This is a genomic window from Dolomitihabitans soli, from assembly GCF_022213955.1.
Taxonomy (GTDB): Bacteria; Actinomycetota; Actinomycetes; order Streptosporangiales; family Streptosporangiaceae; genus Streptosporangium_A; species Streptosporangium_A soli.
Window position 1 is genome coordinate 172,153 of the sequence record NZ_JAKNTW010000010.1, and the last position, 57,671, is coordinate 229,823.

A 57,671-nucleotide genomic window follows, 5' to 3' on the forward strand; every position below is an offset into this window, starting at 1 on the left:
TGGCACGGGCGGTGTGCCCGTACCTGCCGAGGTGTTCGACCACCGGCCCCCAGACCCAGGCCCCCATCCAGGGGCCCGGGATCAGAATGAACTGTCTCTTCACGAAGGTCAGCCTCCTTTCCCTCTCGATGGCGAAGACCCGGCTGGTGCCTTATCGATTCGCGACCGGGCCTCGTCAACGTCTTTCAAGCGGCGACGAGCACGGGTGCGGTGGTGATCAGCTCCTGGTCCGTCACATGCGACTCGACGACCTGGAGACGCGGATTCCGGGTGAGAACCGCGAACACACCGACGTATCCGTCACCGGGGTGGAGCATGTGGAACCGCACGTCGCCGGGCGGGATGTCAAGCGGCCACCGGAGCAGTTGCGGGCTCTCGTCGGGCCCGGTGACCTCCACCCGGTCAGGCGAGATGCGCAACCCATGACCGGTGGCCTTGAGTGCCGCCTCCTTGCGGACCCATACCCCGGCAAACGCCTCATATCTCCTTTCCTCCGGCAATGCCTCCAGCGCCAGCCGTTCGTCCTGCGTCAGCGCGCACCGCGCCAGATCGTCGACCGGAACCGACGGGACCAGCTCGACGTCGACCCCCACCGGGCCCTCCGCCGTCAGCGCCACGGCCACCCGGTCACCGGAATGCGAGACCGAGACGTGCAGCGGGCTGCCCTCGGCGCCGATGTACGGCTTGCCGTGATGCCGGGTGCAGTCCGGGCACTTCCTGATGACCGTCACGTCCTCGGGCGGGATGCCGAGCTGGGCGCCGGCCACCGTGCGCAGCAGCCAGGAACCGGTCAGGAAGCGGCGGCGGTCAGGCTCGCGGCGAAACCGGGCGGCCCGTTCCAGCTCGGGCTCGCTGAGCACCGCGGACAGGCTCTCGATCGTCCGGTGCCGTGGATCCGCCCACCACACATGGCATTCGTCGGAGGCTAAGAGTGGAGCGATCATCGGTTCTCCTCCTTGGCGAGGGTTCTACTCATGGGCAGGGGTTGGCAGGTCACCAGCTCCCAGTGGTCCACTTCGGGGGCAGTGAGGATCTCGGTCACCTCGGCTCGGACCTGCGCGCTCGTCGTGTCCTCGTCGGTGCGCACCCGGATGACGATGTCCCCGGTGGCCTGGCTGACGTCCTTGTGCCATCTGCTCGGCAGTAGCGCGAGGATCCGGATCCCGTCGACCGGGGAGTTCGGTATCGGCAGCCCGTCGATCCGGCGCATGGTCAACTGGATCAACATGGCTCTGTGGTCCTCGCCTTTCTCCCGGCTGGCGCCCACAGCGGCCTGCGGGCCGGTCCGGCGGCGAGCGGGGAAGCAACCAGGCTGTTCACGTACCACCTCCTGGAGTGGTTTGCACTGCGTCTTTCGCACTTCCCACTGTGCGACCGTCTCCCGCCGGGAACCAGGGCTCCGCGAGGCAGGAAGATGCAGGCGGGCAGCCACATGCTGTCAGCGGTCCACCGGCGAGCGGTCAGCCGCGCGGTCAGCAGGGCAGGCCGGTGACAGGCCGGTGGGCAGGCATGCGAAAGGCCCCGCAGCGCGCCGTCCGTATCCCTGAACGGGAGTCCGGAGGGCCTGGCTACGGGGCCCAGGAGGTGGGCTGGCGCGTTACAAGGGGACGTTTCCGTGCTTGCGCGGGGCCGCCTGCTGACGCTTGTCGCGGAGCATCGCCAGCCCCCGGGCGACGGCCGACCGGGTCTCCACAGGATCGATCACGTCGTCGACCAGCCCCCGCTCCGCGGCGTAGTTGGGATGGACGAGCTCCTTGGTGTAGTCGCCGACGAGCTCCGCCCGCAACGCCACGGGATCCGCGGCGACGGCCAGTTCCCTCCGGTAGATGACGTTCACCGCCCCTTCCGCGCCCATCACGGCGATCTCGTTCGTCGGCCACGCCAGCGACAGGTCCGCGCCGATCGACCGGGAGTCCATCACGATGTACGCGCCGCCGTACGCCTTGCGCAGGATGACCTGGATGCGGGGGACGGTCGCCTCGCAGTAGGCGTAGAGCAGCTTGGCCCCGTGCCGGATGATGCCCGCGTACTCCTGGTCGGTGCCCGGCAGGAAGCCCGGGACGTCGACGAGGGTCACCAGCGGGATGCTGAAAGCATCACAGAATCTGACAAAACGCGCGGCCTTCTGGGAGGCCGCCACATCGAGCACCCCTGCCAGCACCATCGGCTGGTTCCCGACGATGCCGACCACCTCGCCGTCGATCCTGGCGAGCGCGCAGATCACGTTGGGCGCCCAGCCCCTGTGCAGCTCAAGGAAGTCACCGTCGTCCACCAGTTCGGCGATCACCAGGCGCATGTCATACGGCTTGTTCGACTCGACGGGGACGATCTCTGCCAGCCGGGGCCGGGTGTCCGTGGCCGCGCCGCGCGCGGGCAGGGCGGGCGCGCGGCCGAGGTTGTTGCTCGGCAGCATCGAGACGAGATAGCGCACCTCCGCCAGGCAGCTCTCCTCGTCGTCGTAGACGAACGCGGCCACCCCGGACAGGGTGCCGTGCACCTCTGCGCCGCCGAGCTGGCTGTGGGTCACCCGTTCGCCGGTGACCGCCTCCACGACGTCCGGCCCGGTCAGGTAGAGCTGGGCGGTGTCCTGCACCATGAAGGTGAAGTCGGCCAGGGCGGTGGTGTAGGCCGCCCCGCCGGCGCTGGGCCCGAGCACGACGCTGATCTGCGGGATCACGCCCGACGCCTGGACGTTGCGCTGAAAGATGCCGCCGTAGCCGTTGAGCGACATCACCCCCTCCTGGATCCGGGCGCCACCGCTGTCGTTCAGCCCGATGAAGGGCGACCCGGTGGACATCGCCAGGTCCATCACCTTCTGGATCTTCAACGCGTGCGCCTCGCCGAGCGACCCGCCGAACACGGTGAAGTCCTGGGCGTAGACGAACACGCGGCGGCCGTCGATCGTGCCGGAACCGGTGATCACGCCGTCGGTGTGCGGGCGCTGCCGGTCCAGGCCGAGCCCGTGCGCCTGGTGCCGCCGGTAGATGGCCATCTCGATGAACGAGCCCTCGTCGAGCAGCAGGTCCAGCCGTTCACGCGCGGTGCGTTTGCCCAGCGAGTGCTGGCGGGCCACCGCCTGACTGCGACCGGCGACGATCTCCTGGCGCAGCCGCTCCTGTTCCTCGCGCAGCAGGCCCATGGACCGGGGCTGGACGGACGGACCGTCCTCGTCGACGCCCTCCCTGGCCGGCGGCGCGATGTCGAGTTCCGAGATACTCATCGACGTTCCTCCCTCGGTGTCGCACCGTGGCATAAGCCGACGGTCACGCTTACGAGCATCGGATCATCCTTTCCAGTTTCCTCCAGTCAATGGCCGAATGCTGTTATCTGTCACCTCCTTGTGTGCTTGACCAGGGAAAATGCGGTCCGGCGGCGATGGCAACCTGCTGCCATCGCGGCCCCGAGATCCGCTATAGCGCGGGGTGTGGCAGGAAACGGCAAGGGCGTGCAGCATGCTGACTCGCGAAAGTCTGGTTCGAGCCCTTCCCAGACCGCAAAGTTGGAAGTGCGAGGAAAACTCGCACAGCAGAGGCAAAACGTGAGGAAGAGGCGCTGAGATGACGAACCACATTTTTTCTCCCGCGATTTCCAGCAGATTTGTGAAGTGTGCGGTCGCCATTGTTTCCGGTGCGGTGGTGTGGAGCTTCGGAGTCGGCGCCCTCGACTTGACGGCCGGTTATGCGGACGGTGTGCGGCACTCGGCGGTGCTGGCTGACGGCGAGACGCCGGCCGACCCCGACGGCACCACCTGGCCGGCGCCGCCGGTCACCCCCACCGGCACCACCTGGCCCGTCGCGCCTGTGACCCCCACCGGCACCACCTGGCCCGTCGCTCCGGGCCCCGGCGGCAACGCCTGAGAACCAGCACCGCCTGACGCACCGCAACTAACCAGGATTGAACGTTCCGACAGAAAGGAAACGTTATTGTATAAACGTCCGACCGGCAGAAACCCACCATCCGAGAAATCGACGAACTCGCCGCGATGACGCCCTGTCGCTCGATGTGAAATTCCGAGCGGGCCTTCCCCAGAAGCGGCTTCGAGGCAAAAGCCCATCCGGCGCCTGCCTCCTTCCCCCAGGCACACCCCCCAGCCGTCCACAGGCGCGCATCCGCGATGTCCGGAAGGAGAAAAGCCCGTGACCCCCACGTCCTACGAAGGCGTGGGGGTCACGGGCCGAACGTCAGATCCAGTTCTCCTCTTTGGCGCGCAGCGCGGCCTGGAAGCGGTTGACGGCACCGAGCTTGGCCATGAGATCGGCCACGTAACGGCGGTAGGTCCGGACCGAGACGTCGAGTTCGCGGGCCGCGATCTCGTCCTTGTCGGCCGTGGCCATCACCTCCAGCACCCGCTGCTCCATCTCCGACAACGGCGAGGCGTCCGCGGGCGGATCGATGTACTCGCGGAGGTCGACGGCGGCCTTCCAGACGCCCTCGAAGTAGATCACCAGCTGGGAGACCAGTCCCGCCTCACGCACGACCAGCGCTCCCCTGGAGTTCTCCTTCGGGTCGATCGGCACCACGGCGACGCTGCGGTCGTAGATCAGCATGCGGTCCATCGGCTGGTCGGTGATCCGTACCGCAGCCCCGAGACCGACCAGCTCGCGCAGGTAGGACACCATGTTGGGGTCCTCGAGCGCCTTGGGGTGGTAGACCTCCCTGATCGAGAGCCCGCGACGCAGCGAGCGGGTGTCCAGCGGCAGCGCCCCTTCGATCATCTCCTGGGTGAACGGCCCGCCGGGATGCAGGGTGAGCATCTCCTTGTAGGAGAAGAAGGCGAGGTCGTCGAGACGCTGGCGGACCCGCACCCCGCTCTCCACCCGCTCGATGTCGAGCACCGTCTCCACCCGATCACCCTCGCGCATGTCCTCCACGAAGGCCGAGATGGCGTCACGGGCCGCGAAGACCCGGCGGATCTCCGCGTTGAGCGCGTCGAGATGCTTCTCCACGAGCCGCTCGATCGCGATCCTCGGCTCGGTGGCCACGACCCGGTGCCGATCGCTGAGGTCGATCATGGACAGTCTGCCCAGTGACTCGACGGCGACCTCGACCGTGTCGGGGTCGATGCCCAGGGCCTCCGGCACGGAACCTATGCCCTCCCCTTTGTGCCGGAGGAAGTAACGATAAATATCCGCCGCCTCAGGCGAGATACCGATGACTGACAGGTCCACAGCTCACCTCCTGGCCCCGCACCTCGCTCATGAGGGACCTGCGGACCGCCGTTCGGCCATAGGCCCGCACCCTCAATTATCGGTATCGGGGGCACTCGGCGCACGCTCGTATCGTGCGGTGACCACCTCAACCGGACCAACTGAGCAAGCAGGAAGTTGATGGGTGCCGGTTCTCCGCCGCCCCCCGGATCCAGCCGCTCAGGGCACGGGGCACGGCAGTGCGGTGGCCGCCGGAACGGCCCGGTAACAGGCGGCGCCAGGGCACACGACCTTGACGATCTCGCCTGAAGTGCCCGCCACGACCGCGATCGGCTCGTGCCCGAACCGGCGGCCGGCGATCTCCGGCCAGCTCGACGGCCGCAGGCCGCCCAGCTCGTCGATGAGCCTGGGGTCCGCGTCGGCCGCCGACCGTTCCAGGTAGGCGGTGTAGTCGGCCTCGTGGTGCCAGACCGCGATACGGCGCAGGGACTCGCCCAGCGGGAGCCCCTCCCACGGCTGCGCCTTCGTCTCCATCGCCTGCAGGAACGCCTCCCCGACCGCCGCCTTGACCGTACGGCCCGCCGCCGCGGCCAGCGTGGCCCCGTCCCCGCCGACGATCACCAGCGCGATCCGCACGTCAGGGGCGGACAGCACGAACGCCGACACCCGCAGCCCGAGCCCGGAGGCCGCCGCCATGACCCCGGCGGGGAGCAGGCGGTCGAGATGGGCGGAGACCCGCAGCAGCGGTTCCCCGGGGTCGGCCCACCAGCGGGAGACCACGTCGTGGGCGAGGATGTCGACGATCCCACCGGACACGCCGTGGTCGGCGATGCCGCTGGTGGTGGGCTCGATCCGGCCCTCACGGTCGCCCAGCCACACCACCTCGGCGGGCAGCTCGTACGGCCGGCCGCTCAGCAGACCGATACCGGGGACGCGGAGCAGTGTCTCGTCCTGGAGTCCCGGCACGAAGTCGGCCAGGCATAACGTCCGGCCACGGGCGTCGCCGGACCGAGCGGGCAGATCGTTCGGTAATCCGTGCAGGTGGTCCAGGGCGGCGACCCGCGCCTCGGCGCTCGTCTGCGCCTCGTAGGCGGAGAAGCCGGCGGTGATGGCGGTGAGTCCAGAGGTCGGCGACTGCGCGTACGCGAGGTGCACGGTGTCGTCGAGACAGCCGGCCACCTCCCCCACCGCTCCCGGGGTGTCCATCACCGACCAGGAGTCTGCAGGCGTGGGCGCCATCGGTCCCTCCTCAGCATTCGACCCGGCCCGAGCGGGCCAGGCGTGAAGATCATCGGCACCGCGGCCCCCTGTTCGCCGCGAAGGGATCGGCGCCATCGGCAGACCGCGGGCCGAGCTTCCCCGCTGCCGAGCACCCGATGAACCCCTCAAGACCACTCAGATGCCGACACCTGACCAGTACAGCACGGGGGTCTCGGGGGCGGTCAACACGCGGGACACCATCCAGCAATCCCTGAGAAGGGCGTCTTCGCGCTGGCAGGAAGCTGCCAGCGGGTCCATCTTGCTGCCCCCGCGATCCCTCGTCCCGTATGCCCGAGTACCGCACTCTTGGTACCAGGAGAGCGGACAACCACGATGGAGAAGGTCTACTCATGGAAACTCCCGCCACCATGCCGGCCGAGGCTGAGATCCGCGGGGACGCGGGATTCAACATCGCCGAGCGATTCCTCGACCGCAACGACGGCGACCGCACCGCCCTGATCACCAACGCGGGCCCGGTCACCTACGCTGAGCTGCAAGCCCTGGCCAACCGCGCCGGCAACGCCCTGCGCGCCTTGGGCGTACGCCAGGGCGACCGCGTCCTCCTCGCCCTCGGCGACGGCCCCGAGTTCGTCGCCACCTGGTACGGCGCGCAGAAGATCGGCGCGGTCACCGCCGAGGTCTACACCTACCTCCAGGCCAAGGACTACCGCTACTTCATCGACTACGCCCGGCCGGACGTCATCGTCACGGACTCGGCGGCGCTGGGCAAGCTGCGCACGGCCGGGGCGCGCAACCTGGTGGTGGCCGGGGTGCCCCGCCGTGACCTGCTCGACGGCGAGCGGCACTTCGACACGCTGATGGCGGCCCAGCCCGACGAGCTGCCCGCCGTACCGGTGGCGTCCGACGACGTGGCGCTCTGGAAGTTCACCACCGGCAGCACCGGCGCGCCGAGGGCCTGCGTGCTGCCCGCCAGGAGCCCGCACCTGAGCTTCGAGTGGTACGCCCGCGGTGTCCTGGACATCCGCCCCGACGACCTCGTGCTGCCGGTGCCGAAGCTGTTCTTCGGCTACTCCCGCGACCTGACCGCGCTGTTCCCGTTCGGCGTGGGCGCGGCCGGCATCGTCTTCCCCGAGCGCAGCAGGGCCGACAAGCTGTTCGAGCTGATCGCGGAGCACCGGCCGACGATCCTGGTCAACGTGCCCACCATGATGAGCGCGATGATCGCCCACCCGGACGCCGCCAAGCAGGACCTCAGCTCGCTGCGGATCTGCACGTCGGCGGGCGAGCCGCTGCCGCCCGAGCTGCACCGCCGCTGGACCGACACCTTCGGGGTGGAGGTGCTGGACGGCATCGGCTCCTCCGAGGTCTACCACATCTACCTGTCGAACCGCCCCGGCCGGGTCCGCCCCGGCAGTCTCGGCGAGGTGGTGCCCGGATACCGGGCGCGCGTGGTCGACGCCGACGGCCTGCCCCTCGCGGACGGCGAGACCGGCAGGCTGGAGATCACCGGCGAGACCGCGGCCCTGGAGTACTGGCAGGAGCCCGAGAAGTCGCGCGAGACGTTCGTCGCCGAGCACACCGTCCGGTCCGGCGACCTGTTCACCAGAGACGCCGACGGTTACTTCCACTACCGCGGCAGGGCCGACGACATGCTGAAGGTCGGCGGCGTCTGGGTGGCCCCCGTCGAGATCGAGAACTGCCTGCTGACGCATCCGGCCGTGGCCGAGTGCGCGGTCGCCGGCTACCAGGTGGACGGCCTGGTCCGCCCCCGCGCCTACGTCGTGCCCAAGGCCGAGGTGACCGCCGCCGAACTCCAGGACTACGTCCGGGCCAACCTGGCGCCGCAGAAGTATCCGCGGGAGGTCAGATTCGTCGACCGGCTGCCGCACACCGCCTCCGGGAAGGTGGATCGCCGCGCGCTGGAGCCATGGCAGGAAGCGGGTGGCCCACCGCAACTTGCTGCCCGGCTGACACCTGTCGCCGCGCTCGCGCGGAACGCACAGTTGGTGGTGTGAGTACGGATAACGACGACAGCCTCCCTGCTCAGGACACGAGGTCGTGAACATGAAGAACGCCATCGCTCAACCATTTGACAGCACCGATGTCGCCGGATTGAAAAGCACGGCCGTCTGCCCCGTGGCCGTTGACGAGAAGGGGAACGCCGCCCCGTCGGCAGGGGTGACCTACTCCTCCTATCTGGCGCTCGAACAGATCCTGACGGCCCAGCGGCCGCATTCCGACGCGCACGACGAGATGATGTTCATCGTCATCCACCAGGTGCACGAACTCTGGTTCAAGGTGCTGCTGCACGAACTCGCCAACCTGCAACTATGGCTCTCCGCCGGGGAGGCGCGGCGGGCGTTGGAGACGCTGGACAGGTCGCGGGCGATCCTCGCGGTCGTGGTCTCCCAGATGGACGTGATGGACACTTTGACGCCGGTCCAGTTCGCCGCCTTCCGCGGTTGCCTGGGCACCGCGAGCGGCGCCCAGTCGGCGCAGTTCAGGGAATTGGAGACGGTGCTGGGCCGGCGTGACCGCAAGGTGCTCGACCAGTACCGCGAGGGCGGCGCGGAGCGCCTCCGGATCGAGTCCGCGATGGACCGGCCGACCGTCTTCGACTGTTTCCTCCGTTATCTATCTCGCAAGGGGTACGCGGTGCCGGGTGACGTCCTCTATCGGAACGTGTCGTTGCCGCTGCAGCCGTCGCCGGGGGTGCAGAGCGTGGTGCGCCGGGCGCACCGCGACGGGCGCGAGGCCGCCCAGATCGTCGAGGGGCTGCTGGCCCTGGACGAGTGCCTGCAGGAATGGCGCACCCGCCACGGGCGGATGGTCCAGCGCATCCTCGGCGACAAACGGGGCACCGGCGGCACCACCGGCGCGTCGTACCTGCGCACGACCATGTCCGTCCCCACCTTCCCCGACCTGTGGGCCGTCCGGAGTGAACTGTGAGCGACCAGTCGGCGCGGCTCGCGCCCCACTACTCGATGTTCCAGGTGGCACAGCGGCTCCTGCTCACCGGCCACTCCCACCAGGCGTGGCCCGACGTGGCGCTGGAGGGCCAGATCGAGGCGTTCCAGGACGCCGCCCTCGACGTGGACGCCAAGTGGGGCCGGGCCATGGAGAAGGCCGGCCAGGTCCGGGCCGGGTACCGCCGGTTCCTCGGCGACCCGTCCGCCGAACTGGCCCTCGGCGGCAGCACGCACGAGCTGGTGCTGCGCTTCCTGTCCGCGCTCGACCTCGGGTCCCGCCCCCGGCTGGTGACCTCCGACGGGGAGTTCCACACGCTGCGCCGGCAGCTCGACCGCCTGGCCGAGGAGGGCGTCGAGGTGGTCCGGGTACCCGCCGAGCCCGCCGACACGCTGGCCGTACGGCTGGCCACGGCGGCCGACGACCGTACGGCGGCGGTGCTGGTGTCGGCGGTGCTGTTCGAGACCGCGAAGATCGTCCCCGGGCTCGGCATGCTCGCCGAAGCCTGCGAGCGGCGCGGCGTCCAGCTCCTCGTGGACGCCTACCACGCCCTGGGCGTCGTACCGTTCTCGGCGGCCGAGGTCGCCTCGGCGTGGGTCGTCGGCGGCGGGTACAAGTACCTCCAGCTCGGCGAGGGCAACTGCTTCCTGCGGATCCCCCCGCACGCCGCGCTGTTCCGGCCGGTGATCACCGGCTGGTACGCGGAGTTCGCGGAACTGGCCGGAGACCGGGTCGAGGGCATCGTCGGCTACCCGGTGGGCGCGGACCGGTTCGCCGGAGCCACCTACGACCCGACGAGCCACTACCGGGCCGCCCGCGTCTTCGACTTCTTCGCCGAGCACGCGCTCACCCCGGAGTTCCTCCGCCAGGTGTCGCTCCGCCAGCGCGCCCTGCTGACCGGCCACTTCGACGCGCTGGACCTCCCGGAGAGCGTGATCGCCCGGGACCGGGACGCTCCCCCTTCGGCGTTCGGCGGCTTCCTGGCGCTGCGCTCACCGCACGCCTCGCACCTGCGCGCCGCCCTGGCCGAGCGGGGCGTCCTGACCGACAGCCGGGGCGACCACCTGCGGATCGGCCCCGCCCCCTACCTGTCCGACGCCCAGCTCGCGTCCGCCGTGGACGCCCTCGGCACCGAGATCACCACGCTCACCGGCGCGAACGCCCTGACCAGCGCGAACGCCCTGGCCCTGCGGTGATCCGGACCGCGAACACACCGACCGGCGCGAACGCCCTGACCCCACGGTGACCCGGACCGCGAACACACCGACCGGCGCGAACGCCCTGACCCCACGGTGAACCGGGCCGCCAACACACCGACCGGCGCCCCCGCGGTGACCCGGACCGCGCATACACCGACCGGCGCGAACGCCCTGGCCCCGCGGTGAACCGGGCAGGGCGTTCGGTGGCCGTGGCCGCCTACCGCAGGGCGGGTGCGAACTGCCCGGGAGTGCGGCCCTCCCCCGCCGGGCCGCGGTACGCCTGCGCGATGTCCAGCCAGTGGTCGGCCTCGTCGCCGACGGCCGTGATCGCCACGTCGGCGCGGTGCCTGCGCCGGGTCACCAGGAGGCAGAAGTCCTCCGCGGGACCGCTGATCCGCTGCCCGCCGTCCTCGGGCCCGTAGGCCCACAGCACCCCGGAGGGCCCGGTGATCTCGAAGCGGAACTCGGTGGACGGCGGGGTCAGCCCGTGCGACTGGTACCCGAAGTCACGGGTGAGGACCGCGAAGAGCACCAGGTGACCGAGCCGGTCGGTCCGCTCCAGCCGTACGCCGAGGGCGTCGGCGATGTCCTGCCCGTGCGCGAACTGCTCCATGATCCCCGCACACGCCAGCACGATCGGCGGCAGCGGGTTGACCAGCCACGGCACGATCTGCCCGGCCGGAACGGCGGCGAGCCCGTCGACCACTTCCCGCCGTACGGCCCGCCACTTGGCGAGCAGCACCTCGGGCGTGTCGTTCTTGAAGTCCTTGAGCGCGGCGTTGACCGCGCCGTCGAAGTTCTCCTGCGCCCCGGCGGTCATGACGGCGAACGCCTCCGCGTCGGTCGCCGCCGTGGTGGCCAGCCGGAAGACGAAGGTGAGGTGGGCGATCTGGTCGGCGATGGTCCATCCGGTGGCGGGCGTGGGCAGCTTCCACTGCTCCGCGTCGAGGCCGGCCACCAGCTGGTCGATCTGGTCGCCGTCCGCGGTCAGGTCGTTGAGAACGACCTCCAGCTCGGTCATCGAAACTCCTTCAGTTGTTGATCGGTCGTCTGCGAGATCTTCGATCGGCTTTCAGGCACGGCTGGGCTGGATGGGCAGCCAGCTCCCCACCCGGCGCGCCGCGGACAGGCTCGCCCACGCGGTGAGTTCGACGAGCGCCCGCTCGTCGGGTTCGGTCTGCCGGAACTCCGCCACGGCCGCCTGGTCGACCTGGTACGAGGCCAGCGCCGTGAGCAGGGCGAGGCGGCCGGCGGGACGCTGGGCGGCAGGCAGCGGGGCGACCGCGTCGGCGGCCCAGGCGCGGCTGAGACCAGCCGGGCGGCCGTCCCATCCGGTCAGCTCGGCGGTGACCAGCTCGCGGACCGCGTCGGGCACCGAGCGGCGGCCCGCCTCCTCGATCGCGGCGGTCGCCCCGGCGAAGGCCGCGGCCAGCGAGGGGGTGCCAGCCGCCCACGACAGGTCGTCGGGCAGCGGCGCGGCGGGCAGCAGGCCGAGCGCGTCTCCGGGCGGCATGACCTTCCGCGCCGCGGGCCGCATCAGCCACCCGAACACCCGCAGCGCCGGGCCCCGCGCGCCGGCCGGCATCTCGGGCGGCAGCGGGGAGTCGCCCAGGAACACGTTCACCATGCGGTTGAAGTAGTGGAACGTCACCGCGACCGCCAGCAGCTCCCTGATGTGCTCGGGCGGCAGCGGCAGGTCCTGCTGCACGGCCGTGTCCCGCGAGCCGCTCGCCCGCGCCCACACGGCCGCCCGGCGGATGCCGGGATGCGACAGTTCGGTCTCGTAGTCCCTGCGCTCCAGGCCGCGCAGCGTCGACTTGTGCACGTCGACGCAGTACGGGCAGGTGTTGGCCGCCGAGACCTCGGTGGCGACCACCTCCTTGACCGCCCGGTTGACCGTTCCCGCGGCGAGCAGCGACTCCCGCAGGATCAGCCAGGACGCCGCGAGGACCTCCGGCGCGGGCGAGTGCAGGATCACCGGCGGGGCGAGCATCCCGAAGTCCCGCTCGACCTGCTGGTAGACGTCGGCGACGAGCCCCCGCGCGCGGCCCCGCCGTACCGGGGAGACGTGGCGGATCGAGGGGAACGAGAGTGGCACCGACACCGCGGCGAGGATCCGGCCCATGACCGTCTCTCCTTTACTTACGCAGCAGGGCCGGGATCAGGGGTTGCACCCCTGCCCGGCCGTTGGTGGCGCCGCTGGGCGCGGGCGCGCCGTACGTGACGGCGACGCCGCGCTCCTGCGCGGCCCTGACGATGCCGGGGATGGCGCGCTCGGCGAGGGCGGAGATGGTCATCGCGGGGTTGACGGTCAGCGCCCCCGGTACGGCGGAGCCGTCCGTGACGAAGATCCCGGGGTGACCGCGCAGTTCGTGCCCGTCGTCGAGGGCGGAGGTGTGCGGGTCGTCGCCGATCCGGCAGGAGGCGAGCGGGTGCACGGTGTACGCGCCGACCAGGTCGTTGGTCCAGGGCGTCACCGTGGCGAGGCCGTCACGTTCGAGGATGTCCTTCACGTCGGCGTCGGCCATCGCCCAGGCGGCGCTCGTGTTGAGGGTCGGCTTGTAGCTGAGCCTGCCGATGCCGAGCATCTGCTGCGAGAGCCGGTCCGCGTTGCCCCGTTCGGGCGGCGGGCCGAAGACCCCCTCGTTGTCGTCCTCGATCATCTGGAAGATGATCAGCCAGGAGCGCCAGCGGGCGAGCATCTCCTTCTTGTCCGGCCCGAACCAGCTCGGATCGGCCCCGCCGGTGAGGGCGAGGATGGTGCCGAGTCCGGGCGGGAAGTAGAGCTGCTCCAGCGAGTAGCGGCTGTACTCGGGCAGCGACCCGTCGAGCCTGTCCCAGTTGGCGACGGTCGGGCCCTTGCCGATCTGGTTGGCGGCGTAGGCCAGGCCGTCGCCGCGGTCCAGGCCGAGCACGTCGCGGACCCGGTCCTCGTTGAGGACGGCGGTGTTGAGCCGCTCGCCGTTGCCGGAGAAGTAGCGGCCCACGGCGTGCGGCATCGGGCCGAGCGTCGCCTCGCTCCGCTGCAGGATGACGGGGGTGGCGGCGGCGCCGGCCGCGATCACGACGATCTTGGCGTCGATCGTGCCGCTCCCGGTCGTCTCCCGGTAGTCCTCGTCGTCGACGCGGAGGTAGTGGACGCGGTAGTCGCCGTCCTCGTTCTTGGAGATCTTCTGCACCTCGTGCAGCGGCTTGATCTCGGCTCCGTGCGCGAGGGCGGCCGGGAGGTAGTTGAACAGCAGCGACTGCTTGGCCTCGAAGCGGCAGCCCGCCATCATCCAGTTGCAGTTCGTGCACTTGGTGGTGTCGACGGCGGCCGGCACCGGGTTGGCGGTACGGCCGGCGTGGTTGCAGGCCGCGGCCCACAGGCCACCGGAGTACGACGCGTCCTCCCAGCCCTGCTGGGTGATCGGGATCGACTCGGCCACCCGGTCGTACCAGGGGTCCAGGGTGTCGCGGGTGATCGCGGACGGCCACATGCGCCGGGCGATGCTGCCCTTGCGGTCGAAGACGAAGCGCGGCGCGCGGGGCATCGCGGCGAAGTAGACGACGCTGCCGCCGCCCACGCAGTTGCCGCCGAGCGTGCTCATCCCGTCGCCCACGACGAAGTCGAAGATCCGCGTGTAGGACGATCCGAGCTTGTAGTCGTGCTCGAAGTCGTCGGTCCCGAGCCAGGGCCCGCGTTCGAGCATCACGACCTTGGCGCCGCCCGCCGCGAGGTGGTAGGCGGCGATCGCCCCGCCGAAGCCGGTGCCCACAATGAGCACGTCGGTGCGCTCTACGCTGGTCATGCGGGGCTCCCTGATGCAGTCGTGTCCGGGTGGAGGGCGGCGAGCGGGCGGCCGTAGGAGAAGTTGGGGAACCGCCACAGGCCGTCGGCGTCCGGGGTGGTGACGCCCATCGAGGTCAGCCCCGGGTGGCCTGCGGCGATGGCGTCCGCGGTGCTCATATGGGCCGCCGAGTCGTAGGACATGTTGCAGAAGAGGGCGAGGCTGACCCAGAGCGCCTTCTCCGGGTGGCCGGGCGCGGTCAGCCGCTTCACCACGGCGCTGCGCTCCTCGTAGCTGAGTGCCACGAACGGCGGTACGGTGTCGTCGGTCGGCAGCCCGAACTCGGCCGTGTGGGCCTGGGCGTGCGTGTTCAGCGCGCGGGCGAAGTCGTCCAGCCCGCCGGAGACGCCGGTCGCGTCCCATTCCAGCAGTTCGAGTGCGCCGGCCGCCACGGCGCCGCCGCCGGGGGCCGCTCCCGCGATGGCCCTGTCGTCGGACGATCTCTTCTCACCGGGAATGATCGTGTCCGCGAACGCCTCAAGGGTCATCGTCCTGGTCTGAGGGTCGTCTGAGGTCTGTGGCCGCATGAGCGTTCCCCTACCTGTTGAGCCTGGGTCCCCCACATGGTCCGGACATCTGCTCGTCCGGTGCATCTTCCGCGTTGCCGTCGTCCTCGGCCCTGAGCGCCGAACGGAGGGCCTTCAGCGCGCGTACGGTCTGGCTGCGCACGGTCGAGGATTCACTGCCCATGACCTGGGCGGTCTCCTCCACACTGCGGTCCTCCCAGTAGCGGAGGACCACGGTGGCCCGCTGCCGCGGCCCGAGTACGGAGAGCGCGTCCATCAGCTGCAACCGCTCACCCACCAGGGCGTACGGATCGGAGATCGGGGCGGGCTCGGGCAGCAGTTCGATGAGGACCTCTCGCGACCACCTGAGCGACCTGCGGTCGCTGATGAGCAGCCGGAGCATGATCGTGCGTGCGTACGCTCCTATCCGGTCCCGCCGGTCGAGACGATCCCAGTGCCGGTGGAGCGCCATCAGAGTGCGTTGTACGAGGTCGTCGGCCTCGTACCAGTCGTCGGAAAGCCGGAAGGCGGTGCGCCGCAACGCCGGCCTCGTCTCTCGGACGAAGAGCGCGAAGTCCTCGTCGCGCGTCTCAGCCATTGCTCACCCCCGGACACTGATCGGAGATCCCTTCCCCCCGCTGGGGATCGACCCCGAAGCAACGACTCTTAGTCGGTGTGTATTGTCAGCCTCCTCAGAATTGGCGGGCGATGACCGCCATCACAACCCCTACGCGCCAGCTCACCGCCCTTATCAAGGGGGTACCGCCCCCTCATTACGCCGTCTTGGATTACCCCGGCGAGAGCCCGTACGTACGCTCGCGTAGTGAGCTCGAAGACCACCACGGGGAGACTGCTGGCGATCAGCGACCTCCACGTCGCGTACCCGGAGAACCGAACGGCGGTCGAGAGCCTGCGTCCCCAGTCGGATGACGACTGGCTGCTGGTGGCGGGGGATGTGGGTGAGCGGATCGCCGACGTCGAATGGGCGCTCGGCCTGCTCAAGGAACGCTTCGCCACGGTGGTCTGGGCACCGGGCAACCACGAGTTGTGGACCTCGCCGCAGGACCCCGACCAACTCCGCGGCGAGGAACGCTACCAGCGGCTGATCCAGGTCTGCCGCCGCCTCGGCGTGCTGACGCCCGAGGATCCCTACCCCGTCTGGACGGGACCCGGCGGACCGGTCACCGTCGTCCCGCTGTTCGTCCTGTACGACTACAGCTTCAGGCCGCCGGGGACCACCCGGGCCGAGGCGCTCGACCAGGCGTACGACCAGGGTGTGGTGTGCAGGGACGAGCTTCTGCTGCACCCGCAGCCCTACCCGAGCCGCGAGGCGTGGTGCGAGGCCCGGGTACGTGAGACGGAACTCCGGCTGGACGCCCGTGACCCGAACATCCCGACGGTCCTGGTCAACCACTTCCCGCTGCTGCGCGAGACCACCCGGATCCTGCGTCACCAGGTGTTCGCCCAATGGTGCGGCACGGAGCACACGGCGGACTGGCACCTGCGTTACCGGGCGGCCGTGGTCGTCTACGGCCATCTGCATATTCCCCGAACCACTTGGCACGACGGGGTGCGGTTCGAGGAGGTGTCCCTCGGTTACCCACGCGAGTGGCGCCGTCAGCACCGGACGGGATCACTGCTCAGGCAGCTCCTGCCCGCCGCGGGAGACGTGTAGAGCCACACCCACCGAGCCGACCGGCTCCCCGGAATGCGCGCGGGCCGGCGCATTCTAATTTTACTGCCAGCAATACGACCACATCATGTGAGCGGTCAATCACACAAAGGGGTAGTCAAGAAAGTCAGCCCAACCGTGCAGCACTTGACACGGTCGACCGCGTGTAAAGGTAGGCGACCGAAAGGCATTACCGCGAGTATCGATAATGCGCGCCGACCAGGGTGAACGAGGAACATGGCAATCCAGGAGAAATTCAACCGGAACCCGGTGAAATTTGTTCAGGATTGCTTTAAACGCTCCTCCAAAACCCGGGAGGACTAATGGACGACGTAATTGAACGAGCCGTTCTACGAGTGATCGACAGTATGCACGAAAATCTCGGTGAGCAGATCACCATCGACGACATGGCTCGCACCGCGATGTTCAGCAAGTTCCACTTCTCGCGCGTCTTCCAGCGGGTCACCGGGCTGTCTCCGGGGCGGTATCTCTCGGCGGTGCGGCTGCGCGAAGCCAAGAGACTGCTCGCCTCGACCTCGCTGAGCGTCACGAACATCAGCCACCAGGTGGGCTACTCCAGCGTCGGGACGTTCAGCTCCCGCTTCGCGCACAGCGTTGGCCTGCCACCCAGCAAGTACCGCCAGCACATGAGCATCACGACGCAGATCCTCACGGTGCGAGAACGTCCTGCGGACGTCCCGGCGGTGTCCATGCACGGAGAGATCACCTCTCCACTGGGAGATCAGCCGATCTTCGCCGGCCTGTTCCCCGACCAGATCCTCGAAGGCCGCCCAGTCGGCTACACGGTGCTCAGCCGTCCCGGCCCCTACGTCATCGAGAACGTTCCCGAGGGCCGGTGGCACCTGATCGCGCAGTCGATGGCTCCGGGCCGCGAGGATGCCATCCACTACCCGCCCGGCGACGACGAGGCGCTGTGCATCGCCCGGCACGGGCCGATCGTCATCGGCCGGGACGGCGGGCCGCAGCGCGCCAACGTCCAGCTCAAGCCGATGCGGCCGTTCGACCCTCCGGTGCTGCTGGCACTGCGCGACCTGCTGGCGCCCGGGGTCGCTCACTGAGCAGACAACGATCCGCGGGCGGTGATCAGATCACCGCCCGCGGATCGTTGGTGGCAGGGTCAGGCCGGGTGCACGGTCATCGGCAGCCCGCCGCGGATCCGGAGCGACAGCATCGCCTCGGGGAACGCCGTACGGCCGGGCAGGCCGGTCAGGCGCAGATCGCGGGCCACCATGGCGAGGACGAAGGTGGCCTCCATCATCCCCAGGTGGTTGCCGACGCAGAACCGGGGGCCCGCGCCGAACGGGATGTAGGCGTACCTGGGCCGGTTGGACGGGCGGGCGGGGTCGAACCGCTCCGGGTCGAACCTGTCGGGAGCGTCCCAGAAGTCCGGATGCCGCTGCAACGTGTAGGGACTGATCATCACGTCCGCACCGGCCGGCACGTCGTAGCCGCCGACGTTGTCCCGCTGCTGGGCCACCCTGGTCAGCGCCCACACCGGCGGGTAGAGGCGCATGACCTCCTCCAGGACCATGGCCGTGTACTTGAGCCGGTGCAGGTCCTCGTAGACGGGCGGCCGGTCGCCCAGTACGGCGACGGCCTCCGCGTGCAGCCGTTCCCGCACCTCCGGATGCCCGTCGATGAGATGGAAGGCCCACGACAGCGTGCTCGCCGTCGTCTCGTGCCCGGCGAGCAGAATGGTGACGAGTTCCTCGCGCAGCCGCTGCCGGGCGGCCACCTGGTCCTCCTCCTGCCGGGCGGAGACGATCAGCCGGGACAGCAGGTCCTCGCCGTCTCCCGGCCGGGCCAGACGGTCGGCCACGAACTGGTCCACGACCCGGTACAGCTCCCTGCGGGACCGCCGGAACCTCAGGTGCAGCGGCAGCGGCAGCCACAGCGGGACCATGCTCAGCGTCACCATCTCGAACATCGCCTGGTCCTGGACGCCCTCGAAGGAGTGCCCGATCGAGGCGTACGGTCCCAGGTCGGAGTCGAGCAGGGTCCGGCCGATCACACCGAGGGCCAGCCCGGTCATCTCCCTCGCCACGTCGACGGGCCCGCCGCCGACGTGTCCCCGCAGCCGGTCCACCAGCCGCCCCGCCTCCTCGGCGATGACGGTGTCCTGCTGGGCGATCCGCTTGTTCTGGAACATCGGCTGGATCATCCGCCGCTGCCGCCGCCACACCTCGCCCTCGCTGGTCAGCAGCCCGTCGCCGATGACGCGCCGGGCCTGGGCGAGGCCGATCCCCTTGTGGTAGGCCGCGCTGTTGTCGGCCAGCACGTGCTTGGCGTGGTCGGGATGGTTGAACAGGTAGATGGTCTTCGGCCCGATCGCCAGCCGGACCGCGTCGCCGTACTTGGCGGTGGCCGAGGTGAGGAGGCCGATCCGGTCCGTCACCAGCCGCTTGAACAGCACCGGCGTCGCCCGCAGGGGCGGGCCGGGCGGTATCGCGGACGGGGGCGCTAGCGCCGGTCCGCGGGTTCCTGTGAGGCTCATGCCGTGACCTCGCGCAACTTGACGCCGGTCTCCTTGAACTGGCCCCGGTAGACGAGCAGACCGTCGCTGTCCGACTGCTGGTTCACGGAGACGACTTTGCCGATGAAGATCGTGTGGTCGCCGCCGTCGTAGCAGCGCCACACGTGGCATTCGAACTGGGCGACGGCGCCGGCGATCAGTGGCACCCCCGTGACCTCGCCCTCCGCCCAGTCGACCTCCTCGAACTGCGCCGCGCCCAGGGCCCGGTACCGGTTGGCGAAGTGCCGGGCCTCATCCTCCTGGTGGGCCGCCAGCACCGACACGCCGAACGAACCCGCCATGCTGAGGCAGTGGTGCATCACCGCGCCCCTGCCGATGCAGACCAGCAGGAGCGGTGGGTCCAGCGAGACTGAGGTGAAGGAGTTGGCGGTCATAGCGTGCGGCACTTGACCGCCCGTCGTCACCACGGTGACGCCGGTGGCAAAGGTCCCGAACGCATGCCGTAGCGCCTTGGTGTCTGTCATGTCGACAGATGCGGTTGATAGGTGGAGTTGCACGCTGACCTCCTGGATCTGCGCCTAGGACGCGTACGGTTCGAGCGCCCTGACCAGCGATTCGGGGACCCTGGCGGGTGCTGTGCGGGTGTTCGGGCCGCGCATGCAGGCGACTCGCTGCCTGCCGCGGGCGATGAGCGTCTCGCTGCCGTCCGGGTCGAGCCGGACGTAGTCGAAGCTGAACTCGACCTGGGTCTGCGTCAGTTCGCTGAGACGCATCCGGATGGACAGGTCGTCGAACGCCGTTATCTCGGCGAAGAACTCGCAGTCCACCTTGAGCGTGAAGAGCTTGAGATCGTCCCGGAGGTCGGCGAGCACCTCGGGCGCCCGCTCCTTCAGGAACATCTCCCTGCAGCGGCCCTGCCACCGCAGGTAGTTGACGTAGTAGACGTTGCCGACGAGGTTGGTCTCTTCGAATCCGACCGTGTGGGGGTACTCGAAGTACTTGCTCATGGCTATGACCGCCCTTCGGTGAGAACCGCGACGACGATGGGATCGGCGACGCCCCGCACGGTCGTGACGAGCGTCGCGACCCGCAGGTCCGCCGAGGCGAAGACGGCCCACGCGTCGCGCCCGGCCGGGACCGGGGTGAGCGGGGCGTCTTCCTGGAGGCCGGCCCGCCGCAGGCAATCGACGGCGGCCAGGACCCGTGCGCTCGCGGCGTCGGCGCCCTCACCCGTCTCGGCCGCGACCAGTTCGGCCAGCGCCGCGCGCGAGCCGAGCAGCCCCCGCCACTCGGCAGCCGGCCTGGAAGGCACGCACTCGACCGCGCAGCCCACCGTTCCGGGAGCCGTGACGCACAACGTCACGCCCGGCGCGTGGGCGACCGAGATCGCCGGCCCGCCGTCGATCCGCGGGACGCCCGAGGCATCGTAGGCGACCTCGACCGGACGGCCGAGGGTCCGACCCACGCCCACCTCCGCGACGGCCCTGCGTGCCTCGTCGTCCTGCGGCCCGTCCGGCTGATGGGGCTCGACCGCGACCGCGACCCGCCCGCCGACCAGATCCTCCACCGTCCGCTCCAGGTAGGAACCGAGGAGCGGCGCCGCCCACGGACCACGCCCGTCCTTCTTCCGCACGGCCTGCAACCGCAGCCCGTCCCACCTCTCCACGACCTCCCCGTACGGCGTGCGCACGGCGATGTCGTAGACGTAGGTGTCGCCGTCACGGCTGCGCTCGGTGGCGCAGTACCGCAGCTCCCCCGCCTCGGCGAGTGCGTCGCCCCCGGCGTGCACCCGCTCGATCGCGGTGGGCAGCAGGGTGGCGTCCGGCACGCAGACCTGGTTGCCGTGCATCAGCGCGTCGCGCATGCCCGGGTCACCGAGGAGCAGGTCGCCCGGCAGGAACCTGGCGAACCAGTCTCCGGCCTTCACGGCGGCCACGTCCGCGTCGACGTGCCGGGCCGCGGCCCGGTGGTAGCGGCGGAGCCGCTGGAACCGCTCACCCTGGAACAGCACCTCGCCGTACATCTCGGTCGCCGGGTCCAGCGTGACCGGAGGCAGCCCGTCGGCGATCTGGCCGGGCGGCCCGTCGGGGGCCTCCTGACCGGTGAGCAGCAGCCGGGCCCGGAAGTGGTCCACGTCGAAGCCGGTCTCCGCGCTCCGGATGGTCACCTCCAGCAGGTCGTCCTCGGTGACGACCACGGCGATCCGGAGCGTGGTGCTGCCGTCGGGCGGCACGATGATCGGGCGCAGGAACTCCGCCTGCTCGATGACCGGCACCGTGTCCCGTCCGGTGGCCGCGAAGGCCACCTGGGCCATGGCCTCCATGCCGAACACCGCCGGGAACAGCAGGTTGCCGTCGAGGAAGTGGTCGGCGAGGTAGAGGTCGGTGCCGGCGTTCACCTCGACCTCGGAGACGAGTTCCACACCGTGGTAGCGGATCAGCGGCTTGCCGACGAAGCGCAGCAGGGGCAGCGGCGGCAGGTCGTACCTGACCGTGTCGATGCCCTCGGTGCGCCCGCTGATCACCACGACCGCCGGGGCGTCGGGGTCGGCGACCAGACGGCGCATGATCCGCACGCCGTCCTCAGTGGTGATGGGTGTGATGCCCTGGCTGACCAGCCGGTCGATGACCGACAGCCGCTCGCCCATGCCGACCTCCGACCACACGGACCACTCCATGCAGATGGTCCGGCAGCCGGGGTTCCGCTCGGCGGTCTCACGGGTGAGCTCGGCCAGCCACTCGTTCGCGGTCGCGTAGTGCGCCTCGCCGTGCAGGCCGGCCCGGCCGATGATGCTGCCGAAGGTCACCAGCAGCTTGAGCCTGCCGGGGTCCAGCGCGTCGAGCACGTTGCGCAGGCCGTCGACCTTGGGGGCGAAGGTGCTGCGGAACGCGGCCATGTCGAGTGTGGCCAGCCCCGCGGGCTCGTTGCGCCCCGCGCCGTGCAGCACCGCCGTCACCGGCCCGAGCGCCCGCTCGGCCTCGGCGACGGCGCCGCGCACGTTCACCGGGTCGGTGACGTCGGCCCGCGCGTAGTGCACGGGGATGCCGGCGTCGGCCATCCGCCGCAGGTTGCCGGCGAGCTCCTGGTCGTCGGCCGGATCGGACCGGCCGAGCACGGCCAGACCGGCTCCGGTGTCGGTGGCCACCGCCATGGCGCACTCGGCCGTGATGCCCTTGCCGCCGCCGGTGACGAGCAGCACGTCGCCCGCGCCGAGCGGCAGGTCAGGCCGGGCGGGACTGACCGGCAGGGCGCGCATGGTGGGCACCCGCCGTACGCCGGCCGAGTCGTAGTGCACCTCGGCGTAGTCGTCGGTGGCCGCCACCTCGGCGGCTACCCAGCCGACCGCCTCCCGCGCCGGTGGTACGTGCACGATGGTAGTGCGCAGGTGGGGAGCCTCCAGGTGGAGGGTCTTGGCCAGACCGGCGGCGCCTCTGCCGTACTGGACCAGGACGAATCTGGTGCCCTTCGGCGCGGACATGGCGGCCTGGGCGCCGAGCAGCGCCGACTCCAGATGCTCCTGCGCGCAGTCCGCCGGTAGACACACGAGGACACCTGAACCGACCTTTCCACGTTCCAGAGCCGCACGCAGCGGCTCGGCGATCGGCGAGTCCGGGTGCGCGTAAACCTGCCAGGCCCCGCTCTCCTGGGCGGGAGCGCCCCGTGCGGGCAGCGGCACCTCGTCGAGATCGACGACGAACGGCCTCGCCCACCCGGCGGCTCCGGTCACCCCCTGGGTCTGGTTCTTGGGCTCGGTGGCCAGGCTGTCCAGCGCCTCGCCCAGCTCACGCAGGTTCGCCGTGGCCAGGTTGGTCGGGGCCTGACCGGCGGGCACGCCCAGCCGCTGAGTGGCCTGGTCGATGATGTGCATGACGGTGACCGAGCTGAGGTGCAGCTCGTCCAGCGGCCTGCTCTCCTCCGTCACCATCTCCAGCGGCAGTTCGGCCCGCTCGGCCGCGAGGCGGCGCAGCAGGTCGACGGTCGACTCGCCGTCCTGTCCCTGGGTGACGGCCTGCTCGGGACGCTCCTCCTTGACCGATCCGGGTCGCCGGGCCACGCTGACGGGCACCCGTACCTGCGGTGCCTGCTCGGCGGGGCTGGCGAAGAAGCTGAACTCCGCGCCGACCTCCAGCGGCCTGATCAACCGGCCGTGGAACAGCTCGTCGTGCGCGAGGGGCACCCCGGTGACGTAGGCGGCGCCCGCCACCCGCAGCAGCCCGGCCAGCGACTCGTCGTCGGTGTCGAGCGCGACCGCGGGGACGTCCGTCACCTCCGCCGCCAGCCCGCTCAGCACCTGGCCGGGACCGACCTCGATCAGCAGATCGAGGTCGGCGGCGGCGATCTCGACCGCCTGGGTGAAACGCACCGGATCGACGATCTGCGCGCGCAGCAGCTCCGCGATGTCGGTGTCCGGCGACAGCACCGCCCCCTTGACCGTGGAGACGACCCTGCGTGTCACCCGCCCGAACGTCTCGCCCTCCAGATAACCGGCGAGCGCCCGTGCGGCGGGCTCCACGAGCGGTGAGTGGAAGGCGTGCGAGACCGCCAGCCTGGTCCAGGTCAGCCCGGCGGCGGCGGCGAGCCGTCCGGCGGCCTCGACGGCCTCCACCGGACCCGCGACGACGGTCTGACTCGGGCCGTTGTACCCGGCGATCACCACCGGCAGCTCGCCGATCAGCTCCAGCACCGCGTCCGGCGTCGCCCGCAGCCCGGCCATGGTGCCCGACTCGCTGTTCTCGGTCATGGCCCTGCCGCGCTTGGTCGCCACCCGCAGCAGTTCCTCCTCGTCCATGACACCGGCCCAGTGCAGCGCCGACAGCTCGCCGAGGCTGTGGCCGACGGCGAGGTCGGCCTCGATGCCGAGCAGCGCCAGCGCCCGCAGCCCCGCCATGGAACCGGTGACGATGCGGGGCTGCGCCACCGCGGTCGCCACCATGTCGCCCGACGAGGGCAGCGCCGCCCTGGTGTAGACCTCCTCGACGTCGGCGAAGCGGCGGCTCAGCGCGCCGCCGCTGGTGCCGCGCCCCGACCCCTGGCCGGGGAAGAGGTAACCGACTCTGCCCTGCCCGGTGACGTGCCCGAGGAAGGCCCTGCGGTCGGGGGTGAACAGCCTGCTCTCCCCCGACTCCAGCGCCGTCAGCACCCGCTGGAGCTGCCGCTCCGCGTCCTCCGGCGAGGTGACGACGACGGCCGCGCGGTACGGCAGGTCGCGCAGTTCCCGCTGGAGCGTGGCGGCCAGGTCCGCGAGCTGGGCGTACGACACCTGTGTCACGAAGTCGCGTACCCGGGTGACCTGCTCGCGCAACGCCTGCGGCGAACCGGCGTCCAGGAGCAGCAGCTCGCCGTCCTGCAGCGAGGTCGCCAGCGCCCTGGTACGGCTCGTCGTCAGGCGACGCCGCGGGGCGGTGTTCTCCAGCACCACGTGGGTGTTGATGCCGCCGAACCCCATGGCGGTGACGCCCGCGCGCAGCGGTGCGTCACCCGGCCACGGCTCGGCCTTGCGCAGCACCCGCAGCGCCGCGGGCTGCTGGGTGAGCACCTCGTGCGGGTCGAAGCAGCCGAGCGTCGGCGGCAGCACCTGCTCGTGCACCGCCAGCGCCGCCTTGATCAGACCGGCCACGCCCGCCGCCGCCTTGGCGTGCCCGATCATCCCCTTGATGGAGCCGACGGCGGCCGCGTCCGCCGAGGGGTCGGCGTCCGACCTCTCGCCGGACAGCGCCGTCAGCTCGGTCGCGTCGCCGAGCGCGGTGCCGGTGCCGTGGCCCTCGAACATCGCCACGGTCTCGATCCCGAACCCGGCCCGCTCGTAGGCGCGCCGCAGGGCGAGCCGGTATCCGCTGACCTCCGGCCTGGTCATGCCGCCCTTGCCGTCGGAGGAGATCCCCCAGCCGGCGATGGTGGCGTAGACGCGGTGCCCGGCGGCGACCGCGTCCTCCTCCCGCATCAGCACGACCATGCCGCAGCCCTCGCCGGGCCAGAACCCGTTGGAGTGCCGGTCGTAGAGCCGGAAGTCGCTCTTGGCCAGCGCTCCCGTCTTGGCGAAGCCGATCAGTTCGAACGGGTCGATGGACAGGTCGACGCCGCCGGCGATGGCGACGTCGATGTCCCGGTCGGTGAGCGCCTTGCCCGCCGTCACCACCGAAAGCAGTGACGACGAGCAGGCTCCGTCGACGATGTACCCGCCGCCGTTGAGGTCGTAGTGGTTGCAGATCCGCCCGGCGATCGTGTTGGCCAGCCCGCCGGCGAGGGTGTCCTCGTCGATGCCGGGGAACGGGCTCTTGTAGGCGGCCTCGTACTCGGTCAGGAACTCCGCCAGCTGATCGTCCTCCCAGCCCTGCGCCTTGAGCGCCGCCGCCAGCGTGCGCTTGACGTACGGCCAGCGCAGGCGCAGGACGTTGGCCCTGGTGAACTCGCCGGTGAGGGTGTTGCCGACGACGACGCCGGTACGCTCCCTCGGCAGCCCGTCGGCCTGGGGGAAGCCGGCGTCGGCCAGCGCCTGGCCCGCCATGTCGAGCGCGAGCCAGTGGCTGAGGTCGGTGGAACGGTAGGTGCTGCCGGCGATCCGGTGGGCCACCCGGTCGAACTCGTAGCCTTCGATGACGGCGGCGGTGCGCGAGTAGAAGCGATCAGGTGCCGCCGGATCGGGGTCCCAGTAGTCTTCCAGCCGCATGCGCACGTCGGGCAGACGGCGGAAGGCACGGCGACCGGCGATGGCGTTCTCCCACAGCTCGCGCGGTGAGGTGGCGTCCGGGTAACGGCACGCCATGCCGACGATCGCGATCCTTGTCATACTTTCGCGACCTCTTTCTCGACCGGAGCGAGCGCCTCGACCGCGGCGGCGCGGGCCTGGGCGGCCTCCGCCTCACGGGTCTTGACGGAGATGTGCAGCGCCCACAGGAATCCGCCGCGGATCAGGCAGACGATGGCGGTGGCGAAGAAGATGCCGTAGGGGATGTTCATGCCCATGAGCAGGCCGTACACCAGGGCCACGCCGCCGCCGAAGGCGACCTGGGAGAGCGGCTTCGACGGGCTCGTGCCCGGGTCGGTGATCATGTAGTTGGTGAAGAGGATGAACGCGATGCCGGTCATCATGCTCAGGCCGCCGACGATCGAGGTGTCGTCGATGATCAGCCCACGTACGATCGCCTGCAGGGCGAACACGCTCACCCAGGAGCCGATCAGCCACATCCGGTTCGTCAGCTTGGCGTTGAGCATGGTGCCGAAGAACAGGATGACGGCCGGGATCAGCCAGTCGACCGGGTTGGTGACGTTCTCACTGAAGTGGTACGGCGGCGCGATGCTGGCCCAGGGCAGCAGGACCAGGATCACCGCGATGCCGAAGTTGGAGGGGTTCATGAAGTGCCGGAGCTTGCCCCGCACCGGCGCCCTGAGCACCCACTTCGTGCCGACCGCGACGATGACGCCGAACATCATGACCAGGATCTGGTCGTTGACGTAGATCAGCATGTTCAGCGCGATGGCGGTGATGTGCGCCGGGTAGAGGAACTCCACCATGCCGCGTACGCCGTTGCCGCGGAACCTCGGGGTGCGCCCCTCGTTCCTGGCCGCGATGTACTCCAGCGCGATCTCGGTGGTGTAGGCGGTCGCCATCGCGACGAACGGCCACAGGTAGCCCTGCTCGAAGCCGAAGAGCGTGTATCCGAGGATGTTGAAGATCGAGATCGACAGGGCGAACCTGCGAAGGGCAGTGACGACCTTCGGGTCGTGCCGCGGAGGGCTGATCGTTTTCTCGGCCATGTCGTCACTTCTCCTTCGCCTGCGTGCCGAGCTGGATGGTGTGCCTGCCGGGCGCGAGCTGGATGTCCTGCTCGTGCGGCACGCCGGAGCGGTCGCGCCAGCTCAGGTGGACCTTCACCGGCCCGGTCACGTTCTGGCCGAGTCCGAGGTGCACCTCGTGGCTGCGCTTGCCCGAGTGGCCGCTGCCGCCGTCGACCCGCCCGAGGATCGTGCGCCCGTCGGCCGTGGTGACCTTCGCCTGTGCGCCGATCACCGGGGAGCCGGCCGCCTGGCCGGTGGTGCTCGCCGTACCCTCGTGGATCAGCCTGAGCCCGAGGTAGGCGCCGGGTGAGGGGCTCTGGTTCTGGTAGAAGGCCGGCGGGCCGAACTGCCGGGCGACCGCGAGGTCGACCAGACCGTCGCCGTTGGCGTCGCCGGTGGCGATGCCGCGGGTCGGGATCTGCACGTCGAGGCCGAGGGTCTCCGACAGGTTCGCGTACTTGCCGTCCTTGCCCTTGACGAAGAAGGCGATCGGCTGGTGTCCCGCGAGGTCGGCGCCCTCGGTGACGTTCGGCCACCACTGCTCGAACCTGGTGACGAGGTCGTTGGCGGTCGCCAGCTCCTGGAGCTGCGGCCACTTGTTCACGTCGCCCTTGACGAAACCATTGGCCTGGGCGATGGCCAGCTCTCCGCTGTTGTTGAAGTCCTCGGCCTTGACGTCCCACGCCCAGCCCGTCCAGGCGGTGCCCAGATCGGTGCTGCGGTCGTCGAACGGGGCCAGACCCTCGTTGAGCTTGTTCCGCAGGTCGGTGACGTTCTTCGCGGTGGAGATGAAGTGGTGGTTGCTCTCCTGGATGCCGTACGGCGTGGTGATGTTGCTGACGAAGAAGTCGTAGAGTCCGTCGCCGTTGAAGTCACCCGCGTCCGAGCCCATGCCCTTGAACGAGTCGTGGCCGATCGACTTCGACTTCGGCACCCAGGGCCCGCGCTCCACGCCGTCTACCACCGAGAAGGAGATCTTGCCGGGCTTCGAGGTGTTGTGCAGCAGCCGGTCCGGGCCGAAGTCGTTGTTGAGGAACAGCTCGGGCCGCTGGTCGGCGTCGAGGTCGACGGTGGTCGCGCCGAGCTCCCAGCCCTTGGAGACTTCCTTCGGCAGGATGTCGTCCACCTTCATGAAGCCCACCGAGTCGGCGGTGGCTTCCTTCCAGCAGAAGAAGTAGTTGGGCCCGCCGTTGAGCCCCATCGACAGCGAGTCGTTCATCTCGACGCCGCCGCTGACCGTGTCGTCGAGCACGGGGCCGTGCGGGAAGTAGTTGCCGATGAAGATGTCGTCGTGCCCGTCACCGTCGAAGTCGGCGACGGTGGCGGTGTTGGAGTTCCACTGCTCGCCCTTGTAGGTGGCGCCGCCGGCGTTGGGCACCAGCTCGACCGGCTTGAACGTCTGGGCCGAGAGGCCGGTCGCGCCCGCCTGCTGCAGGTGGACGATCGGGGTCCGCCCCCAGTAGTACGTCAGCAGGTCGGTCCTGCCGTCCTCGTTGAAGTCGCCGGCGACGCATCCCATGGGCGCGATGGCCTTGTTCATGGGCAGCGAGCCGGAACCCAGCGCGAACGGCTGGTAGCGCTCGCCCGCCGGGCCCGGCGTGGGTGTGATCACCACCTGGTCGATCCGGGTGTCCACGACGCACAGGTCGTTGGACAGCGAGTCGCCGTCGACGTCCGCCATGGCGATGGCGGCGCCGACCGAAGAGATCCAGGCGTCGATGTCCTTGTAGTCCTTGTTGACCTTGCGGATCGTCTGTTCCTGGTATCCGCTCGGGATCTCGACGCTCAGCGGGGTGAACGCGTACGCCTGGCCGATTTCCGCCTTCGCCTGCGCCGTCGGGAAAGCAGGATTTCCCACGAAATAGGCGGTGGTCATCAGTGCGAGCGCAACGATTCCCGGCGATTGCTTTCGGAGCCAGCCGGTTACGGTGGTCATGGGGTAACACCTCCGAGAAAGACGAACTCATCGGCGATTCGCTGCCGCCACAGCTCGAAGGCGGGCAGTTCGCCTGACACCGGCCCGGCTGGGCGGGTCTCCTGACATGTCGCGGCCGCCTTTTCCGGCGTCGTGCCGCAGATGACCCGAGTCGCGACCGCGTTGTGCGGAACCAGCAGCCCGGCCCTGACACGGGCCTCGGCCGCGAAAGCGCTTCCCTGCGCGAGCTGCGGGCGGTACGCGTCGGCCCGCTCGCGCAACTCCACCAACTCGTCCTCGGGGGCGCCGCCCGCGTAGGTGGCGGCCAGCCCGACGCCCGCGTACAGATCGGCGCGGCGCCGCTCGGGGAACTTCCCGATCAGCGAGGTGACCCGGTCGACGTCGGTCCCGCCGACGAACCACAGAGCCCTGCCGATGCCCTGGTCGATGGCCCGGGCGGAATAGGCGTGCGTGCCGCCTCCCGGCCACGGGAAGCGGGGGTCCTGGAACTGCTCGTGCACATACTTCTGCGTGTGGAAATAGGCCTGGTGGAACCCGTAACCGTCGTGCACGAGCCACAACAGCAGCGGGTCGAGCGTGTCGCTCTTCGGCCACAGGAACCGCGGCAGCCGCGCCATCCCCCAGCCGATCCCGACGTAGATCATGTAAATGTGCGCGTCACCACGACCGGCGAGCGACTCGCTCATCCTGCGTCCGCTGCCGGGCGACATCGCGTCCAGGATGGCGAAGGCCATGCCGGCACCCTCGTAGGCGAAACCGCGGAAACGGACCGGAATCTGTTCCAGACGGTCCTCCGCCTCAGTCGCCGAACGCGCCTCGGCGGCGTAAGCGAAACCGGCGAGAAATGACTCGCCAACCGTTTCCAGCAATTCTTTTGCCGCTTCGTTCTTTACATGAAAGCCACGTGTCGCCAGCTTTGTCTCCATAATATTTGGAGTCATTACTCGGCGCCTTAACGACCTGAAAGCGCTGGTCAATTCAACCCCTCCGGTCCTCGACAAATTGGGATCTCATATCATTGACACATGTTGCGGAAGAACCGGGCAACTTCCGATGTGCTGAGCGAATCGGGCGTTCCGCGGGCATGCCGGAAGATCACCTGTCGCCCCGGCCGGTTATTAACGGGTGGTCTTTTCCACGTCCATGGCGAAATGTTGCTGAATGCGCTGCCGCCACAATTCGTAGCCGGGTACGGGACCCGTGCCACCGGGTTCGACGGCGGTGCCGTCCGCGACCTCGACCATCGAAGCCACCGACAGGCCGGTGAGCGCGCTCCCCGTGTCCTCGCTGTGCGGCGGCACGTGCCCCGAGTAGTGCCTGGCCTTGATGGCGAACACCGCGCCCTGGGCCAGGTGGGGCCGGTGCTCCCCCGCCTCGTCCCGCAGCGCGCCCGGCGTCTCGCTGCCGCCGGCGAACGTGGCGGCCAGGCCGACACCGCTCCACAGGTCGGCGTGCCGATGGGGGGCGAACCGCCGCACCGCCTCGGCGACGTCCGGCACCTGCCCGCCGTTGATGAACCACAGCGCCCGGCCGATGCCCTGGTCGACGGCGCGGGGGAAGTAGTCGGCCGAGCCCTGCCACGGATACGCCGGCGGCACCACCTGCTGGGTGACGTACTTCGCGGTGTGGAAGTAGGCCAGGTCGAAGCCGTATCCGTCGACCGCGAGCCAGCTCATCGTCGGGTGGTACGGCGTGCCGTCCAGGTCGGGGAGCACCTTCTTCCACAACACCCTCGGCAGCCTGGCCATGGCGAACCCGATGCCGATGTAGGCGAGGAAGATGTGCGGCTGCCCAGGCCCGAGCAGCAGGTCACGGGTACGGCGCCCGCGCCCGCCGGCCATCGCGTCGAGCACCGTGAAGGCCATGGTCGCGCCCTCGTAGGCGAATCCGCGCAACGCCTCGTCGACCATGCTCAGCCTGCGCTCGATCTCCCACTGGTCACGCGTGTCGATCCCCCACTCGAAGCCGCACACGACCGACTGCGGAATCGCCTCCATGCGCCGTGTGGCGGGCGTGGGCGTGACGGGGAACCCCCGCGCGCCGAAGGTCACCTCCGCGAGTGAGGGCGCCAGCACGAGCCTGCGAATTGAACCGATCAACGTCGACATAGCGCTCTCCTCATCAACGACAAAGTCAAGGTCAAGACCACGGCGCCGTCGGATACCAGGGGATGATCTCTCGGCGTGCGAGTATCCGGACGTCCCAGTAAAGGAAGGTGAACACGCCCGCGACGATCAACGCGATCGCTGTCAGGGCGACCGCCCGCCCCGGCTTCGCGGCCAGCCAGTTCCGCAGTCGCCCGCCGCCGAACGTGGCCAGGATCAGGAACAGCACGGCCATGATGACGATGTTCCCGACCGACTGAAGGACGAAGGCGGCCGCGCCGTACAAGGGATTGCCGCTCTCCGCCGCGTCCCGGAACATCTGCCTGAACAGCGGGAACGGCCGGCCGATCAGGAAACCGCCGATCAGCGCGCCCATGAAGACCATCCGCGCGTTGGGGAAGCGCCGTTCGATCCGCGTGAACGGGTCGGGCACCACGCCGAGCGCCGCCAGACCCAGATAGAGCATCGCCAGCCCGACGAAACCGAAGACCACCATCGACTGGATGCTTCGCGGCGACAGCACGCCGGCGACGTTCTGCGCCGTCGAGAACTGCGGCATCGACGTGCCGACGGCCCCGACCAGCGCGCCGTACACCGCCGAGACCACGATCATGCCGACCGACAGCCACCCGAGCGGTTTGAGCGTCCGCGTCAACCGGCGTAACCGGCCGCCCGAGGCGCCGATCAGCGGTGCGACCGCGCCGAAGGCGGCGATGTTGCAGGCCGTGAAGGTGCCCGCCAGGCCGCTCACGAAGGCGAACGTGACGCCGGCCACCACTCCGGCGATCGGCCGTTCGGCCGCGTTGTCGCCCAGCACCGTGTCCAGGATGCTTCCGCCGATCGTGCTGTCGACGAACTCCGCCGACCACACCACCGTCAGCAGGAAACCGGCCAGGCTGCTGAGCAGGATGATCAGACCGCGCCGCCGGGGCAGAGCCGTCGTCGCATCGTCACTTGCCAGCAAGTCGCTGCTCAACCTGACCTCCAGAATTACGGCGAGTAATCCAGTTCAGGATGCGCTCGGCGGCAGATGCCCGCTTTTTGCAGAATGCGGGATTAACCAAACGAGCACGAACAGCGCACTCCGCCGGTATACGGGCTCAGGGGCCCCACGCGCTCAGCCTCCACTCGCCCCGGAGCGGTCCCCGAATCGCCAGGGACCGCTCCGACCAGGCGTTCCCCCGTTCCTCAGCGGCCTCGGCCAGCGCGTTCACCGCCGCGATGACCGCCGCGACCTCCTCGGAGGTCGGGTTCCCCCGTAAGACGGTCAGTGACTCGATACGCTCCATGCCACGACGGTCACAGCACTGTCGGAGCGCCCGCAACTCCCTGGCTGCGCTCATCCGACCAATTCCGGCCGATCCCCAGACGGCTCAGCCCTCAGACTGCTCAGCCCCCAGACCGCCCAGCCCTCCCAGACTGCTCGGCTCCAGACCGCTCAGGCCCCCAGCCCTCAGACCGCTCAGCTCTCAGACCGCTCAGCTCTCAGACCGCTCAGCTCTCAGAAGCAGGTCTGGATCGTGGGTCAGATCGCGGCCTGGTCGCCGAACTCCAGCACCAGCGGCAGGTCGTCCCGCCGGCCGATGCTCAGCTTCCGGTAGGTGCGGGTCAGGTGCTGCTCGACGGTGCTGATCGTGATGAACAGCTTGCCGGCGATCTCGCGGTTGCTGTATCCCGCCGCGGCCAGCGCCGCGACCTTGCGCTCCGCCTCGCTCAGCGCGCTGATCAGCTCGCGCGGCGGCGGCGTCGACGACGCGGCGGTCGCGACCCCCGCGTGTTCCGCGGTGTTCAGCGTCCTGAGGATGGGGACCGCTCTGCACTCCCTGGCCAGGGCCTGCGCCCGGGCCGCGATCGTCCTCGCGCGGCGGTACTCGCCGAGGTCGTCGTAGACCTCGACGAGGTCGAGCAGCGCCTTGGCCAGCTCGTACTTGTCGCCGGCCATCTGGAGGTACTCCGTCGCCTGGCGGAGCAGGGCGGGACGGCGGGCGGGTTCGGTGGTGGCGGCGAGCAGCCGCAGCGCGACGCCCTTCGCCCTGCGAGCCTCGGGGCCGCAGGCGTTGAGCTGCGCCTGGATGAGCTGCTCCGCCTCCTCCGTCTGCCCCATCCGCAGGCACGCCTCGCCCGCCTCGTTCCGCCAGGCGATCAGGCCGGGCGTGTCGAGGTTCCACGCGAGCATCAGTTCGCCGCAGCGCTGGAAGTCGCGCAACGCGAGCGCGTGGTAGTCCGTCGCCATGCTGTGCCTGCCGCGCGCGTGCAGGTAGTGCAGGCCGTACCTGGTCTGGAACATGGCCTCGGGCACCGGCCTGCCGAGGTGCTCGCGCACCGCGTCGTACTTGCCCATCGCGGTCAGCGCGAGGATCAGGCTGCCCAGCGGCCAGCCGATGGCCACGCCCCACGCGTTCATCGGGATGGAGTCGAGCGCGAGGCGCGCGTGGTGCTCGGCCGCCGGCATGTCGCCCTGGCGGATCGCGACCTCGGCCCTGATGGCCGCGAGCCTGGCCTGCCTGCTCGGCGCCCTGCGCGACGACGCCTCGACGCTGAACATGTCGCACCGGGGGGCCACCTGGTCGCAGCGCCCCGCGTAGGTGAGCGCGAGCAGGGAGTTCTCGACGGTGTCCATGGTCATCTCGTCGAGGCGCGACTCCTCCAGGATGCCCTCGACGGTGACCATGCTCGCCTCGCGCGGCCCCCGGGTGAGGACCTCCGCCAGCGCGAGCGTCGACTCCAGCCGCTGGCTGACGGCGACGGAGACCATGTTCGCCAGCCGCCTCTCCCCCGGGGTGTGCCGCAGGTGGGTGAGCAGGGGCGGGCAGGTGGCCCGCAACCAGAGCTGGGCGACGACCAGCTCGGCCACCGTCTCGTGGTCGGCGGGGTCGGCGGACGCGTTGAGCTGTTCCAGCACGTCGCCCGCGTCGTCGAAACGGCCGTGCCACAGCAGGGCGCGGGCCAGCACCACGGCGTCGCTGCCGCGCAGGCTGCCCCGATTCATGGCCTCGGCCAGCTCCGAGAGGTGGCCCTCCGGCGCGGCGGGATTGATCCGCCATTCCGCCCGCACGAGCATCGTCATGAGCTTGGACCGGTGGGCCTCGTCGGCGCACTCGCGCCAGGCCAGCCGCAGATAGGCGACCGCGGACTCGACCAGCCCGTCACGCAGCGCGCTCCGCGCGGCCTCCTCCAGCGTCGGCACCACCCAGGCGGCCTCCACCTTGCCCGCCTGGAGCAGGTGGTCGGCGACCACGCACGGCGAGGTGCCCATGTCGTGGGCCAGCTCCGCCGCACGGCGGTGCAGCTCCATCAGCTCCCGGGACTCCACCCCGGCGAGCACGGCGTCCTTGACCGCCTCGTGCCGGAACGTGCCCTCCTTGAGCAGCCCTGAGGCGCTGAGGGAGAACAGCTCCCTGCTGACCTCCATCGCGGGCAGGTCGAGAAGCCGGTCCAGACCGTCGGGCTCCCCCAGTACGGCGAGGCCGCGCGCCACCCGCATGGTCCGGGGCTGGCCGCTCTGCAGGCAGGAGAGCACGGCCTGGGCGAAGTGGTCGCCGACGACGACCATGGCGGACGGCTCGCCCGCGGTGCGCACGAACTCCGTGTAGTCGTCGGCGAGCGCGCCGGCGAGCAGCGGGTTGCCACCGCTGAGCGCGTACCACTGGCCGGCGAACCGCTCGGCCGGCTCCACCCCGACCCTCGCGGCCACCAGGGCGGTCACCCCGGCCCGCGAGAGCGGTGCGAGGCGCAGGCGGCGGCAGTTCGGCTGACGCAGCAGGTCGGTCTGGAAGTACGTGTGCGTGTAGCGGACCCGGTCGCTCTGGGCGAACACCGCCAGGATTCTGGCGCTCCTGACCCGCCGCGCCAGGTAGGCCAGGCAGAGCAGGGAGGCGCGGTCGGCGTGGTGCACGTCATCGACGACTATCACCAGCGGATAGCGCTCGGAGAGATCCAGCAAGACGGTGCAGAGGGTGTGCACGACCTGGGCGTCGATGCGGTGCTCGGCGTCCGTGCCCGCCGCCGACGCGGCGAGCGCGCCCTCCTCCAGGAGCCCCATCGCCCGGTCGCGCTCGGCCGGGACCAGCGGCGCGTCCTCGATGAGCTGGCGTAACACGCCCAGCGGCAGGTCGCGCTCCATGTACGACCCGGTCGCCGTGACGGCGAGCGCGCCCAGCTCGATCGCGTGCTCCGCGATCGCGCGGAGCAGGCTGCTCTTCCCGGTCGCCACGGCCCCGCTGACCAGGGCGATCCTGCCCCGGTTCATGACCGCGTTGGTGAGGAGCGCCTCAAGTGAGGCGAACTCCTCCTCTCGCTCGATCAGGCCCATGACCGTCTCCCGCCGTCATACCTTCGGCATCAGCGCGGGACGACCCGGCCAGACGTCGTACGGCGGGCCGATCAGGCGCCGAAGGCTGTCTCCCGATCCTCACCTCTGGTGTCCAGCGCGCTTCAAGTACAACGCTAGGCCGTGAGGGCATCCGTCCGTTATCGTCCGGCTATCACCTGTCGTGCCCTGGTGCCGGGGTGATGCGAGTGACGCCGCTCCTGTTCGGGCACCGCGGGGACCCGGGTGCCAGGGGCCGCCCGCTCGTCCGGCACGGTGGCCTGCCGGCTGAGCCGTGCCCTGGTGACGGCGGATCCCACGGCCGCGAGCGCGGCGCTCACCAGGTCCCGTTCGATCCCCACTCCCCAGAACGCTTCATACTGGGCGTAGACGGCCACCTGCTCCTGATCGCGGCGAATCTCGTCGATGTGGTGGACTCCGCGCACCTGGATCCCTCTCCGCCCGAGCGCCGAACGCAGGGCCGCGACGGCCTCCGTCCGGCTCGGGCCGAGGTCGAACCCCTCGCCGTCGATGTGCAGCGTGGTGGCCGCGCCGGGAACGTCGAACGCCGTCTCGGGCGCGCGGACGTACTCCTTGTCGAAGGCGACCTTGACCACGTCGGGGGCGATCTCCCCGCCTCCCGCGTCCGCCAGCGCCTGCACCACCTGGGCGAACTCGATCTGCAGGGCACGCGGCAGGTTCAGCCCGAACGCCGCGCTCATCAGGTAGGCGAGGCCGCCCTTGCCCGACTGGCTGTTGATCCGCACCAGCGCCTCGTAGGTGCGCCCCACGTCGAGCGGATCGAGCGGAAGGTACGGCACGGCCCACCGCAGCTCCGACGCCGCGATCCCGGTGTGCGCCGCCTCCCGCTCCATCGCGTCGAACCCCTTCTTGATCGCGTCCTGGTGCGAGCCGGAGAACGCGGTGTAGACGAGGTCCCCGCCGTACGGATGACGCGGGTGGACGGGGATGCCGTTGCAGTGTTCGACCGTCCTGCGGACGTGGTCGAGGTCGGAGAAGTCGATGCGCGGGTCGATTCCCTGCGTGAGCAGGTTCAGGCCCAGCGTGACCAGGCAGACGTTGCCGGCCCGCTCCCCGTTGCCGAACAGGCAGCCCTCGACGCGCTCGGCTCCCGCCAGCACGGCCAGCTCGGCCGAGGCGACCCCGGTGCCCCTGTCGTTGTGCGGGTGCACCGACAGGCACACGTGTTCGCGCCGTGTCAGGTTGCGGTCCAGCCACTCGATCTGGTCGGCGAAGACGTTGGGGGTGGCGCGCTCGACCGTGGTGGGGAAGTTCAGGATGATCGGGCGGTCCCGCTCCGGCTGCCAGACGTCCATGACGGCCTCGCAGACCTCCAGCGAGAAGGCCTGCTCGGTGTCGGCGAAGTGCTCAGGGGAGTATTCGAACCCGAGGTCGACGCCGGGCAGGGCCAGCTCTGCGTGCTTCAGTATCATCCGGGTGCCGTGAACGGCCATGTCCTTGCATTCGCCGCGGTCCATCCCGAACACCATCTGCCTGAACTGCGGCGAGGTGGCGTTGTAGAGGTGAATCGTGGCGCGCCGCGCACCGCGCAGGCTGTCCACCGTGCGCTCGATCAGCTCGTCCCTGGCCTGAACCAGCACCGATATGTGCACATCATCGGGAATGCGGTCCTGCTCGATGAGCATTCGGACGAAGTCGTAGTCGTCCTGACTCGCGGCGGGAAATCCGACCTCGATTTCCTTGTAGCCCATATCGACCAGCAGGCTGTACATCACCAGTTTGCGCTCGGGGGTCATCGGCGCGGACAGCGCCTGGTTCCCGTCCCGCAGGTCCGTCGAGAGCCACCGCGGCGCGGCGGCGATCACAGCGTTCGGCCACATGCGGCCGTCGAGCAGAACCCCGTTGAATGGCACGTATCGGCTGATCTTCATGCTCGGATCCCTTATCGCTTATCCACCGACGCTCAACTGAGCGAACCAAAATAGGCTGAATAGGAGAACGTCGAAAGCAGGACTTGGATTTGGTAAGAGACAACCTCGTCCTGAATACGGAACATAACCACTATTTCGGGATAGGCGGCGCTGAGCCCAAGTCCGACGAAGTAGCGATCACTCTCAAAGCCAACGCGGTACAACCCCCGGTCGAACCTGTTGCCACGCCACTCCCTGACCCGGCCCTCGCGGTCGGTCTCGGCCTTGGCCACGGTGAGCCACTGACCGTTGTCCGCATGCTCGAGGCGCACATGCACGCTGGCGGCCGGGCGCCCGTACACACCATCGAGCGCCTGCACAGCAATACCCATCTCCGCGTCACCTGTCCAGGGATCATTCCGTTGCGTGGTCACCCGGGCGACTCCGCCACGCGCGTCGGGTCACCCGGGTTCGCGTTCAGTTTCGGCTATCGGTCTATCGCCGCGCCTTCGGCGCGTTATCGGCCGGCCATGGCCCTCTATCCCGCCGATTATCGCGCGGCGGAGCGCGATTTCTGGAAAGGGCGGGCCAATCGCCTCTTTAACGCCCCTGAGCTGCGCCAATGACGACTCGGAAGCGTGCCGATATCAGGCGGATGGCGGGGGCTGTGAGCGTAAGTGTCGTTCAGCAGAGCGGCCGGCCCAGCAGGGTGGCGCCGCAACAACCTGGAGGTAGGACATGGGCGCCAACAGCAACCGGAGCATCGCACGGCTCAGCGTCTCGATCGTCGCCGGCCTCATCGGCGTGACGGGCATGGTCGCCCTCACCGCCGGAACCTCCGCTGCTGACGCCGCCGGCCCCGTCGTGGTGGTCACTCCGACCGCGACCACGGACGGTAACCCCTGGGGCTAGATCACCAGCTCATAGCCTATGCGTCACACGAGCGGCCGGACACGCTAAGTCTCCGGCCGCTTTGCCTTTGATCACTTATAATGATGCACGACGTAGAATACGTGCCGTCTGGCCACTCATCATCATACGATGTACGATCCATAGACAAAACAGACATCAGGCGCATGATCTTGGCGTGCGCCACACTATCCTAAGCTAGTAGTGATCCACGGGGCGGGGCCTTCCGAAATTCACGTCTTGCACCTCTCGCAACCATAGGAGCGACAACCGTCAATGCACGAGTCGTGGTTTCATCAAGGAGATGCACGTGGAGTTTCGAGTTCTGGGGGCTCTCGAAGTGGTGGTGGGAGGACGCCGCCTGAATCTCGGAGGTTCCCGGCAACAGATCGTCCTGGCCGTCCTGCTGCTCAACGCTGACCGCCCGGTCACCACCGCGCGCCTGATGGAGGCGATCTACGACGACGACCCGCCGGCCACCTCCCGCGCACAGGTGCAGATCTGCGTTTCCACACTGAGACGGTTATTCGGGGACCACTCCGACACCGACGTCATCGTGACCAGGCCCCAGGGCTACGCCCTCCGCGTCGACAGCGACGCGATCGACGCGCTCCGCTTCCAGAATCTGCTGGCCAAGGCGCGGACGAGCCGCGACGAGCGCGACTTCGACCAGGCCATCAAGCACTACCGAGACGCCCTCGCGCTGTGGCGCGGCCCCGCGCTCGAAGGCATCGACAGCCGGCTGGTGCAGTCGCACGCGGCCAGGCTCGTCGAACAGCGGATCACCGCGAACGAAGACTGCATCCAGCTCGAACTCGACCTCGGCCGCCACCACGAGCTCGTCGGCGAACTCACCAGGCTCGTCGAGGAGTTCCCGCTCCGCGAAGGGCTGCTCGGCCAGCTCATGACCGCGCTCTATCGCTCGGGCCGCCAGGCCGAGTCGCTGCAGGTCTACCGGGACGCCCGCCGTACGATGATCGACGAGCTGGGCATCGAGCCCAACGAGCGGTTACAGCAGCTGGAGTCGGCCATCCTCACCTCCGACGACAGTCTGGAGCCCCCGCCTCCCCCGCCGCCACAGGCGCAGTCCAAGGCGGAACAACGGTCCTCCCTGCCGGCCGTGCCCGGCATGCTCCCCACCGGCATCGCCGACTTCATCGGCCGGGGGCGGCAGGTCGAGGACATCAGGCAACGCCTGACCGTCGCCGCGGGCGGCGCCGCACGCTACGCCGTACCCATAGTCGCGATCGCCGGCCGGGCCGGGATCGGCAAGACCACCATCGCGGTCCACGTCGCGCACAGCGTCGCCGAGCAGTACCCGGACGGGCAGCTCTACGCCGACCTGCACGGAGGCGTGTCCCGTCCGGTGAGCCCGATGCAGGTGCTCGAACGCTTCCTGCGCGCGCTCGGCGTGCCGGGGGGCACGCTCCCCGACCTGGTGGAGGAGCGGGCGGAGACATATCGCATGCTGCTGGCCGACCGCAGAATGCTGATCGTGCTCGACGACGCGGCCACCGAGAGCCAGGTCCTGCCCCTGCTGCCCGGCAATCCCACCTCGGCCGTCATCGTCACCAGCCGCAGCAGGCTCGCGGGACTGGCCGGCGCGACCCAGGTCGACGTCGGCCTGTTCGACCTCGACCAGTCGACGGACCTGCTCGCCCAGATCGCCGGCACGGAACGGATGCGCGCCGAGCCCGAGTCGGCCGCCGCCCTCGCCGAGCTGTGCGGCCATCTCCCTCTGGCCCTGCGCATCGCCGGCGCCCGCCTCGCCGCCCGTCCCCACTGGAGCGTCGAACAGCTCGTCGACCGGCTCAGAGACGAAGCCCGCAGGCTCGACGAGCTCATGCACGGCGAGATGGGCATCCGGGCCAGCCTCTCCCTCACCTACGACGGCATCAGCCCGCAGGCCCGCCGTCTCTTCCGCCGCCTGGCCATCCTCGACTCGCACGTCTTCTCCGCCTGGACCAGCGCCGCCCTGCTCGACCAGCCGCTCGCCGACAGCCAGGACCTGCTCGACGACCTCGCCGACGCCCAGCTCATCGACGTCATCGGCAACGGCCGCCACGTCAGCACCCAGTATCGCTTCCACGATCTCATCCGCGTCTACGCCCGCGAACGCCTCGCCGCCGAGGAGTCGCCCGCCGACCGCACCGCCGCCCTCTCCCGGGTGCTGAGCGCGCTGCTCAGCCTGGCCAGGGCCGCCCGCAGCCGGGGGTACGGCACGCCGATCTCCAACGTTCCGCCGACCCGCTCCATCCTGCCGGACGAACTCGTCGAACGTCTCGTCGCCGAGCCACTCGTCTGGTTCGAGGCCGAGCGCCACATCCTGCTCATCGGCGTCCGCCAGGCGGCCCAGGCCGGTTTCGTGGAGCTGTGCTGGCAACTCGCCATGAACGTGGAGGAGTTCTTCGAGTCCCGCGTCTACCTCGACGACTGGCGCGAGACCCACCAGATCGCCCTCGAAGCCGCCCGCAGCGGCGGCGACAAGCACGGCCAGGCCGAGATGCTGTACGCCATGGGCTCGCTGTCGCTCACCGAGCAGCGATTCGACGACGCCCGCCGCGACTTCGAGGCGGCCCTGACCCTGTTCACCGAGGTGGGCCACGAGCTCCAGATGGCCCTGTCGATCCGCAACATCGCGTTCCTGGAGCGAATGAACGGCCAGCTCGAGGCCGCGATGGAGCACCTCGACCAGGCCCTCGACATCTTCTCCACCATCGGCGACCAGATCGCCGCCGCCCACACCCTGCACAACCTTGCCCAGATCCGGATGGACTGCGACGACATCGACGGCGCCAAGATGCTGCTCACCGAGGCGCTGGTGCGGAGCAAGGGCGGCGGCAACCGGCGGGTGACCGCGCAGGTGCTGCACCGGATGGGCGAGGCGCACCTGCACGCCCGCGAGTTCGCCCTGTCGGCCGGAGCCTTCGAGGAGGCGCTGACCGTCGTCAAAGGGATCGGGGACACCATCGGCGAGGCGTTCGCGCTGCACGGCCTCGGCGTTGCGCGGCTGCGCCAGGGAAAGATGGAGGAGTCGACCAAACTGCTCCGCGAGGCGTTGAGCGTGGCCCAGAGCTCACGGCACCGGCTGGCCGAGGCGCACGTGCTCGCCGGCCTGGGCGAACTGACCGTCGCCATCGGGGAACCGGGTGACGCGACCGCCTATCTCATCGAGGCGGTCTCGCTGTTCCGCCAGATGAAGATCCCGCTGCTGGAGGCCGACACCCTGCTGATGCTGAGCCAGGCGCTGCAAGAAGTGGGCGAGGACGCGGCGGCGACGTCGTCACTGGCCAGGGTCCGGGAACTGGCCGAACGGATCGACCCGCGAGCGGGCTGGTCGCTGCGCGAACAACTGGCCGCCATCCGCGAACGCCAGTCCGGCGCCGAACCCTCCCGCGAGCCCGTACGGCGAGCCGGCCCGCCGGCCATCAACCCGATCTCCGCCGGCGTCAGATAGCCCCGCCCTTTTTGACGGCGACGGCAATGGGACAGACCACAATTCGTGCCGAAACCCTTTTGTCCTTGCACCTCCCGATGAGCGGTGATACAGAAGATTCACTGCTTTCAATCACGAGCGAGGGCCATGATGAAGGCGATTCGGCGACTGGGAAAGACTCCGAAAGAGCGTGGCGACACCACGGCGGCAACGGGTTCACCGGATATCCTCGCGCTGGATGACGGCAGCTTCGCCGTCATCGGAACCGATATCACCGACCAAATCGGCGTTTATCCGCTTCTTGACGCACATTGCGCTACAGGAGAGCGAATCGTGCGCATCTCGCGCGCAACGCTGATCTCGGCGAAGAGCGACATTCCGGAGCAGTAGATGCGTCCCCCGCAATGGGCAGTCAGTTCGGGCCAACGGGTCGGTCTCGACGACTTCGGAGCGCGGTTCTCGACGGCCTGGTCCCGCGTGCGGTCGCGGTTCCTCAAGCTCGAGTGCTGGCAGAGCTACCGGGAACGCGAGATCAACAGGTCACAGGCGGCGTATGAACTGGGCGACCTACGCGAGGCCCAGAGGCTGCTGACGCTCGAATCGGAGACGGAGCGGCCGCTCTACGAGGACGTCGAGGCCCGGGAGATCGACTATGCCAGGATCCGTCTGATCAAAGAGCCGCTGACCTCTTACCTCGACTACGAGCTGATCGCCTACCGGATCCGCGCGAAGATGGGGGAGAACATCGAGATCGTGCACTGCGATTCGAACATGCGGCTCCCCGACGACGAGCACTTCGATTTCCTCCTCTTCGACCGGCACACGGCCCTGATCCACGATTATGGCGATATAGGTCTCCAAACAGGTGGATGGATCACACATGATGCCGACGTCATAGCCTCCTTGGAAAGGAAGGCGATCGAGTTGCGCCGGAAGGCCGTACCACTTCAGGAGTTCCTGGCGAGCGTGTGAAGCGAGTGTGGACGACAGGCTCCTCCGCGGATACGTTTCGATCATGGGATATCGACTGAGGGCAGCCATCATCTTTCTTGCTCCCTTACTCGGCATCGCATTGGTGACGGCAGTGCTCGCCGTACCCGTGATCCTGTTGTACGACGCCGACGAGAAGACACTCGACCGCTGGTCGAAGAGTTGCGCGGAGCACTCCGCCACTTGATGGACAGTCGTGACATGTACAGGTTCTGGCAGAAGGTCCGCGCCGTTCGAGTAGAGGTCACTCATGGGGACGCGGGCGAAGACTTCTTCACCACCGAGGTCGACAGGTCCTTCACCGCTGCCGGCCCTCCCAGACGCAGAAACCTGAGCGACCTGCTCCGGGATACACCACGGCCATGGCGCCGACCATGACTCGCCCTAACCCGACCGTGACCAACCCAAATACCCCGATATATGCCTTCACGGGGTACTTTGCATGCCAATGATCCCCGCTACCAGGAGGGACGCCATTCCCGTCCCGGCCATTCGCAGGTCATCACAAAGGCCTTACCGTGAATGCCAAAGACCGGTATCGTGAAATCCAGATCTTGAAGCGGCCGAGTCGGGGCGGCCACCTGGATGCGGAGGCCTGCCCTGAACTGCGAGTGGTGCCTGGACAAGAACAATCACCAGGGCTGGTATGGCGAGTGCTTCGTTCAGGTTCTGGCCGCAGCCGCCGGCCTGCAGGCGACCCCGCTGATGCCCGACTGCACCGGCGTCGACTTCTATCTCTGCCTGCCTCGCGAGGTTGACGGCGACTTCCCTCGCATGGAGGTCCAGGTCAAGACCTGGTCAACTCCCAAGATTAAGGACGGCTACTGGCAGTACGGTGGCCTTTCGGAGAAACGCTTCAACGCGCTTGCCGGGGAGCGCCGGATGCCGCGTTACCTCTTCGTCGTCATCGTTCCGCCGAATGTAGAGCAATTCGCCCAAGCGGATAAGGACGCACTTCAGCTCAGTCACGCCGCATACTGGGTTTCGCTGGCCGACCGACAGCGGATCGACGGCCCCGACTGCAAGAAGCGCGTCCAGGTGCGCGTGCCGGAATCCGGTCTGCTCACCGTGAAATCGCTACTGGATCTCTTCGATCCACTCCGGGCGGTGGAGGCGCCATGAACGAGCCGCGCGCCGGTGTCGACCCTGATGACCTCGTCGGTTATCTCGCCAGCAGAGGCTGGCATCACGAAGGGACCTGGCGCGGGGCGATGGTGTGGGAGCGTGACACCGGCCGGGTGCTCGTTCCCGCTCGGCGCGAGTACGCGGACGACGACGAGTTGCTCCGAGCAGTGGTTCGCAACCTGGCCCGGATCGAAGGCCGGTCCGAACGCTACGTCCTGCTCGACATCACCGAGCCGGAGACGGATGTGCCCTCCTTCCGGCTCCAGCCTGAGACCTCCTCCGGCACGATCCCCCTGCCGGCCGCGTTGAAGGCGGTGCAGGGAATCCATGATGTGCTGAAGGTCGCGGCCCAGACGGTCGAGAGCGGCCCTCGCCTGCTCTTCGTCGGCAAGCGCTCCCGCTACGTCGACAGCTTCCTCTCGCGTGTACGGCTCGGCACGACGCGACCGGGGAGCTACGTCTTCGACGCGCGCGTTCCCGTCCATCCACCGCCGTCGGAGTCGAAAGCCGTCTCCTGGAATGACGAGCTGGCGGGCCGGGAGGTCTTGGGCACCCTGCACAAGGCACTCACCGCGGCCCACACCGCCTCCCGCAACGTGATCGAGAATCAAGGCAACTTCGGGGTCTTCGACGACTACGTCGAAGAGGGTGTCTCGGCGAACCTGTGCACGGCCCTCGGCAATCTCGGCGGTGTCGACAGGAACCGCCCGTTCGACGTCAGCTTCGCCTGGGCCCGAGCGGAGCCCACCACTCTCGGCACCGCTTCACTCGCCTTCACCGGCCCCATGGTCAGCGCACTCGCGACCGCCAGCAGCGACCTGGAGAAGCTCGCCAAGTCCGGACGCGCCACCATCGTCGGCGAGGTCGACCTGTTACGCCCCGGGCAGGGCGAGGAACCTCGGGTCAAAATCAAAGGGGAGCTTCAAACCGGCTCGAACATCTTCCGCCGCTCCGTCTGGGTGGTCCTGAGTCTCGCCGACTACCAGCGCGCGTTCCACGCGGAGACCCAGAAGCGCAGGCTGCGGATCACCGGACAGCTCATCCCCCACCAGAAGCGTCTGGAGATGCGTCCCGACCCCACCGGCTTCGAGGTCCTGTGACCCGGTCTCGTAGCCGACGCATCCAGCCGAGCCGACCCGGTACGGCCTGCTCCCGGACGGTAATGAGTGGCGGCACCGGAACACCCGTGGGCGACGTGGCCACCCGGCGGGCAGGACGGGTTGCACAACGCGTCGACCCAGACATCGGCGACCGATCCGGTGATCTCCTCGATGACCTCGGCCGGGGCGGCGGCGTCCATCACGTCGGCCCAGATCATCGATACGGCGGTGCCCAGCGTGACGATGGGCATCCCGCAGCGCAAGCAGGTTCGCGCGGCGTCCGGCGGAGCCTGGCCGAACAGCGGGCCGCTCACCGGGATCGCCGTCCGCCGCCCGCGCAGACGAACCAGACGGTCTTGCCGCCGGCCGCCGGTTCGACACCCCATCGGTCGGCGTAGGCGTCGACGATCGCCAGCCCTCGGCCGTGCTCCCCGTCCGGATCGGCCGGGAGCAGAATCGGCCACATCGGGCTGTCGTCGGCCACCTCCCCGCGAACGATCCCGCCGCACCGGTACAACGTGAGCACGATCGGCGCTCGCGCGTGGACGACCGCGTTGGTGACCAGCTCGGAAACGACCATGATCACCTCATCGGCCAGGGCCGACATACTCCACGCGTCGAGCACCTCACCGACGATCTGCCGCGCCTTACCGACCGCCTGCGGATGACTGGGCAAATCCCAGCACACCTCTCGGGATGTGTTCATACTTCCTCCAGCAAGGCTGGCGCTCACATGGCGGAACGCATGGCCAATGCGCGAGTAGCGGTCTCCAGCGGCCACGTCTTCACCACAACGTTTCCGGCAGCGTGAAACCTCGGATGATGCGGGTCCTTCAGACCGCTCCATCACAGGCGGTGTGAAGTCATAAACTCTTTGTTATCTTCAACCCGTAGCATCGAACTTGCAACATACACATTGAAACGTGCGTCATTTGTCCGCCATGTTCTTACGAGACGCGGAAGAGATGTCTCTAATGCCCCAGAGTGACCACAGCCCCACCATTCGCCTACGCAGGCTTGGCCACGAACTGCGCCGCCTGCGCGAGGCTGCGGGCATGACAATCCATGAGACCGCCACTCAGCTGGAATGGTCCACCGCGAAGATCTCCCGCCTGGAGAACGGCCTCACCAAACGCCCCGACGTCCATCACGTCCGCGCTCTGTGCGCCACGTACAGCGTGCAGGAAGGCGCCCTGATCGATGGATTGGTCTCCTTGGCCAGAGAGGCCCGGCAACGCGGTTGGTGGACCAAGTACGAGGATGTCTTCACCGGCACGTACGTCGGACTCGAAGCTGAGGCCTCCGCTATCAGCACCTACGAACTCGGGCTCATCCCTGGCTTGCTGCAAACCGCCGACTACGCCACGGAGATCATTCAAGCGACCGCCACGCGTAGACAGGCACATGAGATAGAGCGTCGTGTAGCAGCCCGGATGGAGCGTCAGAAGATCCTCGACCGCGATGATCCACCGCAACTCTGGGCGGTCATCGACGAGGCCGCACTGCTACGCCAGATGAAAGCCCCTGGCGTCCACGAGCAGCAGCTTCGCAGGCTCATCGACACCAGTCCAACGGATCACATCAAGATCCAGATTCTGCCTCTGACAGCAGGCCCGCACGCGGGCATGGCGGGCCCGTTCCTGATCTTGGACTTTCCGGACGTCACCGACCGGAGCGTGGTCTACCTGGAGACCGCGACCGACAGCCTGTATTTGGAGGAGACCGATCAACTCGCCCGCTATAGGCTGTTGTTCAAGCACGTGTGTGCTTCGGCGCTCAGCGTCGACGCGTCGATCGCGTATCTGTCCAATCTGATCGACCGGTTGTGAGGCACCGATGGACCTGTCCCGCGCCGAATGGCGAAAGAGCACCCACAGCACACCTGATGGCAACAACTGCGTGGAGGTAGCTCAAAACATAGCCGACATTGTCGCGGTGCGTGACTCGAAGAACCCCGACGGCGCTGCCTTGATGTTCACTCCCGGCGAGTGGTCGGCCTTCATCGACGGCGTCAAGGCCGGCGAGTTCGGCTGACGTGTATCGACAACGCAGCAATTGTCATGCCGTGCGTTCGGGATGGCGGGGACCATAGCCGGGCGGTGGGTCCAGGGGGGTTTGGTACGGCTTGCGCCCGTCGATAGCGTCCTGCATGGCGTCGTAAAGCCCCAAAATCAACCGCTTTGTGCGGTATTCGCCATACGTGGCTTCATCCTTGCGTTTAATAATAGGAAAAGTATCCATAACGTAGGCTACGTCATCCCGGGCGATCCCGTACAGGTGAAAGAACGCCGAGTCGAGTTCCGCCCGGATCAATGCTCGTCGCTCAACCTCCCAGATGAACGGCGCCCCTTCGTCTTTCAGATCCCGCGCAAACGGTTCCATGTCGTACGTGGTATAGGAAAGCTCTACCACTCGTTCTCGAACCCAGTCAGCGACCGTACTTTCGGACTCCCAAAGTACATTGCGGCTAACAATTAATGGGGCGAGCACCGGGAGTTGCTGATAGATGAAGAAGTTTAGATGAGTTCCGCCTACTTTAGATCGGGCCGCGAAGTCCAAGATGAGCGATGATAGACATGCCTGAATGGCAGCAAGCTGTCTCACGGGTTGGCCAGAAATCAACATCAATGGGAGCTGATTACCGACACCTGCCTTTGGGAATACCGAAAGAATCGTCGTGCGTTCATCCGTTGCCCGTGCAATGTCGCGCCATCCCATGAGCCAATCGTGGTCCCAGCCCTTGTTGCTGAGCGTCTCCTCAACGACCGACTTTTCTACCCAGTAGCGTGGCAGCGCGACGGCATCGGGAATTTGCTTCTGGGCGAGGGTGAGAGCATTAATGGAGCCGTTGGGTTCGTAGGTTGCCCAGCGGTGGTCGTAGTGGTGGAGCATCTTGGCCTCGTACAGCGGGAGCAGGTGTTCGTCACCCTTGACGAGGACGTTATCATCGAGCTTCCAGCCGTCCGCGAGCATGCCCTCCAGGGTTTCGTCGTCAGCCTCGCTGGGGCGGAATCTTCCTGAGTCGTTCGACATATGAAACATCGTCACGAATTTTATGCCCCACGGGTTTCCATTCTTGTTGCCCTCCTTGAGGAGGATTGGAATACGGCGGTAGATGCCAAGAGTTATCTCAGCATCGCGGCGCGTGCGGAAAACCGGGCATGTACCGGTGTTTGGGTTCAGCAGCGTGATCTCGTCAGGGGTCAGTTTGAACCGCTTGCCCTCATCGCCCAGTTGGGCTGCATCGTGGAGGAAAAATGCGAAATCGGCCTGGCCGACTTGACTCTTTTGTCCCGCAAGTGTAAGCAAACTAAACTTATAGCTGCGGTGCACTTGGGCGAAAATCCCCTTCGCGTTTTCGAAATCATAGAGCGAAACCAATGATCGCTTAACCAGTAGGTCTTTGAAATAATACTGAGTGGTGGCGTCGGTGGCGACACCCGTGGGAACAATGACGCCCATCCGCCCCAGAGGATGCAGCACATCCCGATTGTTCTCAGCGAAAATCGCATAGGTGTTAACGTCCCCCCGCGCAGTCAACGGATACCGGGCTGACGCGCGCAGAAAGTGGCTCTCACCTTCCGCTCGGCGCTTAGCATTGACAAACTCCTGATGCAGCACACGGCCGTCTTCCGATTTCGCCAATGCCTTGATAAGCCTGTCTCGGGCAGCCTTGTTGCCAGCGGTCGCGATCGCCTCATTATGGACGGCGAAAAACTCCTTCTCTGACAGCTTCACCTTCTCCCAGGGTGGGTTGCCAAGAACGCAAGAAAATCCACCGGTCCAGCCAGCGGAAGGAGTGAAGTCGGGGCTGGAGCCGTTGGTGCGGAAGATATCGGGAAATTCTAGATGCCAGTGAAAGAACCGGTACCACTCGGCGAGCTTGTCCAGTTCCTTCTTTTGTGCTTCGGTCAGATTGCCGCCGTTCTGCAGGCGTCGGACGGTGGCGGTGGTAATCGCAGTCGGGGCGTCGGCGTGCTTGCGCCAAACGAAGGCGGCGCACCAGGCATCAGCCGCACGGCGTTTCCGGTTGAGAGCGTCGGAGGTGTCGAAGGCGCGGAAGCGGCGTTCCTGCTCCCGTACGTCGGCGACGCGAGTGACCGGGATCGCGGCCACGGCGAGAACCTGCTCGGCCAGGTCCTTGTTCCCAGTTCGCTTGCCGCTGTCGTCGAAAAGAGTCTCCTGGCCAGCCAACTCCTTGGCGTTCTGCTTCTTGAGGGAGTTGGCGACCTTCTTGTCGTCGCCCTCGATGGCCTTGAACGCGGCGTCGGGGACGCCCTTGGCGAGGAGCGCCGGAGTGGTGCCGAGGAGGGCGTTGCCGACCTTGATGTGGGCGTCGAGGAAGGCGAGCGGCTTGCCGGGCTCCAGGGACTCGATCCACAGGGAGACTCTGGCGAGTTCGGCGGCGAGCGGATTGATGTCGACGCCGTAGATACACCTGTTGACGATCAGGCGCATCGACTCGCGTATCGCCGACGGCACCGGTTCGGGTTCCCCCGTGACCATGGCCGCGTGTCGCTTGGCGATGCGGCGGGCGGCGGCGACCAGGAAGTGGCCGGAGCCGCAGGCCGGATCGCAAACGGTGATCTTCAACAGGTCGTCGGCGACGCCGGATGCCGCGTGCTCGTCGATCACCGGGTCGAGAGCGGTGTCGAGCAGCGACTCGATCAGCAAGCTCGGCGTGTAGTACGAGCCGGTGGTCTTGCGCTCGTTGCCGGAGATCTTCTCCTTCAGCTCGAACCTCGTCCCCATGCCGTTGGTCGCCGCATAGGGAACCAGCTCCAGCAGCGACTCGTAGACGCTGCCCAGCTCTTCGGCCCCGAGATGCTGAAAGTCGACGTCGCGGGGGCGGCCGTCCTTGGCGCGGACGGTGGACATCCTCCTGATCGCGGTCAGCAGCGCCTCGTTGGGCAGGTCGCACCAGAGGAGCTGGTCCGGCTGCGGCTCGCCGGTGAGACCACGGCCCTCGCCTGCCGTACGGAAGAACAGGCCGCCGAGGCCGGGGAGGCCGAGCGCGGGGAGACCGTCGTCGGCGCCGAGGGCGGCGACGACCTTGGCGGTGGTCCTCCACAGGTCGGTGTGGCGGTCGCCGGCCCGGCGGGCGGCCAGGCGGCGGAGGCGGCGGCTGGAGAACCAGGCGTCGTAGCGGTCCCTGGCGGCCTGCGGCGCGTCGGGCGCGAACAGGGCGCCCCGGTCTTCGGCGACGAAGACGAAGATGAGCTGGTAGACGAGGCGGAGCAGCTCATGGTGAAAGTCGGGGCCGGTGAGCTTGCCGGCGGCGAGTTGCTCGCGAAGCTTGGGGTTGGCGACGAGGAAGCCGGTGCCGAGCGCTTCCAGGGCATCCTTCACTCCGTCGCGGAGCTGTTCGCGGGCGCGCAGGCCGGTCTCGGCCGCGAACGCGCGCCACTTCTCCAACCAGCAGTCGGCGCAGGTGGGGGTCGCGTCGCCTGCGATCAGCTCGAAACGGGACGCGTGCAGCAGCGTGTAGAGGAGGACGAACTCGGAGTACAGCTCGCCGTCGAAGATGGCTTCGAGGTCGAACTCGATGTAGGCGGAGCCGACGAGCGCGGTGGAGTCGCGCAGGATGCGTAACCGGCGGCCGTTGGAGAGCACCCCCCATAAATGATCGTCGGAGAGGTTGAGGAACTCCTGGAGCATCGACTGCGGGGCACGCTTGGACACGCCGGGCACGTTCTTGTCCAGCGGCGTCGCCCAGCCGAGCAGGTGCATGGGCACGCAGTGCCACAGGTGGGAGATGGGGAAGTCCTTCTCCCCCGCCGTGAGGCCACCGCGGTTGAACGGAACCCGGCTGCCGAAGCCGAACTCCTGCAGGAGGACGAGCAGCCAGCGGTCCCGGGTGAGCGAGGTGTCCGACTCCCCCGCCGGAAGTGTCGCCAGCCGATCACGGTAGGCCCGGTAGGCGCCGAGCAGATACTCCCAGCGTCGGCTGGCGGCGTCGCCGAGACGCTCGGCGGCCGCCAGGTTGTAGTCTTCGGGCCGCATGCCGGGCAGTTCCCGGTCCGCGGCGGCGATCCGGGCGAGCACGTCCTGCGGAAGCAGGCCGCCGGCGACGTCGACGGCCAGGTAGGCGCTTCTCATCGAGCGCCCCCGGCGGGCAGGTAGACGTAGACGCCGAGCACGTCGGCGGGACGGTTCGCGGTCACCTTCAGTCCTCTCGTTCCGGCACCGATCGCACCGCGCACCCGCTGGTGAGCTTCGGCCAGCCGTACGGCGAGCGCGTCGCCGCGGGTGTCCAGCTCGGCGGCGAAATCGGCGGACAGCTCACGCCGCTTCCCATTCGTCTCGGTGACCAGCTCGGCGATGACCCGTTCAGCCGTACGCCTTACCAGCTCAAAGAGGGTGTTCACCGGCTTGGCGGTCAGCACCCCGATGACCTCGTCCTCACCGAGCCACTCCCGGCCGTCGGGGGTGGACCGGTAGCCGATCACCTGCGCGTCTTCAGCGATGAGCGTGCGGGTTCCGGTACGGCCGGGCAGCGTCACGTGGAAGCGGTAGCGGACCAGCAGCAGGACGGTACGCAGCGACACCGCGTCGGTGCGGATGACACCACAACGCCGGGCGGGGCCGTCCGCGTCGAGCGCGCTGTCCAGCACGGTCCGAGCGAGGTCCCGGATCATGGGATCGGTGCGGACCAGGGCATGGCTCCCCGGTGGGGCGGGGATGTCGGGATGGAATCTCAGGGTCTCGGTCTTGCCGTTGAACCCGAGACCGAGGGCATGCCGTACAGAGACCGGGAGCTGGCGCGTGTCGGCGTGGAAGGAGTCCGGCCGGGCGTCGATGATGGCGCCGAAGCCCGAGAGCGAGTCGTGGGTGAAGCGCGACACGTCGGCGGGGCTGCCGAGGGCGGCGCGGATCTCGGCGACCTCGCGTTCGACGTCCTCCAGCTTGATCCCGGAGTGGGCGTACTTGGTGAGGGCCTTCGACTCGCGGTCGGCGGCGCTCTCCCAGGCACGGTGCACCTGGTCGCGGGTCCTGGTGACGCCGAAGTCGAGGTCGAGCTGTTCCTGCTCGTCGTCGTCACGCATGAGCAGGCCCTCGACGAGGGCCTTGACGATGTCGTCTCCGCCGGTCGGCACGGGCACGGCGACGCCGGTCTGGCGGGCGATCATGCGGTGCTTGCGGATGAGCACGTCGAGAACGACGCCGTCGATGCCGTTGTCCAAGCCGTAGAGGGTGACGGCCCGCACCAGCGGGCTGCGCTGGCCGAACCGGTCCACCCGGCCCTCGCGCTGCTCGTGGCGGGTCGGGTTCCAGGCCAGGTCGTAGTGAACGACGGCCTGGAAGCTCTCCTGCAGGTTGACGCCTTCGGAGAGACAGTCGGTCGCGACGAGCACGTGCCGTCCGGGCTCACCGGTCAGGTCGCGGATGGCCTCCTGGCGGGCCTCCGGATGCAGCCGACCGGTGACGTGACGGACGTTGGTCTTCCTGCCGAGGGCCTTGGCCAGGTGCTCGGCCACGTATTCGGCGGTCGGGATGAACCGGCAGAACACGATGGGGTCGTAGCCGTCCGCCAGCAGCGTCTTGACCTCGGCGATCAGCGCGGCGAGCTTCGCGTCGTCCTTCGGGCCCTCGATTCCCTTGAAGGCACCGGCCAGGCGCTTCAGCCGCCGGGTGTCGTCCTCGTCTCCGGTACGGCCGCCGGCCGCCGCGTCGATGCCTTCCAGCGTCTCGTCCTCGCCGAAGTCGAGCACGCTGGAACGGCCCAGCTCGTCGGCTTCCCGCTCGGTCTCCGCCGGGACGGTGGCCGAGCGGGTCTCCAGGGTGGCGGCGGCGGCCCGGGGTGAGGAGGCCACCGAGCGCAGCAGCGCCAGCGCCGACCACCAGGAGACGCGCTGCCGCAGGCCGGTGCCGGGCTTGCGCACGGTCTCGCGGGCATAGGCGAGGACCTGTCGCGCGAGCTTGCCGTACTCACCGGAGAGGGCGTAGGAGACGTCTCGGACCTGGCGGTCTTTCGGGAAGGGGGTCTCCTCGTCCAGGTAGCGGCGGATGTCGCGGCGGCGGCGCTGCACGAAGTGCCCGGCGAGTCGTTCGCGGTCCTTGACGCTGTCCAGGTCCACGTTGGCCAGGGCGGGGTCCAGCAGTCCGATGAGGTCACGGAAGGCGTCCTCCTTGCCGCTGTGCGGTGTGGCGGTGACCAGGAGCATGTGCCGTCGCGGATCGTTCGCGAGCTCCTGCAGGAGCCGGTAGCGGAGCTGGCTCTGCTTGCTCGACGATCCGGCCGACACGCAGGTATGGGCCTCGTCCACGATCACCAGGTCGGGGCAGGTCCGTACGAACTGCTGGTAGCGGCGGTCGGACTTGATGAAGTCGGTGGAGACGACGGTGACCGGGTGCCGGTCGAAGATGGACTCGTCCAGCCGAAGGTCGCGTTCCAGCCGGGTGGCGGTGGAGGGGAGCACCAATGTCGCCTTGATGGCGAACTTGTCGCGTAACTCCGCCGCCCACTGCTCGGCCAGCGCGGGCGAGCACAGCACGGTGAGACCGGTCGCCTCGCCGCGCTCCAGGAGCTCCTTCGCGATCAGGCCGGACTCGATGGTCTTGCCGATCCCGACGTCGTCACCAATGAGGAGGCGTACGGTTTCCATTCGCATGGCCAGCAGGAGCGGGACCAGCTGATACTGGCGGGGATCCACGGCGATGGACGCCAGCGAGCGGAACGGACCGGCCCCGGAGGTGAAGCCGATGCGCAGTGCCGTACGGAGCATGGTCGCGGCGACGCTGTCACCGACCTCGCCGGGGGTGGGTGGCGGGAAGGTGGCTTCGCTGACCTCGTCGGCGAACAGGCAGGCTTCGAAGTCGGTGTCGCCGTTGAGCGGGCGGACGACGAGGAAGTCGGCGGCGCTGCCGGGCTGGACGACCCACTCGCGGCCACGGGCCGCGACGAGAGATCCCGCGGAGTAGCTCAACGGGCCCTCCGACCGGTTCCGAAGACACCGGGATAACTGCGCACGATCTCGTCCCACTCCTCGTCGTATCTAAAGCGGATCACCAGCCAGGCGAGATCCATCAGTCGATCTTCGGCTTGCATGTCACGTTCGATCACGTTGGCGGCATCGTGATGTGGTCCATCAACAAAGATCGCGATGTTTCCTGCTTTGGTGCGATAGACGAAGTCAGGTCGTGCGCGGGCATTCGCGATCAGTTCCTGGGCTCCGGTGGGCAGGCGGTAGTCGCGCTCTCGCAGGAAGTCGACGAAGGTCCGCTCCAACTCGCTGTCGGACGACTCCCGTAACGCGCCGACGTGCTCCTCGGCGGTGCGGTGGCCGCCCGAGGGTTCGGTGTCGGACGCGGCCAGGTCACGCAGGATCGACACCACGCTGTGCCGGTCGATCTCCTCGTGCCAGAACTGGTTGGTGTAGGAGAGCAGGCAGTCGTAGCAGCCGCGCTCACACCGTTCCCTGGCTTCGGGCGCGTGGTCGAGGTCCTTCCCCGTCTCCGGCTCGAAGTGGATGATCTCCAGCGCCTTGACGGCGACCCGGCGCAGGGCATCACGCTCGTCGTGCAACCTGCGCAGGACGCCCGCGCCGCCCTCCGCGCTCTCGATGAACAGCATTCGCCCGCGTTCCCGCGGATCTGGCAGCGGCTCGCTGGTCAGCTCGGCGTCCTCCAACTGGAATTCCGCCTCGATGCCGCGTTCGAGTGCGTACCGCAGCGTGGTCGCCGTGCTCTGCGAGACAGGCTCCGCGCATCGGAAGACCACGATGTTCTTGTTGTCCTGCACGAAGGGGACGACTTTCACGACCCGCTGAGCCTTCTCCAGCGAGATGAGCCCGGCGTCCTCGGGCGACTGGTTCGAGGCGTCCGGATCCTTGGCCCATCTGCCTCGCACGGGATCGAGCCAGAATCCGATGTCCTTGGGGTTCTTCCGCCCTCGCCGGCCTTGATTGATCTTGCGGACGGTCGCGGCGTCGCCGTACGCCAGCTCGGCCAGCGGCTCACCGTCCCTGCGGATCGCCGCGTCGAGGCGGCCGGAACGGGTGCCATGGGTGCTGAACCGGTAGGTCGTCAGCACGTCGAACCCGGCCTTGCGCCGCTCCTCCTCGTCGGAGGAGATCCGCTGACGCCGGATCGTCTCCACCGTCTGCAGGTGCATCAGCCCTGCCAGCATGCCCCGCAGCTCGGCTCCGCACTCGTCGCACACGTCCGTACCGGCCTGCCGGTCGTGCCAGTAACCGCAGTCGTCACAGATGCGGGCCTCGGCGGTCGCCACCTCACCGGCTTCACCAGGCGGCACCTGGATCTTGGCGACCTCGTAGCGGCGGCCCTCGTGATAAATCAGCGCGCCTGGGCCGAATTCTCCGATCGCGATGAACCTGGGGCGCTGAATGTAGTTCGCGGTCTGCCGCTCACCGGGGATGTACGCGGCGAGCGGGAGACGGGGGAAGGAGTATCCGGGCAGGAACCCTTCCGAGGCGAAGTAGCGGTAGGTGTAGAAATCGCTGAACTGCCGGTCGGTCTCCTCATTCTTCAGCAGCCGGAGCTGGTTTTCGGCCTGCTGCCGCCGCCGTTGCGCCTTACGCTTGTCATCCGGGGTGGACGCATGATCCATGACCCGATGGTTCTGCTCGCGCTGCTCCACGACGGCCGCGCGGAACAGGTCGCGCCAGCGGTCACAGTCGATGTTGAACCGCGCCGCCGCGTTCTTGAGGGTGTCCTCGATCCAGCCGTCGCTCCACCAACTGCTCGCCGCCAGGCCGTCCCGGATGTCCGCGAGCATCTCCTTCACCCTGGGGACGGCCCGCCGTACCGCGTGCTGGTCCTCAAGCTGCGTCCTGAGGAGATCATGAATCGGCAGCTCGGGCTCGCGGGAGACGTCGATCACCTCGGTCATCCGGGAGTACAGGGAGGCGCCGGTCTCGGCCAGCCAGATGGCGTGCACGTGCGAGCGGACGAGATCCTCGTTGGTGAGATCCAGCCGGGGTGGCTGGACCCTGCCGGCGACCATCTGCTCCGAACGCCGGAAGTAGTACTGGTCGTGCGGGCTGCCGGTGGAACAGTACGTGGTGATCAGGGCGGGCTGGCCGCTCCGCCCCGCACGGCCGGAACGCTGAGCGTAGTTGGCCGGGGTGGGCGGTACGTTGCGCATGCCGACGGAGGTGAGGGTGGCGATGTCGACGCCCAGCTCCATCGTGGGCGAGCAGTACAACAGGGGTAGCCCACCTTCACGGAAATGCTGCTCGCGTTCCTGCCTGATCTCCGACTGCACCTGCGCGGTGTGCTCCGCCGCGTGGATCCCGACCAGTTCCGCAGCCACGTTGGCGTACAGATCCCTGAAGAACTCACTGATCCGGGTGCCGTCCTCCGAACCAGGAGTCTTGCGGAGGTCCGGCGCGACGGTCTTGCCATCGCCGACCCGCCAGATCAACTCCGAGGACTTGATCCGATAGCCTCTGGCCCCGTCACGGGCCCGGCCCACCTCGATCAGCAGGCCGTACTTCGCCAGTGCGCCCAACAGGTCGTTAATGATCGCCTGTGCTTCGTCGACCGAGAGCTTGCCAGGGTAACGGGGGAATGTGCCGGTGCGGCGCAGGTAACGGCCAAGGGCGGAGCGACCGGTGAAGTTGACCCGTTCTCGGGTCTCCCCTGGTCTGCCAGGCTGGCCGAACACCGTCGTGGCTCGGACCCGGCCGTCCGGATCGCCCAACGCCCAGACGCCCTTGAGCTGCTGCTCCGACTGGTTCCAGATCCGCTCGTACCCCTCTTCGAGGAGCACATCGACATCGACGGCGAGGGCGCGGCGCATCTCGTCCAGCACGAGACGGGCCAGTTCGGCGCGATGACGCGGATCATCGTCGCGCAGCGCCGGGTGTGTGCCCGCCCAGTGCTCGGTGTCCGCCGCGATCTCGTCCAACGCCACGTAGTCGAACCGCAGCAGGCGCGTCTGCTCCAGGTTGGGCATCGTGACGCGCCAGCCCCGGGCCAGGTCTACGTAGATCAGGTAGGAAAGCGCCCCGCGCAACGCCTTGAGCACGTGCTCACGCTGGCCGAACTTCACGTCCGGGTTCCGTGCGAAGGTGGCCATCGGCAGATTCAGCGCGTTGGCGACTCTCTGCGCGACGTCGTCATGCCGCAGGCCGTCCTCCCCTGCCGCCTCGGCAGCCCGGTAGAGCGCGCCGCGCACCTGGGTGACCTGAACGAAATCGTTGAGGTGACCGGCCTGGAGGCTGGCATCCTGCCGGTTGTCGACGAAGGTCAGCAGCTTGCGGGCCTCCTCACTGAGTTCTTCCTGGCGGCGCAGACTGCGGACGATGCTGGCGCTGATGACCGACATCGCGGAACTGCGGCCCTCTGAGGCGAAAGTCGCCAGCTTGGCGAAGTCCCGGCCCCTGACCTGCTCATAGGAAACCCGGCAGTGCAGGCAGAACCTGAAGGGCTCCTGGAAGTACCAGGCCCGCAGCCCTTCTCCCGCGGAGCCTTCGTTCCCGCCAGGGCCGAGCCAGACTTCCCGAGGAAGTTTGTCGTGTAGCGAGGCTTTGACCTGAGTGTTGCCGTCGAGGGCCGGCTCCAGCCACGAATCCGGAAGCCTGCCCCCTGCCACCGGGTCGGACGGCCAGGGACGATCAGAACTGACATAGAGGTATCCGTTGGCGGCATCACCGCCGGCGACATCGGCCTCCTGCCGCGCGCCGTAGCTTCCGTCCTTCCTTCTGGAGACGACCAGATACTCCTGACCGCAGTCGCGGCAGAAGGCCAACGGCAGAAGGATCTTCTCGCGGTGGCCAGGGACACTGACCTGGTACTGGCTGGTGATGTACCGCTTGTCCTCGGGGTCGAGGTTGACGTAGGCGGTGTCACCCTTGGACAGGAACTGATGGAGCCGGAAAGCGAACAGTGGCCTTTGGGTTTCGGGGTGTTTCGCGCGGGCGCCCTCCTGAAGGGCGCGCTCGATGGCGTCGACGCAGTCGTGCACGGGGCGGCCGGTCGCCTCGGCCAGAGCCTCCGACGCGACGGTTACCTTCGTGGGTCTGCGCCGGATGAGCCGATCGCTCCCCGCCTCCCTGGCCAGGCCGAACTCTGACTCGATCCAGCTCGACAG

At 68.5% G+C, this 57,671-nt stretch carries 43 protein-coding genes (2 of these 43 only partly in view); 15 read left to right on the plus strand and 28 right to left on the minus strand.

Annotated features, from left to right (window positions below):
- The 4 genes from MBA17_RS22680 to MBA17_RS22695 all read right to left on the minus strand — a co-directional run.
- Window positions 1-103, minus strand: partial view of an alpha/beta fold hydrolase gene (locus MBA17_RS22680; RefSeq protein WP_238498554.1) — the 5' end (the start) only. 659 nt of this gene lie to the left of the window's left edge; only the first 103 of its 762 coding nucleotides appear in the window; the start codon lies at window positions 101-103; its stop codon lies beyond the left edge, outside the window.
- A gap of 82 nt (window positions 104-185) precedes the next feature.
- On the minus strand, window positions 186-944 hold the full coding sequence (locus MBA17_RS22685) for a 4'-phosphopantetheinyl transferase family protein (RefSeq protein ID WP_238498555.1): 759 nt from the start codon (window positions 942-944) through the stop codon (window positions 186-188).
- On the minus strand, window positions 941-1,228 hold the full coding sequence (locus tag MBA17_RS22690) for a hypothetical protein (protein ID WP_238498556.1): 288 nt from the start codon (window positions 1,226-1,228) through the stop codon (window positions 941-943). Before MBA17_RS22690 ends, MBA17_RS22685 begins: the two co-directional genes overlap by 4 nt.
- A 369-nt stretch (window positions 1,229-1,597) precedes the next feature.
- On the minus strand, window positions 1,598-3,220 hold the full coding sequence (locus tag MBA17_RS22695; protein ID WP_455432819.1) for an acyl-CoA carboxylase subunit beta: 1,623 nt from the start codon (window positions 3,218-3,220) through the stop codon (window positions 1,598-1,600).
- 415 nt (window positions 3,221-3,635) lie between these two features.
- On the opposite strand from MBA17_RS22695, the gene MBA17_RS22700 reads away from it, so the two are divergent.
- Window positions 3,636-3,857 carry a hypothetical protein gene (locus MBA17_RS22700; protein WP_238498557.1) on the plus strand — a complete coding sequence of 74 codons (222 nt, stop codon included), beginning with the start codon at window positions 3,636-3,638 and terminating at the stop codon, window positions 3,855-3,857.
- A 324-nt stretch (window positions 3,858-4,181) separates the two neighbouring features.
- On the opposite strand, the gene MBA17_RS50515 is transcribed toward MBA17_RS22700, so the two are convergent.
- Window positions 4,182-5,081, minus strand: a complete 900-nt coding sequence (locus tag MBA17_RS50515; RefSeq protein WP_238498558.1) for a helix-turn-helix transcriptional regulator — start codon at window positions 5,079-5,081, stop codon at window positions 4,182-4,184.
- Window positions 5,082-5,366: 285 nt separating this feature from the next.
- Window positions 5,367-6,386, minus strand: a complete 1,020-nt coding sequence (locus tag MBA17_RS22710; RefSeq protein WP_238498559.1) for a hypothetical protein — start codon at window positions 6,384-6,386, stop codon at window positions 5,367-5,369.
- A 371-nt stretch (window positions 6,387-6,757) separates the two neighbouring features.
- On the opposite strand from MBA17_RS22710, the gene MBA17_RS22715 reads away from it, so the two are divergent.
- The 3 genes from MBA17_RS22715 (at window position 6,758) to MBA17_RS22725 (ending at window position 10,531) form a co-directional block, all read left to right on the plus strand.
- Window positions 6,758-8,383, plus strand: coding sequence for a benzoate-CoA ligase family protein (locus MBA17_RS22715; protein ID WP_238498560.1), 1,626 nt, complete (start codon window positions 6,758-6,760; stop codon window positions 8,381-8,383).
- A gap of 121 nt (window positions 8,384-8,504) precedes the next feature.
- A complete protein-coding gene (locus MBA17_RS22720) occupies window positions 8,505-9,317 on the plus strand; it encodes a tryptophan 2,3-dioxygenase (protein ID WP_238498561.1) in 813 nt (270 codons plus the stop codon).
- Window positions 9,314-10,531: a kynureninase/PvdN C-terminal domain-containing protein gene (locus MBA17_RS22725; RefSeq protein ID WP_238498562.1), complete on the plus strand. Its 1,218-nt coding sequence runs from the start codon at window positions 9,314-9,316 to the stop codon at window positions 10,529-10,531. Before MBA17_RS22720 ends, MBA17_RS22725 begins: the two co-directional genes overlap by 4 nt.
- A gap of 220 nt (window positions 10,532-10,751) precedes the next feature.
- On the opposite strand, the gene MBA17_RS22730 is transcribed toward MBA17_RS22725, so the two are convergent.
- The 5 genes from MBA17_RS22730 to MBA17_RS22750 are packed head-to-tail and all read right to left on the minus strand — an operon-like array spanning window position 10,752 to window position 15,468.
- Window positions 10,752-11,555: a TIGR03084 family metal-binding protein gene (locus MBA17_RS22730; RefSeq protein WP_238498563.1), complete on the minus strand. Its 804-nt coding sequence runs from the start codon at window positions 11,553-11,555 to the stop codon at window positions 10,752-10,754.
- Between the two features lie 51 nt (window positions 11,556-11,606).
- The gene (locus tag MBA17_RS22735; protein WP_238498564.1) at window positions 11,607-12,659 is read right to left on the minus strand and encodes a carboxymuconolactone decarboxylase family protein; all 1,053 of its coding nucleotides are present in this window, start codon (window positions 12,657-12,659) and stop codon (window positions 11,607-11,609) included.
- A 13-nt stretch (window positions 12,660-12,672) separates the two neighbouring features.
- On the minus strand, window positions 12,673-14,325 hold the full coding sequence (locus MBA17_RS22740; RefSeq protein WP_238498565.1) for a GMC family oxidoreductase N-terminal domain-containing protein: 1,653 nt from the start codon (window positions 14,323-14,325) through the stop codon (window positions 12,673-12,675).
- On the minus strand, window positions 14,322-14,891 hold the full coding sequence (locus MBA17_RS22745; RefSeq protein WP_238498566.1) for a DUF5987 family protein: 570 nt from the start codon (window positions 14,889-14,891) through the stop codon (window positions 14,322-14,324). Before MBA17_RS22745 ends, MBA17_RS22740 begins: the two co-directional genes overlap by 4 nt.
- Window positions 14,892-14,901: 10 nt before the next feature.
- Complete coding sequence (locus MBA17_RS22750) at window positions 14,902-15,468, minus strand: SigE family RNA polymerase sigma factor (protein WP_238498567.1); 567 nt, start codon at window positions 15,466-15,468, stop codon at window positions 14,902-14,904.
- 225 nt (window positions 15,469-15,693) lie between these two features.
- On the opposite strand from MBA17_RS22750, the gene MBA17_RS22755 reads away from it, so the two are divergent.
- Together MBA17_RS22755 and MBA17_RS22760 are read left to right on the plus strand one after the other, a co-directional pair.
- Entirely contained in the window at window positions 15,694-16,545 is an 852-nt protein-coding gene (locus tag MBA17_RS22755) for a metallophosphoesterase family protein (RefSeq protein WP_238498568.1), read from the plus strand.
- A 365-nt stretch (window positions 16,546-16,910) separates the two neighbouring features.
- Window positions 16,911-17,621, plus strand: a complete 711-nt coding sequence (locus tag MBA17_RS22760) for a helix-turn-helix domain-containing protein (RefSeq protein WP_238498569.1) — start codon at window positions 16,911-16,913, stop codon at window positions 17,619-17,621.
- A gap of 59 nt (window positions 17,622-17,680) precedes the next feature.
- Here MBA17_RS22760 and MBA17_RS22765 read toward each other — a convergent pair whose 3' ends face one another.
- From MBA17_RS22765 to MBA17_RS22825, 13 genes are all read right to left on the minus strand, one after another.
- Window positions 17,681-19,057 (minus strand): cytochrome P450, encoded by a 1,377-nt coding sequence (locus MBA17_RS22765; RefSeq protein WP_238498570.1) that lies wholly within the window; start codon window positions 19,055-19,057, stop codon window positions 17,681-17,683.
- On the minus strand, window positions 19,054-19,560 hold the full coding sequence (locus MBA17_RS22770) for a flavin reductase family protein (protein ID WP_238498571.1): 507 nt from the start codon (window positions 19,558-19,560) through the stop codon (window positions 19,054-19,056). The genes MBA17_RS22765 and MBA17_RS22770 overlap by 4 nt, the downstream gene beginning before the upstream one ends.
- Window positions 19,561-19,614: 54 nt before the next feature.
- A complete protein-coding gene (locus MBA17_RS22775; RefSeq protein WP_238498572.1) occupies window positions 19,615-20,043 on the minus strand; it encodes an acyl-CoA thioesterase in 429 nt (142 codons plus the stop codon).
- A 2-nt stretch (window positions 20,044-20,045) separates the two neighbouring features.
- A complete protein-coding gene (locus tag MBA17_RS22780) occupies window positions 20,046-25,823 on the minus strand; it encodes a type I polyketide synthase (protein WP_238498573.1) in 5,778 nt (1,925 codons plus the stop codon).
- On the minus strand, window positions 25,820-26,791 hold the full coding sequence (locus MBA17_RS22785) for an enediyne biosynthesis protein (protein ID WP_238498574.1): 972 nt from the start codon (window positions 26,789-26,791) through the stop codon (window positions 25,820-25,822). The genes MBA17_RS22780 and MBA17_RS22785 overlap by 4 nt, the downstream gene beginning before the upstream one ends.
- A gap of 4 nt (window positions 26,792-26,795) precedes the next feature.
- Window positions 26,796-28,688 (minus strand): CRTAC1 family protein, encoded by a 1,893-nt coding sequence (locus MBA17_RS22790; RefSeq protein ID WP_238498575.1) that lies wholly within the window; start codon window positions 28,686-28,688, stop codon window positions 26,796-26,798.
- A 56-nt stretch (window positions 28,689-28,744) separates the two neighbouring features.
- Window positions 28,745-29,749, minus strand: coding sequence for a DUF1702 family protein (locus MBA17_RS22795; RefSeq protein WP_455432820.1), 1,005 nt, complete (start codon window positions 29,747-29,749; stop codon window positions 28,745-28,747).
- A gap of 117 nt (window positions 29,750-29,866) precedes the next feature.
- Window positions 29,867-30,856 (minus strand): DUF1702 family protein, encoded by a 990-nt coding sequence (locus tag MBA17_RS22800; RefSeq protein WP_238498576.1) that lies wholly within the window; start codon window positions 30,854-30,856, stop codon window positions 29,867-29,869.
- A gap of 31 nt (window positions 30,857-30,887) precedes the next feature.
- Window positions 30,888-31,829 carry a hypothetical protein gene (locus MBA17_RS22805; RefSeq protein WP_238498577.1) on the minus strand — a complete coding sequence of 314 codons (942 nt, stop codon included), beginning with the start codon at window positions 31,827-31,829 and terminating at the stop codon, window positions 30,888-30,890.
- Between the two features lie 124 nt (window positions 31,830-31,953).
- Complete coding sequence (locus MBA17_RS22810; protein WP_238498578.1) at window positions 31,954-32,142, minus strand: acyl-CoA carboxylase epsilon subunit; 189 nt, start codon at window positions 32,140-32,142, stop codon at window positions 31,954-31,956.
- 236 nt (window positions 32,143-32,378) lie between these two features.
- Window positions 32,379-35,165, minus strand: coding sequence for a helix-turn-helix transcriptional regulator (locus MBA17_RS22815; protein ID WP_238498579.1), 2,787 nt, complete (start codon window positions 35,163-35,165; stop codon window positions 32,379-32,381).
- A 158-nt stretch (window positions 35,166-35,323) separates the two neighbouring features.
- On the minus strand, window positions 35,324-37,075 hold the full coding sequence (locus MBA17_RS22820) for a 2-isopropylmalate synthase (RefSeq protein ID WP_238498580.1): 1,752 nt from the start codon (window positions 37,073-37,075) through the stop codon (window positions 35,324-35,326).
- Window positions 37,076-37,107: 32 nt separating this feature from the next.
- Window positions 37,108-37,488 (minus strand): hydroxyisourate hydrolase, encoded by a 381-nt coding sequence (locus tag MBA17_RS22825; protein ID WP_238498581.1) that lies wholly within the window; start codon window positions 37,486-37,488, stop codon window positions 37,108-37,110.
- A gap of 304 nt (window positions 37,489-37,792) precedes the next feature.
- Between MBA17_RS22825 and MBA17_RS22830 the strand changes: the two genes are divergently transcribed.
- From MBA17_RS22830 to MBA17_RS22860, 7 genes are all read left to right on the plus strand, one after another.
- Window positions 37,793-37,966, plus strand: a complete 174-nt coding sequence (locus MBA17_RS22830) for a hypothetical protein (protein WP_238498582.1) — start codon at window positions 37,793-37,795, stop codon at window positions 37,964-37,966.
- 307 nt (window positions 37,967-38,273) lie between these two features.
- The gene (locus MBA17_RS22835) at window positions 38,274-41,420 is read left to right on the plus strand and encodes an AfsR/SARP family transcriptional regulator (protein ID WP_238498583.1); all 3,147 of its coding nucleotides are present in this window, start codon (window positions 38,274-38,276) and stop codon (window positions 41,418-41,420) included.
- A 126-nt stretch (window positions 41,421-41,546) separates the two neighbouring features.
- Complete coding sequence (locus tag MBA17_RS22840) at window positions 41,547-41,789, plus strand: hypothetical protein (protein ID WP_455432821.1); 243 nt, start codon at window positions 41,547-41,549, stop codon at window positions 41,787-41,789.
- A complete protein-coding gene (locus MBA17_RS22845) occupies window positions 41,790-42,371 on the plus strand; it encodes a DUF6879 family protein (RefSeq protein WP_274385798.1) in 582 nt (193 codons plus the stop codon).
- A 43-nt stretch (window positions 42,372-42,414) separates the two neighbouring features.
- Window positions 42,415-42,576 carry a hypothetical protein gene (locus tag MBA17_RS22850; RefSeq protein WP_238498585.1) on the plus strand — a complete coding sequence of 54 codons (162 nt, stop codon included), beginning with the start codon at window positions 42,415-42,417 and terminating at the stop codon, window positions 42,574-42,576.
- 398 nt (window positions 42,577-42,974) lie between these two features.
- The gene (locus tag MBA17_RS22855; protein ID WP_238498586.1) at window positions 42,975-43,511 is read left to right on the plus strand and encodes a DUF4365 domain-containing protein; all 537 of its coding nucleotides are present in this window, start codon (window positions 42,975-42,977) and stop codon (window positions 43,509-43,511) included.
- Window positions 43,508-44,614, plus strand: coding sequence for a hypothetical protein (locus MBA17_RS22860; protein ID WP_238498587.1), 1,107 nt, complete (start codon window positions 43,508-43,510; stop codon window positions 44,612-44,614). Before MBA17_RS22855 ends, MBA17_RS22860 begins: the two co-directional genes overlap by 4 nt.
- Window positions 44,615-44,924: 310 nt before the next feature.
- On the opposite strand, the gene MBA17_RS22865 is transcribed toward MBA17_RS22860, so the two are convergent.
- Window positions 44,925-45,320, minus strand: a complete 396-nt coding sequence (locus MBA17_RS22865; RefSeq protein ID WP_238498588.1) for an ATP-binding protein — start codon at window positions 45,318-45,320, stop codon at window positions 44,925-44,927.
- 268 nt (window positions 45,321-45,588) lie between these two features.
- On the opposite strand from MBA17_RS22865, the gene MBA17_RS22870 reads away from it, so the two are divergent.
- Window positions 45,589-46,443 carry a helix-turn-helix domain-containing protein gene (locus tag MBA17_RS22870; RefSeq protein ID WP_274385799.1) on the plus strand — a complete coding sequence of 285 codons (855 nt, stop codon included), beginning with the start codon at window positions 45,589-45,591 and terminating at the stop codon, window positions 46,441-46,443.
- A gap of 7 nt (window positions 46,444-46,450) precedes the next feature.
- Window positions 46,451-46,648, plus strand: coding sequence for a DUF397 domain-containing protein (locus MBA17_RS22875; protein ID WP_238498590.1), 198 nt, complete (start codon window positions 46,451-46,453; stop codon window positions 46,646-46,648).
- Between the two features lie 24 nt (window positions 46,649-46,672).
- Here MBA17_RS22875 and MBA17_RS22880 read toward each other — a convergent pair whose 3' ends face one another.
- The 3 genes in view from MBA17_RS22880 to MBA17_RS22890 are tightly spaced (each overlapping or abutting the next) and all read right to left on the minus strand, a layout consistent with a single transcriptional unit that may run on beyond the window.
- The gene (locus MBA17_RS22880) at window positions 46,673-50,713 is read right to left on the minus strand and encodes an Eco57I restriction-modification methylase domain-containing protein (protein WP_238498591.1); all 4,041 of its coding nucleotides are present in this window, start codon (window positions 50,711-50,713) and stop codon (window positions 46,673-46,675) included.
- The gene (locus MBA17_RS22885; protein ID WP_238498592.1) at window positions 50,710-53,541 is read right to left on the minus strand and encodes a helicase-related protein; all 2,832 of its coding nucleotides are present in this window, start codon (window positions 53,539-53,541) and stop codon (window positions 50,710-50,712) included. Before MBA17_RS22885 ends, MBA17_RS22880 begins: the two co-directional genes overlap by 4 nt.
- Window positions 53,538-57,671, minus strand: the 3' portion of a protein-coding gene (locus MBA17_RS22890) for a DEAD/DEAH box helicase (RefSeq protein ID WP_238498593.1). The gene runs 1,017 nt beyond the window's last position; 4,134 of the gene's 5,151 nt are visible here — the last part of the coding sequence; its start codon lies off the right edge, out of view; it ends in the stop codon at window positions 53,538-53,540. The genes MBA17_RS22885 and MBA17_RS22890 overlap by 4 nt, the downstream gene beginning before the upstream one ends.

Excerpts from the sequence above, each read along its gene's own strand:
- MBA17_RS22850 (WP_238498585.1), top strand. The coding sequence starts at position 42,415 with ATGGGATATCGACTGAGGGCAGCCATCATCTTTCTTGCTCCCTTACTC.
- MBA17_RS22830 (WP_238498582.1), top strand. The coding sequence starts at position 37,793 with ATGGGCGCCAACAGCAACCGGAGCATCGCACGGCTCAGCGTCTCGATC.
- MBA17_RS22715 (WP_238498560.1), top strand. The coding sequence starts at position 6,758 with ATGGAAACTCCCGCCACCATGCCGGCCGAGGCTGAGATCCGCGGGGAC.
- MBA17_RS22765 (WP_238498570.1), bottom strand. The coding sequence starts at position 19,057 with ATGAGCCTCACAGGAACCCGCGGACCGGCGCTAGCGCCCCCGTCCGCG.
- MBA17_RS22855 (WP_238498586.1), top strand. The coding sequence starts at position 42,975 with ATGCGGAGGCCTGCCCTGAACTGCGAGTGGTGCCTGGACAAGAACAAT.
- MBA17_RS22710 (WP_238498559.1), bottom strand. The coding sequence starts at position 6,386 with ATGGCGCCCACGCCTGCAGACTCCTGGTCGGTGATGGACACCCCGGGA.
- MBA17_RS22745 (WP_238498566.1), bottom strand. The coding sequence starts at position 14,891 with ATGCGGCCACAGACCTCAGACGACCCTCAGACCAGGACGATGACCCTT.
- MBA17_RS22740 (WP_238498565.1), bottom strand. The coding sequence starts at position 14,325 with ATGACCAGCGTAGAGCGCACCGACGTGCTCATTGTGGGCACCGGCTTC.
- MBA17_RS22815 (WP_238498579.1), bottom strand. The coding sequence starts at position 35,165 with ATGGGCCTGATCGAGCGAGAGGAGGAGTTCGCCTCACTTGAGGCGCTC.
- MBA17_RS22810 (WP_238498578.1), bottom strand. The coding sequence starts at position 32,142 with ATGGAGCGTATCGAGTCACTGACCGTCTTACGGGGGAACCCGACCTCC.
- MBA17_RS22790 (WP_238498575.1), bottom strand. The coding sequence starts at position 28,688 with ATGACCACCGCCTATTTCGTGGGAAATCCTGCTTTCCCGACGGCGCAG.
- MBA17_RS22880 (WP_238498591.1), bottom strand. The coding sequence starts at position 50,713 with ATGAGAAGCGCCTACCTGGCCGTCGACGTCGCCGGCGGCCTGCTTCCG.
- MBA17_RS22760 (WP_238498569.1), top strand. The coding sequence starts at position 16,911 with ATGCACGAAAATCTCGGTGAGCAGATCACCATCGACGACATGGCTCGC.
- MBA17_RS22865 (WP_238498588.1), bottom strand. The coding sequence starts at position 45,320 with ATGAACACATCCCGAGAGGTGTGCTGGGATTTGCCCAGTCATCCGCAG.
- MBA17_RS22870 (WP_274385799.1), top strand. The coding sequence starts at position 45,589 with ATGCCCCAGAGTGACCACAGCCCCACCATTCGCCTACGCAGGCTTGGC.
- MBA17_RS22820 (WP_238498580.1), bottom strand. The coding sequence starts at position 37,075 with ATGAAGATCAGCCGATACGTGCCATTCAACGGGGTTCTGCTCGACGGC.
- MBA17_RS22860 (WP_238498587.1), top strand. The coding sequence starts at position 43,508 with ATGAACGAGCCGCGCGCCGGTGTCGACCCTGATGACCTCGTCGGTTAT.
- MBA17_RS22845 (WP_274385798.1), top strand. The coding sequence starts at position 41,790 with ATGCGTCCCCCGCAATGGGCAGTCAGTTCGGGCCAACGGGTCGGTCTC.
- MBA17_RS22730 (WP_238498563.1), bottom strand. The coding sequence starts at position 11,555 with ATGACCGAGCTGGAGGTCGTTCTCAACGACCTGACCGCGGACGGCGAC.
- MBA17_RS22690 (WP_238498556.1), bottom strand. The coding sequence starts at position 1,228 with ATGTTGATCCAGTTGACCATGCGCCGGATCGACGGGCTGCCGATACCG.
- MBA17_RS22735 (WP_238498564.1), bottom strand. The coding sequence starts at position 12,659 with ATGGGCCGGATCCTCGCCGCGGTGTCGGTGCCACTCTCGTTCCCCTCG.
- MBA17_RS22775 (WP_238498572.1), bottom strand. The coding sequence starts at position 20,043 with ATGAGCAAGTACTTCGAGTACCCCCACACGGTCGGATTCGAAGAGACC.
- MBA17_RS22780 (WP_238498573.1), bottom strand. The coding sequence starts at position 25,823 with ATGACAAGGATCGCGATCGTCGGCATGGCGTGCCGTTACCCGGACGCC.
- MBA17_RS22840 (WP_455432821.1), top strand. The coding sequence starts at position 41,547 with ATGATGAAGGCGATTCGGCGACTGGGAAAGACTCCGAAAGAGCGTGGC.
- MBA17_RS22695 (WP_455432819.1), bottom strand. The coding sequence starts at position 3,220 with ATGAGTATCTCGGAACTCGACATCGCGCCGCCGGCCAGGGAGGGCGTC.
- MBA17_RS22785 (WP_238498574.1), bottom strand. The coding sequence starts at position 26,791 with ATGGCCGAGAAAACGATCAGCCCTCCGCGGCACGACCCGAAGGTCGTC.
- MBA17_RS22685 (WP_238498555.1), bottom strand. The coding sequence starts at position 944 with ATGATCGCTCCACTCTTAGCCTCCGACGAATGCCATGTGTGGTGGGCG.
- MBA17_RS22875 (WP_238498590.1), top strand. The coding sequence starts at position 46,451 with ATGGACCTGTCCCGCGCCGAATGGCGAAAGAGCACCCACAGCACACCT.
- MBA17_RS22770 (WP_238498571.1), bottom strand. The coding sequence starts at position 19,560 with ATGACAGACACCAAGGCGCTACGGCATGCGTTCGGGACCTTTGCCACC.
- MBA17_RS22750 (WP_238498567.1), bottom strand. The coding sequence starts at position 15,468 with ATGGCTGAGACGCGCGACGAGGACTTCGCGCTCTTCGTCCGAGAGACG.
- MBA17_RS22800 (WP_238498576.1), bottom strand. The coding sequence starts at position 30,856 with ATGTCGACGTTGATCGGTTCAATTCGCAGGCTCGTGCTGGCGCCCTCA.